Genomic DNA, 52,725 nt, shown 5'->3' on the forward strand with positions numbered 1-52,725 from the left:
CGATCTTCATAAAGTCGTTCTCACGTAACTCACGTGCAACTGGCCCAAAGATACGAGTACCACGTGGGCTCTTGTCTGCGTTGATAATTACGCCAGCATTTTCGTCGAACTTGATGTATGAACCATCTTCACGACGTGCACCTGATTTAGTTCTAACAATAACAGCTTTTACAACGTCGCCTTTTTTGACAACGCCACCTGGTGTTGCTTGTTTAACAGTACATACTACGATGTCACCAATGTTACCGGTCTTACGCTTTGAACCACCTAAGACTCTAATAACTAAAAGTTCTCTGGCACCAGAGTTATCAGCAACCTTTAAACGGGATTCGTTTTGAATCACTGTGTAATCCTCCCCTCACTAAATCCGCAAATTAAACAGATTTCTTAACAATCTTTACTAAACGGAAGCGCTTCTTACGAGATAATGGACGGGTTTCCATGATACGTACAGTATCGCCAACTTTAGCTTCGTTATTTTCGTCTTGTGCGTAGTACTTCTTTGAATATCTAATACGCTTGTTGTAAACAGGGTGGTTCTTGTAAGTGTCAACAACTACAACGATAGTCTTGTCCATCTTATCAGAAACTACACGACCTTGGTATACGTGACGACGATTTCTTTCGTTTGTTTCGCTCAAGTTAATAGCTCCCTTCCATTAATTGTTTTCTAACGCTTTTTCGCTCAGAATAGTCTTGATTCTGGCGATATTCTTGCGGACTTTGCTCAAGCGAGCGGTATTTTCTAATTGACCCGTTGCTTGTTGGAAACGCAAATTGAAGAGTTCTTCTTTGTATTGCTTTTCTTTTTCTAACATTTCATCAGTGGTTAATGCTCTGATATCTTTAGCCTTCATTAGATTCGCCACCTACTTCCGAACTTCTAGTTACAAACTTAGTCTTAATTGGTAACTTAGTTGAAGCAAGACGTAAAGCTTCACGAGCAGTTGCTTCATCAACACCACCAATTTCGAACATAATCTTTTCTCTCTTAACTACAGCTACCCAACCTGCTGGTGCACCTTTACCTGAACCCATACGTACACCAACACCTTTAGCAGTGTATGACTTTTGAGGGAAAATTCTGATCCAAACCTTACCGCCACGTTTCATGTAACGAGTCATAGCAACACGAGCTGCTTCGATTTGACGGTTAGTAATCCAATGTGATTCGAGGGCTTCAAGACCATATTCACCAAAGGCAATATATTTACCACCCTTAGCAGCACCACGCATCTTACCACGGAATTCACGACGGTGTTTTACTCGCTTTGGTACTAAAGGCATTATCTATTTCCTCCCTTCGCTGGCTTTGAAGCTGGCTTATTCTTACGAGTAGGTAAGATTTCGCCACGGTTGATCCAAACTTGAACACCAATTTCACCATAAGTAGTGAAGGCATTTACCCAAGCGTAATCAATATCAGCTCTCAAAGTTTGTAATGGAACACGACCTTCTGTGTGCCATTCTCTTCTTGCCATATCGGCACCGTTCAAACGACCTGAAGTTTGAACCTTAATACCCTTGGCACCAGCACGCATAGCTCTTTGAGTAGCTTGACGCATAGCACGTCTGAAAGCAATACGAGCTTCAAGTTGACGAGCAATACTATCTGCTACTAACTTAGCATCAAGATCTGGTTTCTTAATTTCAACAATATTAATGTGAACTTGCTTACCAGTTAAAGCATTTAATTGTTTTCTCAAAGCTTCAACTTCAGAACCACCTTTACCAATTACCATACCTGGCTTAGCAGTATGAATTGAAATGTTGATTCTGTTAGCTGCACGTTCAATTTCAACAGTAGATACTGAGGCATCCTTCAACTTTTCTGAAATAAATTTTCTGATTTGAAGGTCTTCATTTAAAGTTTCTTTGTATCCCTTGTCAGCATACCATTTTGATTCCCAATCACGGATAACACCGAGACGAAAACCGTTTGGGTTAATCTTTTGACCCATTAATATACCTCCCTTAATCGTTCTTTTCTGAAACTACTACAACTACGTGACTGGTTCTCTTGTTAATTGGAGAAGCCATACCCTTAGCACGTGGGCGGAATCTCTTCAAAGTTGCACCTTCATTTACATAAGCTTCTGATACGTAAAGGTTTGCACTTTCAAGATCGTAGTTATGTTCTGCGTTAGCAATAGCTGAACGCAAAACTTTTTCAACGATTGGGGAAGCAGCTCTAGGCGTAAATTCCAAGATTGCTAATGCTTCAGCAACGCTCTTGCCACGAATTAAGTCAACGACTAAACGAGCTTTTCTTGGAGCGATGCGAACAGTTCTTGCTTCAGCCTTAGCTGAACTAATTTGTTCTGCCATTTAGATGTTTCTCCTTCCTCTAAGCTTGTGTTGTGGCTTTATCATCAGTGGATTTGTGTCCGTGGAAAGTTCTTGTTGGAACAAATTCACCTAACTTATGACCAACCATGTCTTCAGTTACATATACTGGGACATGTTTTCTACCATCGTAAACAGCTATAGTCAAACCTACAAAGGAAGGGAAAATAGTTGAACGACGTGACCAAGTCTTAATAACTTGCTTCTTATCTGCATCTGCTTGTGCATCAACCTTCTTTAACAATGATGCATCAGCAAAAGGACCTTTTTTAATACTACGGCTCATTAATTAACCCTCCTTCTACTACTTGCTACCTTTACGGTGACGAATGATTAACTTCTCGCTGGCCTTCTTGGTATCTCTAGTCTTAATACCACGTGCCTTCTTACCCCATGGAGTCATAGGTTGAGGACGACCAACTGGAGCCTTACCTTCACCACCACCATGTGGGTGATCGTTAGGGTTCATTACAGAACCACGTGATTGTGGACGCTTGCCCAACCAACGCTTACGACCAGCTTTACCTAATTGAATCAATGAGTGTTGTTCATTACCAACAGTACCGATAGTTGCACGGCATGATGACAAAATCTTACGAACTTCACCACTTTGTAATCTTACTAAAGTGTAATCACCATCAGCACCTAAAACTTGAGCTGAAGCACCAGCACTTCTTACGAGTTGGCCACCCTTGCCTGGCTTTAATTCGATATTGTGAATTGAAGTACCAGTTGGGATATTCTTTAATTCCAAAGCGTTACCTGGCTTAATGTCAACTGAATCACCTGATTCAACTACATCGCCAACTTTTAAGCCCTTAGGAGCTAAGATGTAAGCTTTGATACCATCAGTGTAGTGAAGCAAAGCAATGTTAGCAGTTCTGTTTGGATCGTATTCGATAGCCTTTACAACTGCCTTTGCGTTGTCCTTGTTACGCTTAAAGTCGATGATACGGTATTTTTGTTTGTGACCACCACCACGGTGTCTTACAGTGATATGACCATATGAGTTACGACCTGCAGTATGTGATTGAGATTCAAGCAAAGTCTTTTCAGGCTTTGTCTTAGTGATCTCAGCAAAGTCGGAAGAAGTCATATGACGACGACCATTCGTGGTTGGCTTGTAAATCTTAATAGCCAATTGACTGACCTCCTATTACTTGTTGTCTTCTGTGTTATCGTCTTGGAAAATCTTGATGTCGTTTGAATCGTTAGTTAAAGTAACGATAGCCTTTCTACGACGAGCGGTCTTACCAGTGTAACGACCTACTCGCTTGTCCTTGCCGCGAACGTTCATAATGTTTACGTTCTTAACTTTAACATCGAAGATTTCTTCAACAGCATTGCGAACTTGTGTCTTGGTTGCAGTTAAAAGCACGTCGAATGTGTACTTCTTATCATCCATTAAGTTCGTGGACTTTTCAGTAATGACAGGTCTTAAAATGATATCGCGTGCGTCCATTAAGCCAAAACCTCCTCGATCTTCTTAACAGCATCTTGATCTAAGATCAACTTGCCATAGTTAACAGCATCTTCAACGTTTAAGCCATTAGCTGGAACAGCCTTAACCTTAGCTAAGTTTCTTGCGGAAAGTTGTACATTGTTATCATCTGAAACAATTAAAACCTTACCATCAACATTTAAGCTGTTTAACATTGATACTAAATCTTTAGTCTTAGGTGCTGACATAGTCAACTTATCTAAAACGATCAAATCCTTATCAATCATCTTTTGGGAAAGAACTGACTTAATAGCCAAACGACGTTGCTTTCTTGGCATCGTGTATGCGTATGAACGAGGTGTTGGGCCAAATACTGTACCACCACCACGCCATTGTGGAGATCTGATAGAACCTTGACGAGCACGACCAGTACCCTTTTGTCTCCAAGGCTTCTTACCACCGCCGCGAACAGCAGATCTATTCTTAACCTTTGAGGTACCTTGACGCTTGCCGGCTCTTTGTCTAATAATTGCTTCAAAAACGACACTTTCATTTGGTTCAATACCAAAAACCTTATCGTTTAAAGTAACTTCACCAGAGTCTTTACCGTTTTGATCCATAACTTTTAAATTAGCCATTCTAGTCCTCCTTCCTATTTATCAGCCTTTACAGCTTTAGAAGCAGTTTTAACAACGATTAATGAGTTCTTAGCACCTGGGACGTTACCCTTAATCATCAATACGTTCTTGTCTGCAACAACTTTTTCAATTACTAAGTTTTCAATGGTAACTTTCTTCACACCCATGTGACCTGGCAAACGCTTGCCCTTTGGTACACGGTTAATGATGGAACCCATTGAACCAGGAATTCTGTGGTATCTTGAACCGTGAGTTTCTGGTCCTCTTGATTGGCCCCAACGCTTGATGTTACCTTGGTATCCATGACCTCTTGAAGTACCAGTAACGTTTACAACGTCACCTTCCTTAAATGTATCCACAGTAACTTCTGAGCCAACTTCATAGTCCTTAAGCTCAACACCGCGGATTTCCCGAATGAAGCGCTTAGGCGAAGTCTTTGCTTTATCAGCATGACCTTTTTCTGGTTTGTTGCTCAAAACTTCACGCTTGTCTTGGTAACCTAATTGAACTGCTTCGTAACCGTCTGATTCAACAGTTTTAACTTGCATAACAACGTTAGGAGTTGCTTCAACAACAGTTACAGGAACAAGGACACCATCTTTAGTAAAGATTTGAGTCATACCAACTTTTCTTCCTAAGATTCCTTTGGTCATGTTTACACCTCTTTCTATTTAAATTACAGTTTAATTTCGATGTCTACACCGCTTGGAAGATCAAGCTTCATTAATGAATCAACAGTCTTTGGTGTTGGATTCAAAATATCGATTAAACGCTTGTGAGTGCGCATTTCGAATTGTTCACGTGAGTCCTTGTTCTTGTGTGGTGAACGAAGAACTGTGAATAAAGTTCTTTCTGTTGGAAGAGGAACTGGACCTGAAATTTCAGCACCAGTTCTCTTTGCAGTAGCTACGATCTTAGCAGCTGATTCATCGAGAATACCATGTTCGTAAGACTTAAGTCTAATACGAATTGTTTGACTTGCCATTAAATTACCTCCTTAACGTCTTCTTTAAAAGATGACTCGCTCGGCAAAAATTCCCCGCACGCCACTGTGGCAATGCAGCCTGGCGTGCCGCAACCTTTTGCGTCAACGCTTTACAACGATTTTCACACTTAAGGGCACACTGTCCCATAAGCACAAAGACTATTGTACTTTGTCCCTCCTTAAATATCAAGGGTTTACGACTTTTTTCTTAAATTTATTTACAAAAAAAGAGTTATCAAAATAAAAATGATAACTCTTTTTTATATGAAATTGTTTTCAATTAAGTTAACTGCATTAATCAGTTCTTAACGGAAGCTATTCAGCATCTCCGCCGCGCTTCTTAATGATGTCAGCTTGAATTGATTTAGGTGTTGGTGAGTAGTGATCAAATACCATAGTAAATGTACCACGACCTTGAGTTGATGAACGCAAAGTAGTTGCGTAACCAAACATTTCTGAAAGTGGAACAAATGAGTTAATGATCTTAGCACCGGCTCTGTCTTCCATACCTTCCATGGTACCACGACGAGCAGTGATTGAACCCATAACGTCACCTAAGTATTCTTCTGGAGTAGTTACTTGAACCTTCATAATTGGTTCCAAGATAACCGCGCCGGCCTTTGAAGCAGCGTTCTTCAAAGCAAGTGAAGCAGCAACCTTGAAGGCAGCTTCTGATGAGTCGACTTCGTGGTAACTACCATCGTAAAGCTTAGCCTTAACGTCGATCAATGGGTAACCTGCAAGAACACCATTCTTCATAGCCTCTTGTAAACCTTGGTCAACTGAAGGAATGAATTCACGAGGAACAACACCACCAACGATGGCATCTTCGAATTCGTAACCCTTACCTTCTTCGTTAGGAGTAAAGTCAATCCAAACGTCACCGTATTGACCCTTACCACCTGATTGACGAACAAACTTACCTTGTGCTTTAGCTTCCTTGGTGAAGGTTTCACGGTAAGCAACTTGTGGTTCACCAATCTTAGCATCAACGTTAAATTCACGTCTCATACGTTCAACCATGATGTCAAGGTGAAGTTCACCCATACCTGAAATCAAGGTTTGACCAGTTTCTGGGTTAGTTTCAGCACGGAAAGTTGGGTCTTCTTCAGTAAGCTTTTGCAAAGCAACGTCCATCTTATCACGGTCAGCCTTTGACTTAGGTTCAACTGATACTTGGATAACTGGATCTGGAACTTTCAAGCTTTCCAAAATAAGTGGGTGATCTGGGTCAGTTAATGAGTCACCAGTAGTGGTGTTCTTCAAACCGATGGCACCAGCGATATCACCTGAGAATACTTCTGGAATTTCAGTTCTTGAGTTAGCGTGCATTTGAAGCAAACGACCTACACGTTCACGACTGTTCTTTGAAGCGTTCAATACGTATGAACCTGATTCAAGAGAACCGGTGTAAACACGGATGAAAGTCAAACGACCTACGAATGGGTCAGTAGCGATCTTGAATGCAAGAGCTGCAAATGGCTTCTTATCGTCAGCCATAAGTTCAACTTCATCACCAGTCTTAGGATTGTGAGCAACGTAAGGCTTAACGTCAAGTGGTGATGGCAAGTAGTCAATAACACCGTCAAGCATCATTTGAACACCCTTGTTCTTGAATGCTGAACCAGCATATACTGGGAAGAATTCCAAGTTCAAAGTAGCTTTACGGATAGCTGCCTTTAATTCATCGTTAGAAATTTCTTCACCGCCAAGGAATTTTTCCATGATGCCGTCATCAACATCGGCTACGGCTTCAATTAAGTCGTTACGACGTGCTTCAGCTTCTTCCTTGTATTCGTCAGGAACTGGAACAGTATCCCACTTAGAACCAAGCTTGTCTTCGTCGTAGATGTCGGCAACCATGTTGATTAAGTCGATAACACCTTCAAAAGTGTCAGCTGAACCAATTGGCATTTGAACAGCATGGGCATTAGCGTTTAAACGTTCGTGCAATGACTTAACTGACTTATCGAAGTCAGCACCGATCTTATCCATCTTGTTAACGAAAACAATACGAGGAACACCGTAAGTTTCAGCTTGACGCCATACGTTTTCAGTTTGTGGTTCAACACCAGCTTGGGCATCAAGAACAGTTACGGCACCATCAAGAACACGAAGTGAACGTTCTACTTCGATAGTGAAGTCAACGTGTCCTGGGGTGTCGATGATGTTAATTCTGTGGTCTTTCCATTGTGCAGTAGTAGCTGCAGAAGTAATGGTGATACCACGTTCCTTTTCTTCATCCATCCAGTCCATTTGTGAATCACCTTCGTGAGTTTCACCAATTTTGTGGATCTTACCAGTGTAGTAAAGGATACGTTCAGTAGTAGTAGTCTTACCCGCATCGATGTGGGCCATAATACCAATGTTACGTGTCTTTGCTAATGGAAATTCACGCTTGTTAGCCATAAATTATTCTCTCCTTAAATTAAAACGAACAAATTAGAAGCGGTAGTGTGCAAATGCACGGTTAGCTTCAGCCATACGGTGAACATCTTCACGCTTCTTAACTGCTGAACCAGTGTTGTTTGAAGCATCGATAATTTCGTTAGCTAAACGTTCATCCATAGTGTGTTCGTTACGTAAACGAGCGTATGAAACAAGCCATCTTAAACCTAAAGTAGTTCTTCTTTCAGGACGTACTTCAACTGGGATTTGGTAGTTTGAACCACCGATACGACGAGCTCTAACTTCCAAAACTGGCATAACGTTGTTCATAGCTTCTTCAAATACATCAAGTGGTTCCTTACCAGTCTTGTCTTGAACAATGTTGAAAGCATCGTAAAGGATTGAAGATGCCTTAGCTCTCTTACCATCGACCATTAAGTGGTTGATCAACTTAGTAACAAGCTTTGAGTTGTAAACTGGATCTGCTAAAACGTCTCTCTTAGTTACGTGACCTTTTCTAGGCATTATTTAACTCCTCCTTTAATCTTTCTTAGCACCGTACTTAGAACGGCTTTGCTTTCTGCCATCAACACCAGCAGTATCAAGGGCACCACGAACGATGTGGTAACGTACACCAGGAAGGTCCTTTACACGACCACCACGGATTAATACAACTGAGTGTTCTTGCAAGTTGTGGCCTTCACCTGGAATGTAAGCAGTAACTTCGATCAAGTTTGAAAGACGAACACGAGCGTACTTACGTAAAGCTGAGTTAGGCTTCTTTGGAGTCATAGTACCAACACGAGTTGCAACACCACGCATTTGTGGAGCTGGGTTGAATACTGATTCCTTCTTCATACTGTTGTAGCTGTAATTCAAAGCAGGTGACTTTGACTTAGTGACCTTTGAATGACGGCCTTTTCTTACCAATTGATTAATGGTTGGCATTAATTTTTCCTCCTAAAATACTATTTTGTTCACACATCCGGGAGTTTCTTTTTTACTCACGAATAGACTGTTCAAAACATACAAAGACTATTGTACTCGGTTTTAAGCAGAAAGCAAACTTTTTCAAAATAAAAAAAGAAAAATCGGCTATTTTTGCGTAATAAATAGTGGAGGTGTTTTTTTGAAATACTTATTTATTTTTACTAACTTTATAATTGGAAGTTGCTTGGCTTCTCACGCAGCAGTAGTTTACGAGCACTGGAATGATAAAAATTTTATTTACTCACGTTCTCAGTGCAACAACTGTCACCTTGAATTATCAATTTTGGATGAAATTCCATTATTATCTTATCTTTTTCTTCAAGGAAAATGTCGTTATTGTTATCAACAAATTCCAGTTGAATTATTTTTATTTGAATTAATTGGCGGCTTTGCCTTTTGTTTACTCGATTTTAGTAAGACACAGGACATTATTACCGCTATTTTGCTTTTTTCGCTTTTAGTCGTTGCAATCTTTGATTATCAAAAGCAAGAATTTGATCTTCTCCTACTAATTCCAGCCATTAGCGTTGCGATTTTATTCAACCAATTTGCAGCTTTTACATTAATCGACTGGATCTCTTTTACATTATTGCTAGGAATTTTTAGCTATAGCATAATGCAAAGAAAAATGGGGCTAGGCGATTTATTAATTTACTTAATTATCGCTTGCTACTTCACCCCATCATTTGCCAATTTAGTTTTTCTATTTGCTTCAATCTTGGTAATTGCAATTTTTCTTATTGAAAAAACTCCTATTAACCATCGCTATCCATTTATTCCATATATTTTCCTAGGATTAGTACTAACCCAATTAATTTTTTAGACAAAAAATAAGCATTCCCGCTCTTAAAAGATTGGAAATGCTTATTTATTTTCAATAAAGCTTAGTCTTGCTTAGCTTTATCCTTTTCTTTCATTTGCTTTTCAATATCAGCAATTGAGTATACTGAATCTGGCTTCTTAACGTCAGCTTCAGGTTCCATGCTGCGGTATACAGGCATACCAGTACCAGCTGGAATAATTTTACCGATAATAACGTTTTCCTTAAGTCCAAGAAGTGGATCATTCTTACCTCTAATAGATGCATCAGTAAGAACACGTGTGGTTTCCTGGAATGAAGCAGCTGACAAGAAACTGTTAGTTTCCAAAGCAGCCTTAGTAATACCCAAGATAACGCTTTGAGCAGTTGCTGGAATACCACCAGAAATAATAACTTCCTTGTTGCGGTCTCTAAATTGAACAATATCCATAACTTCACCTGGCAAGATGTCAGTTTCACCTGGATCAAGGACACGAACCTTTTGCAGCATTTGACGAGTTAACACTTCAACGTGCTTGTCGGCAATGTCTACACCCTGCATTCTATAAGCCTTTTGAACTTCAGCTAAGATGTACTTTTCAGTAGTTAATGTATCAGTAACTTGAATCAATTCCTTAGGATCAACAGAACCAAGAGTTAACTTGTCACCACGATGAACGTAGTCACCTTCGCTAACAGCAACTGAAGCTGTATAAGGAACACTGTAGCTTCTAGTATCAATCTTACCCTTAACAGTAATTTCACGAGTATGTTCTGCTGGGTTTTCTTGAATTGAATCAATTACACCATCAACTTCAGAAATGGTTGCACGACCCTTAGGGTTACGTGCTTCAAACAATTCTTGCACACGAGGCAAACCTTGAGTGATATCTTCAGCACCGGCAACACCACCGTTGTGGAAAGTTCTCAAAGTAAGCTGAGTACCTGGTTCACCAATTGATTGAGCAGCAACAGTACCAACTGCTTCACCAACTTCAACTTCTTCACCAGTAGCAAGGTTCATACCGTAACACTTGCGACATACGCCGTGAGGAGTATCACAGGTAAGAATTGAACGAATCTTAACGTGAGTTACACCTGCATCACAAATCTTGTGTGCCATGTTTTCATCCATCATGACATCTCTGCCGACAATAGTTTCGCCAGTTTCAGGATCTTTAACAGTCTCAGCAGTGAAACGACCAACCAAACGGTCAAATAGTGGTTCGATCATTTCGTCACCTTCCATGATGGCACTAACTGTAATACCACGATCAGTACCACAATCGTCATCACGAATAATAACGTCCTGAGCAACATCAACCAAACGACGAGTCAAGTAACCTGACTGAGCAGTCTTTAATGCAGTATCAGTCATACCCTTACGAGCACCGTGAGTGGACATGAACAATTCCAATACTGACAAACCTTCCTTAAAGTTTGAAGTAACAGGAATTTCGAACAAACCACCGTTAGGAGTGGCCATCAAACCACGCATACCGGCTAACTGAGTAAAGTTAGAAATGTTACCACGGGCACCTGAGTCTGCCATGATTGAAATTGGATTACGAGGTGCGTGAATTTGTGCAATTTCGTTTTGGATCTTGTCCTTACATGCATTCCAAATACTAATTACTCGGTCGTGACGTTCTTGTTCAGTAATCAAACCACGTCTAAATTGCTTAGAAACAACATCAACTTGTTTACGTGCCTTGGCTACCTTTTCATCCTTATCTTGGATTTCTGGAACGTCAGTCATACCAATAGTAATACCTGAAGTAGTTGAGCTAGTGTAGCCTAACTTCTTCAAATCATCCAAGTATTCTGAAGTTCTTTGAACCTTGTAATACTTGTAAATAGTAGCAATAGAATCTGACAAGAAGCTTCCCTTAAATGGACTAGCGATTAAATCATCGCCTACTTCATCGATCTTCTTATCAATCTCTTCGCCTTCACCTAAGAAGTACTTAGCATCCAACGGATTGTTCAAGTTCTCTTCAGTTGGTTCATTGATATAGAAGTAATCATCTGGGAACAATTGATTGAAGACAATCTTACCATAAGTGGTAATAAAGATGCCGTGTTCATGTCCCTTAGGCCATGGCTTTTTAGGCATAGCATCTGCAGACATACCAATAATGGTATGGTAGTGAATATCGCCATTTTCGTAAGCTACAGCAGCTTCTGCTGGTGAGCTGAAGATCATACCTTCACCTTCACGACCACGTTCGGCCTGAGTTAACCAGTAGTTACCCAAAACGATATCCTGCGATGGAGTAACAATTGGCTTACCATCCTTAGGAGCCAAAATGTGGTGAGCAGCCAACATTAACAATCTTGATTCAGCAACAGCTTCATCAGAAAGTGGTACGTGAATAGCCATCTGGTCACCATCGAAGTCGGCATTGTAGGCTTCACAAGCTAATGGGTGAAGTCTAATTGACTTACCTGGTACCAAGATTGGCTCAAAGGCTTGAATACTCAAACGGTGAAGAGTAGGTGCACGGTTTAAAAGAACTGGACGTTCCTTAATCACATCTTCAAGTACATCCCAGATATCGTCATCTTCACGGTCAATCTTACGCTTAGCATTCTTGATGTTTGATGCAATTCCACGTTTAACTAATTCATGCATTACAAATGGCTTGAACAATTCCAAAGCCATTGGACGTGGCACACCACATTGATAGAACTTCAATTTTGGTGAAACATCGATAACTGAACGACCAGAGTAGTCAACACGCTTACCAAGCAAGTTTTGACGGAAACGTCCTTGCTTACCCTTAAGCATATGTGAAAGTGACTTCAATGGACGGTTACCTGGTCCAACAACTGGACGACCACGACGACCGTTATCAATTAAAGCATCAACAGCTTCTTGAAGCATACGCTTTTCGTTTTGAACAATAATATTAGGTGCGTTCAAATCAAGCAATCTCTTCAAACGGTTGTTACGGTTGATTACACGTCTGTACAAATCGTTCAAATCTGAAGTTGCAAAACGGCCACCTTCAAGTTGAACCATTGGACGAAGATCTGGTGGAATTACTGGAACGGCATCCATTACCATCCATTCAGGCTTGTTACCTGAATTCTTGAAGGCATCCAAGATATCTAACCGTCTAATTGCACGCGTACGTTTTTGACCAGTGGCAGTTTGAAGTTCTTTCTTCAAATCCTTAACTTCTTTATCAAGGTCAACTTTCTTAAGCAAATCGCGAACAGCTTCAGCACCCATCTTAGCTTCAAAACGGTTACCGTACTTAGCTTTTTGTTCACGGTATTCAGCTTCAGTTAATAATTGCTTAGGTTCAAGGTCAGTATCACCTGGATCAATTACAATGTATGCAGCAAAGTAAATAACTTCTTCAAGTAATCTTGGAGAAATGTCCAAAACTAATCCCATTCTTGATGGGATACCCTTAAAGTACCAAATGTGAGTTACAGGTGCAGCCAATTCAATATGACCCATACGTTCTCTTCTTACCTTTGAAGAAGTAACTTCAACACCACAACGGTCACAAACGATACCACGGTATCTAACGCCCTTGTACTTACCACAAGCACATGACCAATCTTTTGTTGGTCCAAAAATTCTCTCATCAAATAAGCCATCTTTTTCAGGCTTTAAAGTACGGTAGTTGATGGTCTCTGGCTTTTTAACTTCACCATATGACCAGCTTCTGATCTTGTTAGGTGATGCAAGACCAATTTGCATACTTTCAAACTTATTTACGTCGATCAAAAGTTTAACCTCCTACTATTTAGAAACTTTATCGTCAGACTCATCTGCAGGAGCTACCGGCTTATCTGCATTTTCTTTACTGTCTTTATCTTCTGATTTTCCAGTTTCTTCGGCTAACTTCTTCTTTTCTTGCTCTTCTGCCATCCGTGACAAAGTATCGATGTTCAAGTGTTCACTTGAGTCTTCATCCATATCACGAAGTTCAATTTCATTATGGTTCATATCAAGAACACGGATATCCAAACCTAATGATTGAAGTTCCTTAACAAGAACACGGAATGATTCTGGAACACCTGGCTTAGGAATCTTTTCACCCTTAACAATAGCTTCATATGCCTTTACACGACCAACAACGTCATCTGACTTATAAGTCAAAATCTCTTGCAATGTGTAAGCAGCACCATAAGCTTCAAGGGCCCAAACTTCCATTTCACCAAAACGCTGACCACCAAATTGTGCTTTACCACCAAGTGGTTGTTGAGTAACCAATGAGTAAGGCCCAATTGAACGTGCGTGGATCTTGTCGTCAACCATGTGGGTCAACTTCAAGTAGTGCATAACACCTACAGATACACGGTTGTGGAATGGTTCACCGGTACGACCATCATAAACAACGGTCTTACCATCTTTATCAACACCTGCTTGACGAACTGTGTCCCAAACGTCATTTTCGTCAGCACCATCAAATACTGGTGTTGCAACGTGAATGCCCAATTGACGAGCAGCTGCACCTAAGTGCAATTCAAGAAGCTGTCCGATGTTCATACGTGATGGAACACCCATTGGGTTTAAACAAATATCTACTGGAGTACCATCTGGTAAGTATGGCATGTCTTCTTCTGGAACAACTGCAGCAACAGTACCCTTGTTACCGTGACGACCAGACATCTTGTCCCCAACTTGAATCTTTCTCTTTTGAGCGATGTAAACACGAACCATTGTGTTAACACCTGGTGAAAGTTCATCGCCGGCTTCACGAGTATAAACCTTAACGTCTTGAACAATACCGCCACCACCGTGTGGTACACGAAGTGAAGTATCACGAACTTCACGAGCTTTTTCACCGAAAATAGCGTGAAGTAATCTTTCTTCAGCAGATAATTCAGTTACACCCTTAGGAGTTACCTTACCTACCAAAATGTCGCCATCGTGGACTTCTGCACCAACACGAACGATACCATCAGCATCAAGATCCTTCAAAGCATCCTCACCAATATTAGGAAGTTCTCTAGTAATTTCTTCTGGACCTAACTTAGTGTCACGAGCTTCTGATTCATAATCTTCAATACTGATTGAAGTATAAACATCATCCTTAACTAATCGTTCAGAAAGCATGATGGCATCTTCATAGTTGTACATATTCCAAGTCATGAAGGCAATCAATGGGTTTTGACCTAAAGCAAGTTCGCCATGATCCATAGTTGGACCGTTAGCAATTACATCACTCTTGTCAACCTGATCACCTAATTTAACATTAGGAGTTTGGTTGTATGACTTAGAGTTATTTGAACGACGGTACTTTTCAAGTGTGTATTTGTCCAAAGTACCATCTTCACGTCTAATACGGATTTCATTAGCATCAACGTATTCAACTACACCAGCAGCCTTAGCAATTAAAGCAGCACCTGAATCGTGGGCGGCACGGTATTCCATACCAGTACCAACAAGTGAACCATGCGGATTAATTAATGGTGCAGCCTGACGTTGCTGGTTGGCACCCATCAAAGCACGGTTAGAGTCATCGTTTTCAAGGAATGGAATACATGCTGAAGCGACAGAAACAACTTGCTTAGGAATAACGTCCATGTAGTCAATCTTATCTGGAGAAACTTCGACGTTATCTTCCTTTTGACGAGCCAAGATCAACTTCTCCTTAAATGAACCATCATCATTCAATGGAGTGTTGGCACCAGCGATAATGTAATTATCTTCTTCGTCAGCAGTCAAATAGTCGATCTTATCAGTAACCTTGTGGTCCTTCCAAGAAACACGACGGTATGGGGTTTCGATAAAACCATACTTATTAATAATCGCATATGAAGCAAGTGAGTTGATCAACCCAATGTTAGGACCTTCTGGAGTTTCGATAGGACACAAACGACCATAGTGAGTATAGTGAACGTCACGAACTTCATAACCAGCACGGTCACGGGTCAAACCACCAGGCCCTAAGGCTGACATACGACGTTTATGAGTCAATTCACCTAATGGGTTATGTTGATCCATAAACTGTGAAAGTTGTGATGAACCAAAGAATTCCTTAATACTTGCAACAATTGGACGAATGTTGATCAATTGTTGTGGAGTAACTGTTGAAGGATCTTGGATTGACATTCTTTCACGAACAACACGTTCCATACGTGCCAAACCAATTCTAAATTGGTTTTGAAGAAGTTCACCAACACGACGAATACGACGGTTACCCAAGTGGTCGATATCATCAGTAGTACCAATTTCATCTTGCAATGCAAAGAAGTAATTGATTGAAGCTAAAACATCAGCTGGAGTCAAATGCTTAACGTTATCAGCAATATGACCATTTGACATTAATTTAACTTCACGTTCAGGGTCTACCTTTGAGTAAACCTTAATTTCTTGAACTGTAATAGGATCTGGTAATACGCCTTCCTTTGAAGGTTGGTAAGTTACCATCTTAAAGTCATCACGATCAAGGTATGGAGCTAACTTATCCATTACTTCGTGGGTAACTACAGTACCCTTCTTAACAACAATTTCCCCAGTATCTGGATCAGCTAAAGTTTCAGCTAAAGTTTGACCGTATAAACGGTTCTTAAGTGAAAGCTTCTTATTGATCTTGTAACGACCTACAGGTGCTAAATCGTAACGACGTGGATCAAAGAAACGGGCATACAAAAGTGAACGTGAAGAATCAGTAGTCTTTGGTTCACCTGGACGAAGTCTTTCATAGATATCCTTTAAGGCTTCAGCTACACGTGAGTCAGCTGGGTTCTTATGAACATCCTTGTCCAAAGTGAATTGCAAAGTATCACTTTGACCAAACATATCAATAATGTCACTGTCAGAGCCAATACCCATTGCTCTAATCAATACAGTAAGAGGCAATTTACGAGTACGGTCTACACGAACAAATGAAACGTTCTTTGCGTCGGTTTCATATTCAAGCCAAGCACCACGGTTAGGAATAACAGTAGTACCAAAGATTTGACGACCATTCTTGTCATAGTCGCCAGTGTAATATACACCTGGTGATCTTACCAATTGTGAAACGATAACTCTTTCAGCACCGTTAACAATAAATGAACCTGATTCGGTCATTAATGGCAAATCGCCAAAGAAAACATCTTGAGTCTTAATTTCACCAGTTTCTTGGTTAGTAAGCTTCAAGGTAACGTGCATTGGTGCAGCATAAGTTGCATCATGATTACGAGCTTCATCAACGGTATACTTAGGCTTTTGCAATTTATAGCCAACATACTCTAATGAAAGCTTACCTGAGAAATCACTAATTGGCATAATGTCGTCAAAGACTTCTTTAATGCCTTTATCAAGAAACCACTTATATGATTCGGTTTGAACATCAGTTAAGTTAGGCAGCTTCAATACTTCTTTAATGCGGGAGAAGCTACGTCTAGTTCGATGTTTACCGTAGTTCACTACGTGTCCATTTAACAAGGAAAAACATCCTTTCTGTCTAAGAAAGCAAATATTACATTTCTGTTACAAATTCAAAAAACTGCAATTTTAGGCATAAAAAAGACAAAAACAACAATTGTCGTTTTTGTCCTTTATCATTTTGCTGGACAATAGATCAGCAAAATCCTGAATCTCAGTCTTTTTAAATCAGCAAAAATTATATTATATTTTCAGCATTTTGTCAAGGTATAGCACCAATATCACTTGACTTTTACAGTTTCTTTTTTCGGATTAACTACTTCAAATTTTAAATGTCCATGCTGACTACCAATTTTCAAAGTGTCGCCTGACTTAACTTCGCCTACAATCAACATCTCGGCAATCTTGTCTTCAATATCATTTTGAATTGCTCTTCTCAATGGTCGAGCACCATTTTCTGGATCATAACCATCTTGTGCAATCTGATCCAGTGCTGCCCGTGATAGCTTCAATTCGATACCCTTCTTTTGCAAACGAACTACCAGCTTGTGCGTTAACAAAGTTACAATATTGCGCAGCTGCTTCTTATCTAGTTCATCGAAAATAATAGTTTCATCGATTCTGTTTAAAAATTCTGGGCGGAAGAATTGTTTGATTGCTTGTTCAACTTTAGCTGATCTCGCCTTGGCTGGATCTGCATTATCTGCATTGAAGCCGACCGCCTTATTATCAAAGAGCGAACGAGAACCTAAATTAGAAGTCATGATTATAATTGTATTTCTAAAGTCGACTTTTCTACCTTTGGAGTCAGTCAAAAATCCTTCATCTAAAACCTGCAAAAGCAAGTTAAAGACATCTGGATGAGCTTTTTCTACTTCGTCAAGCAAAATAACCGAGTACGGATGACGACGAACCTTTTCAGATAATTGACCGCCTTCTTCATAACCGACATAGCCTGGTGCCGAGCCAATTAATTTGCTTGAAGCAATTTGGTCCATATATTCAGACATATCTAGCCTAATCAAATTGTCTTCCGAGCCAAACATTGCTGCTGCAACTGACTTAGCTAGTTCTGTCTTACCAACACCAGTTGGACCTAGGAACAAGAAGGAACCAATCGGACGACGTTCATCTTTAATCCCGCTTCTACTACGACGAATAGCACGGGCAACTGCTGAAACAGCCTTATCTTGCCCAATAACACGTTGGTGTAAAATCTTTTCCAGGTTAGCTAGCTGCCGTGATTCATTGCGTTTCATCTGGGTAACAGGGACGCCAGTCCAGTCGGAAACCACTTTAGCAATATCTTCTGGCTCAACCACAGCTTTAGCACTAACTTTGTCTTTCAACTTCTCTACCATTGCTTCACGTTGCATTTCTAAGTTGTTCTGCTCATCCTGCAATTGAGCAGCTTTAACAAAGTTTTGACTAGCGGCAGACATATTCTTTTGCGTAATCAGTTTCTTAATTTGCTCATTAACTTTTTCTAGCTCAGCATCATTGCTAATGTTATTACGAATCTTAACTGCGGCACTAGCTTCATCTACTAAGTCAATCGCCTTATCTGGCAAAAAGCGATCCGAAATATAGCGCGTTGACAAATCAACTGCATCCTTCAAGCTCTCATCAGAAATAGTCACATGATGGAACTTTTCATATTTCGACTTCAAGCCACGCATAATTGTCAAAGTATCATCTCTTGAAGGCTCACTTAAGCGCACTTGTTGAAAACGACGTGCCAAAGCTTGATCTTTTTCAATGTACTTTTGATATTCATTAAAAGTAGTTGCACCAATCATTTGAATATCGCCACGAGCAAGCGAAGGCTTCAAGATATTAGAAGCATCAATTGCACCTTCAGCACCACCAGCACCAATTAAAGTATGCATTTCATCAACAAAGAGAATGACATTGCCATCCTTGGTGACTTCGTTCAGGATTTTCTTCATTCTGTCTTCAAACTCACCACGATACTTAGTCCCAGCAACCAAACTACCTAAATTTAAGGCCATTACCCGTTTCTTAAGCATATCCTGTGGCACTTTTTTGTTGACAATCTCAGTTGCAATCGCTTCAGCAACAGCAGTCTTACCAACTCCTGGTTCACCAACTAAAACAGGATTATTCTTAGTCCGTCGAGACAAAATTTGAATCACACGCTTAATTTCTTGGTCACGGCCAATCACCGGATCAATCTCGCCATTACGCACACGTTGATTTAAATTAACTGCTACCTTATCTAAGTTAGGAGTAGTGCTCTTGCTCTTCTTTTGACCAGTCGTCGTGTTATCATCACCCAGCCAATTAGCTGAATCACCAAAGTCTTGGTCTTGACTCAAACTGTCTTCAACATCCTGCTGCAGACGAGGAATATCAACATTCAAGTTTTTCAAAATCATTGCTGATAAAACCTGCTCACTTGCAGTAATTCCCAGCAAAACATGATTAGTGTTAACTTCCTTAACTCCATCGTCATTAGCTCGTCTTCTAGCATAATCCAAAGCTAAACTCAAACGTGGTGACATTTCCATGTAGCTTGCCTTAGGGGCAGAGCCATAACCTGTATAACGTTCAATTTCTTCACGTACTGCAGTTGGTGTTAATCCCCATGAACGCAAGATTTTTCCTGCTTCACCGTCAGTTTCAATTACTAGAGCCAATAAAACATGTTCTGTGCCAATCAAGCGATGATGAAAATTTTGTGCTTGTTCACGTGCAATTTTCAATACTTGATTAACGCTCTTACTATATGAATTTTCCATACAAACACCACCCTTTAAAATACGTTATGGTATTTTACTTTTCTTTTGTCAGTAAGTAAAACAATTTGACTTATCTTCAACTTCATTATGTCCAATTCTAATAATTACGCAAAAATTGCTTTCGCTATTTCAGTTAAATACTTTTTATCAATTTCGTCAAAATTAGCTAGCTTGGTCGAATCAAAATCAAAGACGCCCCAAAGTTTTCCCTGATTAAAAATTGGTACAACGATTTCCGAATTTGAAGCACTATCACAAGCAATGTGACCAGCAAATTCATGTACATCCTTAACAATCTGCGTTGTTTTTGCTTGTGCAGCCGTACCACAAACACCTTTTCCCATTTGAATATGAACACATGCTGGCATCCCCTGAAATGGACCCAATATCAGTTCATCATTTTCATAGCGATAAACACCTGCAAAATTCACATCATTTAACGAATTAAACAAAAGAGCAGATAAATTAGCTGTATTAGCAATCCAATCATCTTCTCCCTCAATCAAAGCTCTAGCTTGCTCCACTAATAATTTGTATTTTTCTTCAGTAGTTGCCGTCATTTTTAATCTCCCTTTAAGTTTTAAAAGATATTATAACAAAAAGAAAAAAGCTACCCAAACGGATAGCTTGTATATCGGGAAAATCGGACTTGAACCGGCGACCTCTACGTCCCGAACGTAGCGCTCTACCAAACTGAGCTATTTCCCGTAAAAAAAGACTCACCACTTGGTGAGCCTTCTATCTTGGAGCGGAAGACGGGATTCGAACCCGCGACCCCCACCATGGCAAGGTGATGTTCTACCACTGAACTACTTCCGCAACAACAGATATTATTATAGCAGGTATCTGATACATTGCAATAGTTTTTTGTAAAAAATTCAAAAAGTTTTCTTACATCTAAAACTGCATATATGGAAAAATAAAAAGCTCATCCAAAGATGAGCTTTTGTCTTGGAGCGGAAGACGGGATTCGAACCCGCGACCCCCACCATGGCAAGGTGATGTTCTACCACTGAACTACTTCCGCGACAACAGGTATTATTATAGCAAATACATTTTTCTTTGCAAGACCTTTTTATCAAAAAAGATAAATTTATTTTAGGCACAAAAAAAGCTCACATTCGTGAGCTCTTCATCTCGGAGCGGAAGACGGGATTCGAACCCGCGACCCCCACCATGGCAAGGTGATGTTCTACCACTGAACTACTTCCGCGATACAAAAAGTATTATAGCAAAGATTATTCTCTTTGCAAATACTTTTTGAGAAAAAGTTGAATTACTTAGCTTCAAAATAGTAACTATCAAAGGTCAGCTCTAAGTCCAACTTAATATTACCGGTACCGCTCTTAGAATTCTTAGGCACATGAATTTCACCGATGGTATCGCCATCTTTGTCTACTAGATCATAATTTCTGTTCCTTTTACTTGGCTTAAAATTATTGACTCTTACATGTGCTTTAAAATCATAATCGTGAACTGGAAGCTTGCCCTTATGTGAAAGCATTGAACGATTCCAATTAGTACCACGTGCTTCATTAATAATATTAGGGTTAACAAAAGAAATATTGCTAAATTTAAATTTAGGTTTATTACCTACAAAAGCAGACTTTTTAGCTGACTTTAAAGTTAAATTCTTTAAGAAAATATTCTTAACTTGCTTTACTGAATATGGTGAAGCTGGATCGTGATCATAATCTTTGTGAGATAAAACTTTTAATCCATCTTTATCACAACGAACCTTAATAACCCAGAAACTATATCCGCTGTCTTTACCAGCCGGAATGTCAACGGAGCCTTGAATATTATCTCGAATTGCCGCATCCGTTCTAGGATTATTAATAGTCGAATAGAAAGTCAATCTTAGGTTTTGGTCACTTGGCTTTTTCCAATTCTTTACATACATTTCATTTGCAATTGTATAAGTACCGTAAGGCATATGATCAAAATCATGATATTGATCATTGTAAATAATAAATGTATGTTCATACCAAGTCCCAGGTTGTGACTCATCTAAAATTTCTGCACGAGCTCCGTTTTTTAACAATTCACGCTCATTAAAAAATTTATTTATCAATTGTTCAGATGAAGCATGATAATCTTCATCATCATCATCTGCTTTAACTGCTTGATTAGTAGTTAATCCTATAGCCACTAAACTAAAAAAGAATAACGCTAAAAACAGAGATCCAATCTTTTTTAATTTCATAAATCTATCCCTCCAAAAATAAAATCATTTGCAGTTTATAACCAAAGCACCTTTATGTCAACAGTCCTTGAATAAACAAAAAATCTCATACCCATGTTTCAAAACACAGATATGAGATTTATTTTTATATCAAAATTTGATATTACTTGTTTTCTTTATTCTTCTTTTCCATATCAGCCTTAACTTCAGCTTCTACGCTTTCAACACGTTCTGGACGCATTGTTGGGAACAAAAGAACATCACGAATAGCTGGAGCATCAGTCAAAAGCATTACCAAACGGTCAATACCGATACCCAAACCACCTGTAGGTGGCATACCGTATTCCATAGCACGAAGGTAATCTTCATCGATCATGTCAGCTTCGTCGTTACCTGCTTCACGTTCTTCCATTTGAGCTTCGAAACGTTCACGTTGGTCGTCAGGATCGTTCAATTCTGAGAAGGCGTTACCGTATTCTTCACCCATGATGTAAATTTCGAAACGATCAGTAAATCTTGGATCGTCAGCATTCTTCTTAGCAAGTGGTGAGATTTCTACTGGGTGACCGTAAACGAAGGTTGGGTCAACAATAGTTTCTTCACAGTACTTTTCAAAGAAGGCGTTAATAATGTGACCAACTTTCCAGAACTTTTCAACGTGGATGTCGTGGTCTTCCGCAATCTTAGTTGCTTCTTCAAGAGTCATTGGCTTCCAGAAGTCAACGCCAGTCTTTTCCTTGATCAAGTCAACCATGTGAACGCGACGGAATGGCTTGCCTAAGTCAATGTCAGTACCTTGGTAAGTGATCTTACCGTCATCTGAAACAACCTTAGCTGCAGCACGGATAATACCTTCAGCTTCATCCATAACATCATGGTAGTCCCAGTATGCTGCGTAACTTTCAAGTTCAGTAAATTCTGGGTTGTGGTGAGTGTCCAAACCTTCGTTTCTGAATACACGGCCGATTTCGTAAACACGTTCCATATCACCAACAATCAAACGCTTAAGTGGAAGTTCCAAAGCAATTCTCATGTAAAGGTTAATATCCAAAGCGTTGTGGTGAGTAATAAATGGACGAGCTTCAGCACCACCAGGAATGTTGTGAAGTACTGGAGTTTCAACCTCCAAGAAGTTTTGACCATTTAAGTAGTCACGAATAGCTTGAATGATTTGAGTACGGTGAACAAAGCGCATGTAGCTGTCACGGTTAGTGATCAAATCAAGGTAACGTTGACGATAAATTGCCTCAACGTCCTTTAAACCATGGTACTTATCTGGTAATGGACGAAGAGCCTTTGATAAGAAAGTTACGTGAAGGGCTCTAATAGTAAGCTCTCCAGTATCAGTCTTCATAACTTCACCCTCAATACCTAAGAAATCACCAATATCAGATTTCTTAAAGATCTTGTAGTTATCTTCGCCAACAATATCCTTACGTACATAAATTTGAATCTTACCAGTACGGTCATAAAGATCAGCAAAACCAACCTTACCCTTACCACGTTTTGCAAGCATACGACCTGCAATTTTGGTCTTAGGCATATCAGCGTTTAATTCTTCCTTATCTTCATTGCCATACTTTTCTTCCAAAGTACTTGCCAAATCTTGACGATCAAATTTTCTTCGGCCAAATGGTTCAATTCCGTTTTCACGTAATTCTTCCATCTTTTGGCGACGGACTATTAATTGGTCGTTCATTTCATTCTTTGCCAATTTATCTTTCCTCCATTATTTGTTCATTACCGCGCGTCGTGCAGCACGAGCTTCTTCTCTTTTTTCATATTCATCAACAAAATTATCGAGCAAGTCATATACTTCTTGACGCGTCCAGACCTCATTTATTTTAGCACGAGTACGGGCCGAACGGGGAATTCCCTTTAAATAGTATGCAGCTTGTTGTCGAAATTCTGGTACAGCACGCTTTTCACCGTGAATTTTAACGAGTGCATGTAACTGGTGTTTGGCCGTTTCAACCTTCTCGCGAACAGTTTGCGGTTGTAATTTTTCACCAGTTTCAAGATAGTGAACCATATCCTTCAGAATCCACGGATTACCTAAGGCAGCACGACCGACCATTATTGCAGTACAACCGATCTCATCCAATGCTTTTTTAGCTAATTCGGGTGTTCTAATATCACCATTAGCCACAAAAGGCACATCTAGCACCTGGGCAACATCATGTAATACTTCCCAGTCAGCTTCACCTTGATACATTTGTTTACGTGTTCTACCATGCATCGCAATCATGCTTGCGCCTGCTTCTTGAGCAGCTAATGCATTTTCTACAGCAAAAATATGCTTTTTATCCCAGCCTGTTCTCATTTTAACAGAAACCGGCTTTTTAACGTTCTGCACTACTGCGTGAACCATCTGATAAATCTTGTTTGAATCAAGTAGCCACTTCGAACCTGCATCAGTCTTTGTTACTTTAGGTACAGGACAACCCATATTAATATCAATAATATCCGCATCGGTATGTTGATCAATATATTGAGCAGCTTGAAGCAAAGTTTCCTCGCTTCCGCCAAAGATTTGAATGCTCATTGGGTGTTCACGCGGATCAACATCCATCATACTTAATGTCTTTTTATTTCCATAAATGATCCCATGATCAGAAATCATTTCGCAGACAACCAGCCCCGCTCCGAATTCCTTACAGACAACGCGGAATGCAGAGTTTGAAACTCCCGCCATCGGCGCAACAACAACTCGGTTTGGAATGGTGATATCGCGAATTTTCCAGCTGTTATTCACCAAATCATCCTTTCAAAATTACCCTATTATGATATCAAAAAAGCCCCGCTGGTTAAAACCTTAGGGCTTTATTTGCCTTAATAATCTTTATCTTTGTTCTTTTTAGCTAAAATATCTTTCAATTCATCTTCTGAATAATGATACTTGTTACCGCAGAAATTGCAAGTAAGTTCGGCACCATGATCTTCATTAATCATTGCTTCCAATTGATCGCTCTTCAAAGTTTCCAAAATACCAGCATACTTTTCTTTAGAACAATCACAGTTAAAGGCTACATCATCTTTTTCAAGAATCTTACAATCGGTTCCTAAGATTTTACGTGCTAAGTCTTCTGGCGTCATTCCATCCAAAAATGAAGTTGAGAGTGCTGGCAATGCATCAATTCGCTTAATCGTTTTATCGATCAAAGCATCACTAGCACCAGGAAGTGCTTGCAACATAAAGCCACCAGCTTCACCGATTGAATTATTTGGATTAACAAATACTGACAAACCAACAGCTGACGGAATTTGTTCTGACTTAGTCAAATAGTAAGCAAAATCTTCAGCAATTTCACCAGAAACAATTGGTACCTGACCTGTGTATGGTTCCTTCAAGCCAAGGTCCTTAGTTACTTCAAACCATCCTTGTCCAACAGCCTTTTTCACATCAATATGACCATTTTTCTTAGGTGGTAAAGCAATATGTGGATTCTTAACATAACCCTTTACCTTCAAATCGGAGGTAGCTGTCACGATGGTTGGACCAACAGGGCCATTGCCTAATAAACGGACTGTCAATTCTTCCTTATCTGTCAATTCTGCACCAGCAAGTAAAAGAGATCCTACTAAAGTACGACCAAGCACAGCAGCTGAAGCTGACCACAAGTCATGCCGCTTTTGTGCTTCACTCACTACACCCTTAGCGGTAATGGTTAACAAGCGTAAGTTTTTAGTCTTATCAATTGACTTTACTAAATAATCACTCATTTTTATCCTTCTTTTCTAAAAAAATAGAGCCTGTGACAGGCCCTACTTTTATTTAATTGTCTTTATGCTCATCATCTGCAGGAGTATCTTGAGTTGAAGTTTCATTTTCTGATTGATCCTTTTCGGGATTCTCAGGATTATTTTCTTCAACTTCATGATTCTTTTCAGATGGAGTCTCCAAGGTATCTTTTTCTTGATCAGCTAATGCTTGATCTGAATCCTTTTTTTCTGCCTTTTCAACTTCGCGCTTCTCTGCAGCAGCCTTAGCTTCTTCATAAGTTGAAGCCTTTGATTCACTCGGATATTCATCTTCGTCTTTTTCAGGCATCTTACCAGTCTTATACAAGGCCATAATTTGCTTTTCATTCAAGGTTTCATACTTGAGCAAAGCTTCGGCAATGATTCTATGCTTTTCTTTGTTGTCCTTAACGATCTCAAGGGCCTTAGCATGAGCTTCATCCAAAATCTTCTTTACAGCTTCATCAATTTTAGCTGAAGTTGCTTCACTATATGGCTTAAAGCCGTAAGGATTGCTTTCGCCTTCCTTTTCAAGCTCAACCATACCTAAGGATTCGGTCATACCATAGTTAACTACCATGCTATGCGCAATTTGAGTAGCTTGTTCAAAGTCGTTAGAAGCACCAGTTGACTTATCACCAATGGTTGCTTCTTCACCTGCACGACCACCCATCAAACCAACAATTTGTTCAAATAATTGCTTTTTAGTCAAAATGAATTGATCATCTTTAGGCAACATGATGTTATAACCACCAGCACGGCCACGAGGTACGATAGTAACTTTACGTACAGTACGTGAGTCGCTTAAGACCAAACCACAGATTGAGTGACCAGCTTCGTGGAAAGCAACACGTCTTCTTTCTTTTTCAGAAATCAAACGATCCTTCTTAGCTGGACCGGCAATCACACGGTCTTCGGCTTCATCAATATCTGATGCAGTAATCTCAGTACCATTACGACGAGCAGCAACTAATGCGGCTTCATTCAAGACGTTAGCCAAATCTGCACCTACAAAGCCAGGAGTTTGACGGGCAACTTCCTTCAAATCAACATCAGGTGCAAGTGGCTTGTTCTTAGCGTGAACCTTTAAAATAGCTTCACGACCACGAACGTCAGGACGACCTACCAATACCTTACGGTCAAAACGACCAGGACGAAGCAAAGCTGGGTCTAAGACGTCTGAACGGTTAGTAGCAGCAATGACAATAACACCTTCATCGCCTTCAAAACCATCCATTTCAACCAATAATTGGTTCAAAGTCTGTTCACGTTCATCATTACCACCGCCGGTGCCATTGCCACGACGACGACCAATGGCATCAATTTCATCGATAAAGATAATACTTGGTGCATTTTTCTTGGCATTGTTAAACAGGTCACGTACACGACTAGCACCAACACCGACAAACATTTCAACGAAGTCTGAACCTGAGATTGAATAAAATGGCACGTTAGCTTCACCAGCTACAGCACGAGCAAGCAAAGTCTTACCAGTACCAGGAGGACCCTCAAGTAAAACACCAGATGGGATTCTTGCACCCAACTTAGTGTACTTAGATGGATCTTTCAAAAATTCAACTACTTCGACTAATTCTTGCTTTTCTTCTTCTTCACCGGCTACGTCAGAGAAACGAACCTTATTCTTAGAAGGATCTTCTGGCTTGACGTGTGAACGACCGAAATTCATTATTCCGCCGCCACCACCACGTCCAGCGCCACCTTGGTTCATCATCATCCAAAGCATGACGATAAACAAAACGGTTGGCACAAGCATGACAATGGTCGAAATCCAATTGCCAGATTGTGATTCTCCTTGAGTTGTCATCCGAGCATTACTTTTTTGTGCCAAGTTTTGCACGTTAGAAACGGTAGAATCATTCTGTAACATGGTAGTAGAGAAGCGCGAAACTTTTCTACTTGAATTATTACTAAAGAAATCAAAACTATTATTTGATTGATTCTTTGTTGTTTGTGCAGTCTTGTAACTACCTGAAACAGTGTAAACACCATTAGCAGGTTGAACACTAAAGTTTTTAACTTTGCCTTGACGCAAATCTTTAACAAATTGTGAGTAACTGATATTCTCTGAGCTACCACTATTGTTAGAGCCGCCGAGTGCCCAGTTGATTCCCCATAGGAGCAGAAGGAACACAACTATATAGAAAAGGCCGTTTGAAAGCAGCCGATTCCGGTTATTCTTCATAAAAAACCTCCGCAAAGTCTTTAAGTTATACGTTTAAAATTCTATCACAAATTAGCTTGCAACCACTAACATTTTCACCTATTTTGAAGACTTCTTAATAAATGTATAGGAAATAATGTTTACCATCTGTGATAAAGGCCTGTTTTTGATAACATTTTTCTACAAAAACAGGTTCATTTTCAGCATAAATTGTAATGCAGCAAGAGCGCAAGGCAAAGGGAATTGCCTTTTCTGCAAATTTCTTTTTCGCCTTAACTCGTTGACCATTTTTCAACAATAATTTGCTAGCAGGTACTAGACTTCCCGCAGTAAAATGTGCATCCCTTTCTAGCCAAAAGCTTCCTATTTCTTTCAAATCAGCTTGCATATCAGTAGTTAGTAAATAATAAGCTCCGTTGAATTCAAATTGCTGATTCAGTTCGATACTAAATGGCTGCACAATTTTCTGTGGCTTATTTTCAACTAAATAACTATAACCTTGATAATCAATCACCTCAAAATTGCCCAAATTTTCATTTACCCGGCGATGATATTTTTGCCAGATTATCTTTTGCCAAAAAATATTTTTTTCTTCTGTAGATAAATCATTTAAGTTGTCCGTTTTAATTCGCCAAGCACCCAAAAATGGCTCAACCGTTCTCATACTATTCAACTGCTCATCCGCCAAATCCGTCAATTGACTCATTTTTTCACTAAAACGCAGTGCATTACTAATTAAATTAGGATTCTCCTCTTTTAATAATGGCACCACATGATGACGCAGTCGATTTCGAACAGTCTCATCCTCCGTATTAGTTGAATCTATTACATAGTCAATTTCACGCTCTTGATCATATTCGAGTAATTCTTGCTTACTATAGGCTAATAGTGGTCTAAGCAAAACAACGCCATGCATAGAGCCGATATCTTGCAAACTATTCATCTCTTCAGGATTTCCCGAGCGAATAAATTTGAGCAAAATATTTTCTAACAAATCATCACCATGATGCGCAGTTAATAAATAGTTCATTCGCTCGCTATGAGCAACATTAGTCAAAAAATGATATCGTGCCTCTCGCGCCGCTGCCTCAATTCCCGTTTGGGGCTGATCATGTTTATCCCACTTGCCATTAAACAGGCAAATCTTCTTTTGAGCACAATAATTTTGCAAAACTTCTACTTCATATGAGCTATCCGCACGCAATTGATGATCAAAATGTGCCGCAAAAACAGTAAAACTTAGTTGTTTTTGCAAATTAACTAGCATATCTAGTAAAGCCATGGAATCCGGTCCCGCACTTGCGGCTACTAATAGTCTTTTATCCTTTAAGTCAATCTGATGTTGTTCAAAAAAATCATTAATTTTCATTATTTTTCTAACAAAAAATGGCCCTTTCGGACCATCCCTTAATTCTCAGTTAATACTTGCTTTAGCTTTTCAATTTCTTCTTTAGCATCCCGCGTTGTTTGATTCAGGACTTGATCAAAATCAGCTGGCTTTGTCTTAGAAAATTGATTATCATGGTCAACTAATTCCGGATCATTCACTCGAGTGATCGATAAATTAAATCTCCCTTTATGGATGTGCACCACAACCACGCGCACTTCATCGCCAACATGATAACGACGACGTTCGCGTAGCCAATTATTGCCAAAGTCACTATGATGAACCAAACCAGAATGCCGATTAGGTAAAGTAACAAAGATGCCCAAGTCAGTAATGTTATTAATTACACCAGTCACCCGATTACCAGCTTGATACTTTTCCATTAGTTATCATCATTTCTTTCATGCACGTTATAAATCTTCTCATTTGATTTAGAATAATAGAATTTATAACGAATCAGCTTAGCAACATAATTTGGATCCTTCAAATCCTGCTTTTCAGTTTCTAAGTCATTTCTCTTATTTTTTACTTTAGTTAAAGTCTGTTTTTCAGCTTGTACTTGATTATTCAGTCGTCCAGTTTGAGAAATCTTGATTGCAATCTGTACACCTAAAGCAACGAAAATGATAGCAAAAACTGCCATAATTACGTTCAACCGCTTGCGGTGTGTTTCTTTCTCTAGTTTAGCCTGTTTACGTCTAAGACGCGCCCTCTGCTCTTCTGGACTCAACGAATTATATATACGTGGACCATGATTCATTGTTTAATCCCCTAATTACTAAATAACTATACTAAGTCAAGTATAACAACGATTTAATCAAAAGTCATTAATCAACTAGCTCGTACAGTTCACTTGCTTCTGCTTTTTTCGTGGTCTCGCGAATATTTAACACCTTAGCCTTGATGGTTTTGGCGCCGTAACCTACTTCAATAATATCATCAATTTTTACATCGTAGCTTGATTTTACAACTCGACCATTGACTTTGATTCTACCTTGATCAGCCATTTCTTTAGCTACGGTTCTTCTCTTAACTAATCGTGAAACTTTTAAAAATTTATCAATCCTCATATTTTTCTCCTACAGTTACCTTTGTACAATGTCGCTTGCTGCCTGTAAAAAGGTTGCCAGTTCATTGAATAAAACACGATTCTTCATTTTATCCGGCAACAATAGTAAGACAACCATTCTTTTTTCTTGATTCATACTAATGCGAGCCTTTAAGCTTACATGCTCCAATGCCTTAAAAATATTAGGTCCCTCAAGTTCGCGTGAAGCTGCGTTCGTAAATTCCACTTTAATCTTATCGTCAGTTTTAACCACATTGAGCACTTGAGCCATGTCAGCATCAACCTTTAGACCGGCAACAGCTAATAAATTCTCGACGGCCGTTGGATAGTCACCAAAACGATCGATTAATTCATCTTCAATTTTACCTAATTCTTCCTGACTTGAGACGGCTTTAATCTTTTTGTAAAATTCAATTTTTTCTTCTTGATCACCGATATACGAATCTGGAATATAAGCCTCAAGTCCAAGGTCGATTTCTGCGTTTGACTTTTTGACTGTTGTCTTCCCCTTACGGTCTTGAATTGCATCAGCCAGCATTTGTGAGTACAAATCATAACCAACGCTATCAATAAAGCCATGCTGTTGTGCACCCAGCATATTTCCAGCACCACGAATTGATAAGTCACGCATTGCTATTTTGAAACCAGAACCCAGTTCAGTGAAGTCACGGATCGCATCAAGCCGTTTTTCACCAACCTCAGTTAAAACTTTATTTGGCTTATACAAGAAGTAAGCATAAGCCAAACGAGCACTACGGCCAATTCTACCCCGCAATTGATACAACTGACTTAGACCATAGTGGTCAGCATTTTCAATGATCATTGTATTGACATTGGGCATATCAATTCCTGTTTCAATAATCGTAGTCGTAACCAAGATATCAAACTCGCGATTCAGGAAGCGATAAAGAATATCTTCCAACTGATTCTGACTCATTCGACCATGGGCAGCTGCAATTCGCGCCTGTGGCATCAATTCCTGCAGTTTTTCGACAGTTTCATCGATATCACTAATCCGATTATGTAAATAAAAGACCTGTCCATCACGTTGCATTTCACGCAAGCATGCATCCCTTACTACACTAGGAATTTGTTCCATCACATAAGTTTGAATAGGGTATCTGTTTTGAGGTGGCGTTTCCATTACTGAGAGATCACGCACACCTACCATTGACATATGAAGCGTTCGCGGTATTGGCGTAGCTGTTAATGTCAAAACATCAATATTTGCCTTCAACTGCTTTAACTTTTCCTTGTGCTTAACGCCAAACCGCTGCTCCTCGTCAACAATTAACAATCCTAGATTCTTGAATTTTACATCTTGAGACAAAATACGGTGAGTCCCAACAACCAAATCTATCTTGCCATTTTTTAGCCCTTCAATAATTTCCTTTGATTCAACTGGCGTTTGAAAACGAGATAGCATAGCAGTATTGACTGGGAAATCTTTGAAGCGATCTTGAATCGTCTCATAGTGTTGTTGCGCCAAAATAGTGGTGGGTACTAAAAAGGCTACTTGTTTATTATCCTGAATTGCCTTAAAAGCTGCTCGTAAGGCTACCTCAGTTTTTCCAAAACCAACATCCCCTACTAAAAGACGGTCCATTGGCTTCGAGCTTTCCATATCTTGCTTAATTTCTTTAACCGATCGCAATTGATCAGGTGTTTCTGGATAAGGAAAGGCATCTTCAAATTGTTTTTGTAGATCATCATCAGGTGAAAAAGCAAAGCCTTTTTCTGATTCACGTTTGGCATAAAGTTCAATCAAATCATCCGCAATATCTTCAACTTTAGATTGAACCTTACGCTTGGTTTTAGCCCACTCACTACCACCTAGCTTATTAATATGTGGTGTCTTACCTTCTGAACCAACGTATTTTTGTACTAAGCTTAATTGATCTGCTGGTACAAAAAGCTGATCACCATGCTGGTAGGTAATCGTAATATAGTCACGCTTGGTACCATTATTTTCTAAAGTCTTGATTCCTTCAAACCGACCAATCCCGTGGTTAACATGAACAACATAATCCCCTGGCTTCAGTTCAGTATAATTGCGCAAACGCTGGGCATTCTCCAGTGTCTTAATTCTTTTTTTACGTTGTGGGCGTTTATTAAATAGTTCACGCTCCGTTAGATATACCAATTTAACTGTTGGTAAACTAAAGCCACTAACAAAGCCATCAACTACAATTTGTGTCCGTTGTTCAACAATTTCGTCTGCACCAACAATTGGTAAATTTAAGCCAAAATCAACCATTGTTTGATCAATTTGCTGTGCTCTTTTTTCATTATCAGCCTGTAAAATGACGGTTTGCCCCGCCTTTTGATAAGATTCTAATTCTGACTTAATCAGCGGCATTTGACTAAAGAATTGTTCTGGCTCACGTGTTGACCAATTGAGCATCTGGCCTAAGCGCAGTCGTCCCATGCTTCGTTGAAACAATGAGAAATAAATACGATGGTGCTTATCTTTGCTCAGAATCTTTGTATAATCTGACCGCAAGCTTTGCCCTGGCAACATTGCACCAGTTTTTAGTTCATCATTAATAAAAGCAGCGTTTTGCTTATCAACTGTTTCAACCGCTTGATTAATTAAAGGCAAATCGTCAAATAAAATCTGCCCATTTTTAGGCAAATATTCGAGTAAACTACTAGAAATTTCAAGCAAATAGTCAATTAAGAAAGCATAGTTTTTAGGTAAACCGCCATCGTTTAATTCATCAAGAACTGCCGCAAAGTGGTCCTTGACAGCTTTAGCAGGAGCTGGTGCATTGGCCATATCTTGTTCAATTTTCTTAGCCGCTGCCGCAATTGCATCCTTAGTAAAAACTCGATCTTGAGCTGCTGCAACTTCTACTTTGTCTAACTCTTTTTGACTCCGTTGACTAGCTAAATCGAATTCCTTAATTGTATCTATTTCGTCACCAAAGAATTCGATTCGCACGGGATTTTCTCGATCTAGTGGATAAACATCTAAAATATCACCACGGATGGCGAATTCGCCTGGCCGTGCTACCAAAGAATCACGCTGATACCCTGAAGCAAGCAACCATTCATTGAGTTCTTTTAGTTCATATTCTTGACCTGGCTCAAAACTCCGCTTTGCCTGCGCAAAATCAGTTGGATTGGTCAGTTTGTATTGCAGCCCCTGCGGCGTTGTTACCACTATTCCTGCCTTACCACTTAACAAAAAATTAAGTGCCTGAATTCGGCTGCTCAGTTCATCAGGCGAACTAACTGCCGTTTGCGTTGCAATTGTAGCATCTACTGGAAAAATTTGCACAGTTTCATCTGCCATAATGGCACTGAGTTCACCATATAAGTTTTGTGCTTTACTTTCGTTTTCTTCAATTAAAATAAGTGGAGCTGCTAATTTAGTCGTTATCTGTTTTAGCAATAGACTAAAAGCACCGGCATTAGCGCCAGTGATTAGTGAATTTTTTACTTGTTTTGTTTTTGAAATAAAATTATTTAAATCTTGATCTTTATCTAAAATCTCTGTTAAACGCATTTTAATTATATTTATTCATTAAATATTGACTACCATGTCCGCTGATAAAGTCGTCAATAATATCTACACTTGTCGCAAATGCATCATCCATCAATTTTTGTTGTTCATCATTAAATGGTGTCAAAACCCATGAAACAACCGTTGTATTTTTCGGATGACGAATACCAATCTTCAAACGATTAAACTTTTCCGTCCCTAAATCTCGAATGATGCTTTTAATTCCATTATGTCCACCAGATTTGCCATTAGCTCTAATTCTAATTTTACCAATTGGCATATCCATATCATCTTGAATAATTAGCACATCTGCTGGATCAACCTTAAAGAAGTTAGCTACTTGACTAACTGAACGACCTGATTCATTCATAAAGGTTTGCGGCTCAAGCAAAATTACATCTTCACCATTTATTTTTTGCTTAGTCCAATGACCTTCAAATTTATCTTTATCCAGTGACAAACCCTTTTCATTCAAATAATGATCCATTGTCATGAAACCAGTATTATGCTTTGTTTTATCATATTTTTGTCCTGGATTACCTAACCCTGCAATTATCTTCATTATTTTTACTCCTCACTATGCACACAATCTTACATATAATAGCACAATTAGGAAATAATAATTTTATTAATGCTTGCTATCATGGTATAATTCATTTTGTTAAAAATATCACTAATAAAAAAGGAGATTTTTATTTATGCCAAGAGATGAAAGACCTCGTAAAGTTATTCTTGTTGGTGATGGTGCTGTAGGTTCAACCTTCGCATTCTCAATGGTACAACAAGGTATCGCCGAAGAATTGGGTATTATTGATATCGCTAAGGAACACGTTGAAGGTGACGCAATTGACTTAGCTGATGCTACCCCTTGGACTTCACCAAAGAATATCTATGCAGCTGACTACCCTGACTGTAAGGATGCAGACTTAGTAGTTATCACTGCTGGTGCTCCACAAAAGCCAGGCGAAACTCGTCTTGACCTTGTTAACAAGAACTTGAAGATTTTATCATCAATCGTTGAACCAGTTGTTGAATCAGGCTTTGAAGGTATCTTCTTAGTTGTTGCTAACCCAGTTGACATTTTAACTCACGCAACTTGGAAGATGTCAGGTTTCCCTAAGGATCGTGTTATCGGTTCAGGTACTTCACTTGATACTGGTCGTCTTCAAAAGGTTATCGGTGAAATGGAACATGTTGACCCACGTTCAGTTAATGCTTACATGCTTGGTGAACACGGTGATACTGAATTCCCAGCATGGAGCTACAACAATGTTGGTGGCGTAAAGGTTAGTGACTGGGTTAAGGCTCACGGTATGGATGAATCTAAGCTTGAAGACATCCACAAGGAAGTTGCTGACATGGCTTACGACATCATTAACAAGAAGGGTGCTACTTTCTACGGAATCGGTACTGCTTCAGCAATGATCGCTAAGGCTATCTTGAACGATGAACACCGTGTACTTCCACTTTCAGTTCCTATGGACGGTCAATATGGCTTACATGACATTCACATTGGTACTCCTGCAGTTGTTGGCCGTAAGGGTCTTGAACAAATCATTGAAATGCCATTAAGTGACAAGGAACAAGAATTGATGACTGCTTCTGCAGATCAATTGAAGAAGGTTATGGACAAGGCATTTAAGGAAACTGGCGTTAAGGTTCGTCAATAATCTAAAACTTGTTTCATCTAAAGGCATCTCTTTTTTTAGAGATGCTTTTTTATTTGTCTAACTATTGTTAAAATATAGTTGTTACTTCAGATGAACTTTAATTAATATTTAATTAACTCATCAACTATGCTATAATTACTTGAAACATTTCTCACTTTCGGAGGCGAACTCATGCTTATTAAATCTTTAGTTATTAAAAAAGATTATTTAACAACAGTTAATGAAAAAGCCACATTAGCAGAAGCTTTAAAAGTTTTAGAAGATTCAGGCTACAGATGTGTGCCAATCGTTGACGATACTGGTACTATTTTCCGTGGTAACATTTATAAGATGCATATCTACCGTCATAAGTCACAAGGTGGCGATATGAATCTACCAGTAACTTACTTACTTAAGAATGCCACTAAGACAATTAAGGTCAATTCACCATTCTTCAAGGTATTTTTCAACATTAAGGACTTGCCTTATATTGCTGTCCTTGATGAAGATAATCATTTTTATGGTATTCTTACTCACTCAAGAATGCTTGATATGTTGTCAGATGCGTGGGATGTTAAAAATGGTTCATACGTTTTGACCGTTTTATCTGACAATACACGTGGTAACTTGATCAAGATGTCCAAGATTGTGTCTAAGCACACTAATATGTCTAGTGTAATGACACTTGATGCAGCTGCTGGCGAACTCGAAGGTAATTTTGTTAGAAGAACACTCTTTACTCTCCCCGCTGGTGTCTCAGATATTACCATGAGAACGATTGTTGATAAGTTACAAAGAAAAGGTTTCGTAGTTTCTGAAATCGAAGATTTGCAAGCCGGCATGACTATTATGAGTGATGAAAATCCAGGTGTCTTTATTGAACACCCTGTTAAGGATTAAAAAATTGATCTACCAAAAAATGCTTCTAGATTTTTGTTCTAGAAGCATTTTTTTATTGTCTAACTTATTTTTCATAGTAAACACGAGGTAAACGATCGTTTAACAAACATGCTACTTCATAGTGAATAGTATCAACATAATCTGCGGCGGCCTTAATATTATTTGGCGCTGTTGGATCATTGGAAATGATGACTACCTTAGTTCCTAACGGCATTTTCTTTGGCATTTTGACCATAAATTGATCCATACAAATTCGGCCGACAATTGGACAGTATTCGTCTCCAACTTTAACTTTAAAGCCTTGAAACTTTCTAATAAAGCCATCAGCATAGCCAACAGGCACAGTTCCAATAATTGTATCTTGATCAGCTACAAAGGTAGAACCATATCCTACTCCGTCACCTTCATGAATAGTTTTTACATGAGTTAGTTCACTCTCAAATGATAATGCTGGTTCAAGCGAAATTGATGACTTCAAGTCAGGACTATCAGGATTAGAGGATGGGTTCAAACCATAAATGCCAATTCCAAAACGAACACAATCACTAGGCACATCCTTGTTAAAGATGCTGGCAGCGGTATTGTCTACGTGAATCCACTTAGGCTTAACTGTCAACAAACTTCTCATATGAGCAAATTTTTCTACCTGATGCTTAAAGTAAGTATCATCGGCACTGTCTGCGGAAGCAAAGTGTGCGAACATACCCTCTACGTAGAAATTATCGTTATTTTGTAAGAATTTATTAGCAGCAATAAAATCCTCATCTTCGTTAAAGCCGATCCGACCCATGCCTGAATCTACTCCAATATGAACTTTCAACTGTAACTGCTCTTTTTCAAGGTACTTTTCTGCTTCCTTTAGCCATTCAAGGTTAGGAATCGTTAATGAAACATTGTTTGCGGCCGCAATTGGAGCGTATTCTGGAGAAACTACTCCCAAAACTAAAATTGGCTTAACAATGTCAGCATGACGCAATTGCAAGGCCTCATCTAAAATAGCTACACAAAGGCCTGCTGCACCTTCCTCAATCGCAATTTTAGCCACCTCAACTGCACCATGACCATAAGCATTGGCCTTAACTACAGCTAACATCTTTTGCCCTGTTGCAAGATGTTTCATTTCGTTTTTTATATTTCTTCTAATTGCGCCCAAATTTACTTTTACAACGGCTGGACGGTGATAGCCTGGAACCATATTTTTATTTTTCCTCCAAAACTACAAATGTAATAATTTCATGATTATCATGTGTGATACTTGGGAAAATATTTCCATCAAACTTAGTTGAAGTCATAACGGGATGACCTAAATCATCCCATAAAGTTTCGACATCTTGAAAACCAATATACTTTCCCAGACCCGTTCTCATTGCTTTAGAAAAAGATTCCTTTAATGAAAAGCGTCCGCCTAGGTATTCAACTTTACGTTTGCCTGCCATTTTTTGATATTGATTAAATTCTTTGGGAGTTAATACTTTTTTGGCAAAAGCATCCCCCTTGTCCACGATCTTCTTAACTCGTTCAACTTCAATCGAGTCAATTCCTACTCCTTTAATCATTATTTTCACCTCACACAATGACATCATTATAATACAAAAAAGAAGCTGTAAAAATTACAACTTCCCTTTTTAAGATAAAATCTTAATCTTTCTTATTCTTGATTACAAATTCATGTCCGTTGCCACGACCACGCTTACCGCGGGTTTCATTTTGGCGGTATGAATTATTGTTACGACGACGGCGGTGGTTATCGCGTCCATGATTATTATTGCTACGGCCATGACCTTTACCACGACGGCGGCGACCATCACCCTTGTATGGTAACGGCTTTTCTGGGGTAATCTTGACTTTAACCTCATCTTTAGCCAAGTTCTTTAAAAAGGCTGCAACTAAGTCGAGAGCTGAATAGTTATCTAGCAGCTCACTTGCCCCTTGGGTATATTTACCCAAATCACCGTTCATCAAATCTTCAATTTCAATTTTTGCTTGCTTTAATTGACCATGTAATGCCTGATCATCTGTTGGCGGACGAAGCGGCGACATCTTCTTTTTAGTCAATTGCTCAATGGTTCTCATATAGCCAATCTCGTTTGGCGTAACAAAAGTAACAGAGATTCCATTTTGCCCCGCACGACCAGTTCTACCAATACGGTGAACATATGAATCCGGATCTTGGGGAATATCATAATTATAAACGTGGGTTACACCTGAAATATCAAGTCCGCGGGCAGCTACATCAGTAGCAACCAGAATATCTAGCTTACCTTCACGAAATCTTTTCAAAACTGACATTCTACGCGCTTGCGATAGATCACCGTGAATTCCCGCCGCATTGTAGCCACGCGCTTGCAAACCGCGCGTAAGTTCATCTACGCGACGTTTGGTGCGACCAAAGACTAAAGCCAAATCTGGACCCTGCACGTCAATTAGTCGACACATAATATCAAATTTTTCAGACTCTTTAGCACGAACAAAATATTGTTCAATCAAATCAGCAGTTAATTCCTTAGCTTTAATGCGGACAATTTCTGGGTGATCCATAAATTTTTCGCCTATCCGCAAAATTGGCTTAGGCATTGTAGCACTAAAGAGTAAAGTCTGTTGTCGGTTCTTAGCATATTTCAAAATACTTTCGATATCTTGAATAAAACCCATATCGAGCATTTCATCTGCTTCATCTAGAACGACAGCCTTAACTTGATCTAAATTAATAGTTTTGCGTTTCAAGTGGTCAAGCAAACGCCCTGGCGTACCAACTAAAATTGATGGTACATGGTGTTTCAATGAGCGAATTTGACGACCGATATCAGCTCCACCATAGACCACTTGAACATGAGCATGTTCGTCACGACCTAAACGGAATAATTCTTCTTGCGTCTGAATAGCAAGTTCACGCGTTGGTTCAATAATAACCGCTTGAATTGCTTTTTCTTTTTTGTCGATCATCTGTAAAATTGGCAAGCCAAACGCAGCTGTCTTACCGGTACCAGTCTGGGCTTGACCAATTACATCTTTGCCTTGCAAAGCAAGGGGAATAGTCTGTTCCTGGATTGGCGTTGCTTCTTCAAAGCCTGAACGTTTAATTGCCTTAAGAAGCGCGTCATTTAATCCTAATTCTGAAAACTTCAAAAAAATTGTTCTCCTATCTTAGTCGGGCCAAGACATTTTCCAGGTGCATTCCATGTGAACCCTTCAATACAACAATGTCATCCGACTTAATATCATTCTTCAGATCGTCAATCATTCGATCTGTCTGTTCTTGTGTATAATAATGCAAATGCTCTGGCTCATACTTATCTTGTAAAGCATCATACAAATTCTTCATTTCAGAGCCATATAAGTAAACTTCGTTAATAATTTGTGGATCTAACGTATCCTCAAGGCCAGCATGCAATTCCGGGGAGTTTTTACCTAATTCCAACATATCACCTAAAACAGCAATTCTGCGCCCATTATCTTTTACTTCAACTTGGCCAAAACTAGTCAATACAGCTCTAACAGCAGTTGGATTTGAGTTATAGATATCACTCATAATGCTTTCTCCAGCATCGCCTTTTTCCCACTCCATCCGATTAGCCGTTGGGGTAAAGTTAGATAATGATGAGGCAATTTCCTCATCACTTTCACCAAAATGACGACCAACACTAATTGCGGCCATTGCGTTAGAAACATTGTGTTTACCAATCATTGGGATTGAGAATTTTTGCTCTGAATCATTAACTGTAAAGGTAGCATGATGCATATAACTCTTAAAGCCAGTTGCATGAACTGTATCTTCATCTCTAAAACCAAAAGTTGCTTTAGCTTGATCCAATTTCTCAGCACGTTCTTGCAATAATGGTTCATCCCCATTGAAGATAAATTCGCCATCTTCACGCAAAAAGTCAGTAATTTCCATCTTAGCATCTGCAATCTTGTCGCGGCTGCCAAAGAATTCAATATGAGCTTCACCAATCATTGTAATTACGGCCACATCTGGATGGGTTAATTCACTTAAATGATGCAATTGACCTGGTCTGTCCATTCCCATTTCAAGCACCAAAATTTCAGTATTTGGCTTCATCTCAAGGATGGTCATTGGCACACCAATCTCATTGTTAAAGTTGGCCTGAGTTTTATGTACATTAAAGCGTTTAGACAAAACAGCAGCAATCATATCCTTGGTAGTAGTCTTACCATTTGAACCAGTAATTCCCACTACGGTTGGATTAACCTTACGCAAATAATAGCGAGCAAGCTCTTGCATAGCAGCAAGTGGATCATCAACTTCAATAACCGCAATATCTTCTGGCTTGTTCGGATGCCCCTTTTTCCATAAAGTAGCAGAAGCACCATTATTAATAGCACTAGCTATGAATTCGTGCCCATCACGTTCACCTTCAAGTGGTACAAATAATCCACCATCTGTGATCTTTCTGGAGTCAAAGGCAACAGAAGTAATAACAGTTTGATTGTCACCTTCACAAGTAGTATTTAAAGCCTTGGCAATTTCCGCCATTTGCATTTTCATTGAATATTTACTCCCATAAAAACATTTTTATACAGAAAACATTATACTGTCTTTCATGCATTCTGCCAAATAATCTCTAACGAAAAAAGCAGCCCCAATGGGACTGCTTCCACCAGATAAAAGGTTTACTTCTTCAAACCGTACTTCTTGTTGAACTTTTCGATTCGACCATCTGCTTGAGCAAACTTTTGCTTGCCAGTGTAGAATGGGTGTGAATCTGATGAAACTTCAACACGTACTAATGGGTAAGTTTCGCCTTCGTAGTCAATAGTTTCTGATGGCTTCAAAGTTGAGCCAGCTAAGAACTTAGCACCAGTTGCTGAGTCCATGAAAACTACTTCTTGAAATTCTGGATGAATACCTTGTTTCATAATTTATTACTCCTTTGCCATGATCATATCACAGATCATAGATTAATCGATTAACGATAACTAGAATAACATCTTCAAGCTAGTAATTCAAGTTCTTTTTAATTTTAGCTTATCTAATTGCCACTGCAAATGCTTCATAAGGCTTAAGCGTAATATCATGCAGATCATTACGCACAGCATAATTACTAAGCAAGTTTTCTTTAATGCGATCGGTCGACGTAAACTGTTGCTCTTCACCAGATAGGTTAGCAACCACCAACCACTTTTCAGTACCTAAAATACGATAATATGCAAGAACTTCATCACCAGTATCATGAACCAACTTAAAGTCACCATTAACCACAATCTCATTTTCATGACGTAAAGTAATCAATTCTTGGTAAGTATAAAAAATCGAATTAGGATCAGCCAAGGCCTTCTTCACATTAATTTCTTTGTAGTTAGGATTTACTGTCAACCATGGCTTTGACTTAGTAAAGCCGGCATTTTTCTCATCATTCCATTGCATTGGACGACGAGCATTATCCCTGCCTTTAACATTGATCGCATGAATTAGTTTATCTTTGTCATAACCTTCAGCCAGACGTTCATGATACATATTGACACTTTCAATATCTTCTACTTCATCAATATTTTTTACCGGACAATTAGTCATACCAATTTCTTCACCGTTAAAAATATATGGTGTGCCGTGCATCAAATGTAAAACTGTCGCAAACATCTTAGCACACTGCACCCGATATTTTTTATCATTGCCCCAACGTGAAATTACGCGCGGAATATCATGATTTTCCCAGAACAAACTATTCCAAGCATGATTAAAATCAAGCTCTGTCTGCCACTTTACTAAAACCTTTTTCAATTCGCCTAAGTCTAGCGGCTTTAAATCCCACTTTTCTTTTCCCTCCTGCTGGTCTAAAGCTTGATTCTCAAATTGGAAAACCATTGATAATTCATGACGTGCTGGATCTGAGTACTCTTCTGCAATCTTCGGTGTCGCATTCCAAGTTTCGCCCACCGTCATCACATCTCGATCACCAAATGTATTCTTGTTCATTTCTTGCAAATATGGATGAAGCATCGGACCATTTTCACGGATCATTTTGTCGGGATCTTTACCAATTAATTCAATCACATCCATTCGGAAGCCACCGATCCCCTTATCAAGCCAAAAGTTCATCATATCGTAGATTTTTTGCCGCAACTCTGGATTTTTCCAATTTAAATCAGGTTGTTGTTCCGCAAAGAAGTGTAAATAATATTGTCCTGTTTGCTCATCAAATTTCCAAGCTGAACCAGAAAAAGCAGACTTCAAACTATTGGGCTCATGTCCATCAACAGGATCACGCCAAATATAATAGTCTCGGTAAGGATTATCCTTACTTTTTCGTGCCTCCACAAACCATTGATGCTGGTCAGATGTATGATTAACCACCAGATCCATTACAATTCGGATATGATGCTCCTTAGCTTTCTGAATCAACTCATCCATATCAGCCATCGTGCCATATTGCGGATCAATCGCTTCATAATTTGAAATATCATAGCCATTATCCACACCGGGAGATTGATAGACCGGTGAAAGCCAAATTGCATCAACTCCTAGATTTTCCAAATAATCTAAACGAGCAATAATTCCTTGTAAGTCACCTATGCCATCACCGTTGCTGTCCTGAAATGACTTAGGATAAATTTGATAAACAACTGCTTTTTTCCACCATGGTGTCATTTTTTCTACCTCGTAAATTTCAAATTTATTGTTAAACATAATATAAATAATTTATGTAAGCACTTGCAAGAAATGGTAAACTGTTAACGGTATCAAATTTTAGTGAGGTAATTAGATGACTACTCTTTCCTTTAAGGCCGTTGCTGTAGACGTTGACGGTACTTTTGTTAACGATGAAAAACAATACGATCATCAAATGTTTAGCGAGATTTTAACTCGTCTGCATCAACACGGGGCACATTTTATTATTGCTAGCGGCCGCCCAGCTGGTCGTTTGGCTGATGACTTTAGCGAATTTATCGATTCTATTGACTTTGTTGCCGACAATGGTGCGGTCTTAGTTCGCGATGGAAAAATTATTCGTACAACAAGCTTTTCAAAAAAATGCATCCTAAATTTTATTGAATATTTGCACGCACGCTATCCTGGTGCAGCCCAAAACATTTTAATTAGTGGCGTTAAGCACTCCTACTTTTTAAAAAGTACACCACCAGAATACAAGCGGTCCCATCATTATTTTTATCCTAATAGCATCGAAATTGATGATTTTAATAAAATTCCTGCTGATGACCAATACACTAAGATTACAATGGACTATCCCAGCAAGATTCGACATGAATTAGAACATGGCTTCAACAGCCGTAGTACAGAAAAAATCCACGTCACAACTAGTGGTTGGAGCTACATGGATATTATTCCTGAAGGTGTAAATAAAGCCGCAGGGCTAAAGGAATTTTTAGCTTATTTAGACGTGCCAAGAAGTGAATTAATTGCCTTCGGTGATGGTGAAAATGACCTTGAAATGTTAAAATTTGCTGGTTTAAGTTATGCCATGGCTAATGGTCAAGATATCGTTAAAAAGACTGCTAAATTTATTGCACCTACTAATAACGACAACGGTGTTTTCAAGGTACTAAATAAGTATCTTGATGAAGCAGAATAGCGAACAAAAAACTGTTGAGACCAAAAATCCCAACAGTTTTTTTTACTTATTCTTTATTTTGCGCAATTTTTTCAGCATAAGGATCGATTTTCTTTAACCCTGTCTTAATTCCCCAATAATAGAAGGCGAGAGAAATAATGATAATTACTACAAAGTCAAATGGATACTTAATCCAGTTCTGACCACCAAAACCGCTACTGCCCACAAAGGACATGAGTGACATAAAAATCAAATAACCGATCATCCACCAACTACTATGTAATTGTTCTTTTAAATTTGAATGTTGGTAGTGAATTTCATAATAAAAATAAATCGGCAAACCCAAGGCAATAACAATTATCACCTGAATAGTCGTTGGCCACATTGACCAGTAAATTGCCAAACTAGTTAGTATAAAGGCAACTGGAGCTAGCCACTTCATATAACCAGGATTAAATGGACGATCAAGATCTGGTCTTTTCTTTCTTAGAGTCATTACCGTAACTGGACCAGTTAAATATGCAATCAAAGTTGAGGCCGTGATTACTGTTGCTAGTAAATTCCAGTTTCTAAATAAGCTTACTAAAATAATCGCCAAAACAAAGTCAGCAATCATCGCATAACGTGGTATTAAGTATTTTTGATTCAATCTACCTAACCATTTTGGCAAATGACGTGTGTGTGTCATTGCCGCTAGGGCTCTTGAGGCCGTAGCTACAAATGCTACCCCTGTCCCAAATGGTGAAACAAATGCATCTAGGTAGAGCAAAATCACTAGCCAATTAATGCCTAAAATAATAGCAATGTCCGCAAATGGTGAGGTAAAGTTAACTCCATGCCAGCCTACTTTAGCTAACATGCCTGGCTCAACTGCACCAATAAACGTCACTTGCAACATAATGTAGATTGCCGCAGTAATTAACATTGAAATCAATACTCCACGCACAATATTCTTACGCGGATTTTTCAATTCCCCACCCATATTGATGACCGTCTGAAAGGCATCATAAGACATAATAATTCCTGAAACAGAAGTTGCTTCAAAAATGGACCGACTACCATAAGGCATAAATTCATGTAAATTACTGCCAAAGTTTTGTCCATGAAAACCTGAAGCAATTAAAACTGTAATCGTCAAAGTAGGCAATAAGATCTTAAAAATAGAAATCAAATTGGTAAAATGGGTCATGATTTTAACTGACCAAAAATTGATCATTGTAAAAATCAGCATAAAAATAATAACCACACCTAAGCCAGCAAAAGTAATACTGCCGTTTTTAATAAAATTTTTAGTCCAGTTAGCCCAGCTCCAGGGCCAAGAACTCATATATTGCACGGCAGCTACGGCTTCCATCGGTACCAATGTGACTAGTGAAATCCAGTTAGCCCAAGCAGCCACAAAACCCAATAACGGTCCATGACTATATTGAGCGTATCGACTCATCCCACCACTTTCGGGAAACATCGAACCTAATTCTACATAAGTCAATGCAATTGAGATAATAATTACTGCACCTAAAATCCAAGATAAAATTGCGGCTGGACCTGCAATTTGTGCTGCAGAACCTGAACCAAAAAGCCAACCCGAACCAATTAAAGAATTCAAGGCCAGCATAATCGCTGAAAATAAGCCTATTTTATGTCTTTTTAATTTTTCCAAATAATCACGTTTCCTTCATTCTTAACTCCATTATTTTTAATTTTTTATTATAACAAAAGCCGCCCCAGCTGAGAACTAGGACGGCTAAATTCTGCTATACAAATTATTCAATTGGATGTTTTTTAGTTAATGCCTGAACTTCTTCTTTAACGTGGGCAATCGTTGCGGAATTTTCTGGATCAGATAAAATTTCAATAATCATTTCCGCAGTCTTCTTAGCATCTGCTTCATCAAAGCCACGACTAGTAATTGCTGGCGTACCAATCCGCAACCCACTAGTAACAAATGGTGAACGTTGATCGCCTGGAATTGATTCTTTGTTGGTAGTGATGTGAACAGAGTCGAGTAAATTTTGAGCATCTTTACCGGTAATACCAGTCTTAGTAATATCGATAATCATCAAATGGTTATCAGTACCACCAGATACGACACGAATATTGTCCGATTCAGCAAAAGTTTCTGCCATTGCCTTAGCATTTTTAATGACTTGCTTAATATAATCTGTAAATTGTGGTTGCAAGTCCTCATAAAATGCTTGCGCTTTACCTGCGATGACATGCTCAAGTGGCCCACCTTGAATGCCTGGGAACAAAGCGGAATTGATTTTCTTACCAATTTCTAAATTGTTGGACAAAATCATCCCACCACGAGGGCCACGCAAGGTCTTATGTGTAGTTGTAGTTACTACATCAGCTACTGGAACAGGACTTGGATGTTGACCGGTTGCTACTAAGCCAGCAATATGAGCCATATCAACCATTAAGTATGCCCCAACTTCATCTGCAATTTCACGGAACTTTTGCCAATCAATGATGCGGCTGTACGCAGAAGCACCGGCTACAATTAACTTAGGTTTAACCTTAAGAGCAATTTCACGAATGGCATCAAAATCTAGTTCTTCAGTCTCAACATTTAGGCCGTAACTGTAAGACTTATATTCCTTACCACTGAAGTTAACCTTGGATCCATGAGTCAAGTGACCGCCAGCATCCATTCCCATACCTAAAATGACATCACCTGGCTTCAAAAGTGCTTGATAAACTGCCATGTTAGCCTGTGATCCAGAGTGTGGCTGCACATTAGCAAACTTTGCGTTAAACAATTTTTTTGCATAATCAATAGCCAGTTGCTCAACTTGATCAATATATTGACAACCGCCGTAATAACGCCGACCAGGATATCCTTCAGCATACTTGTTAGTTAAAACAGAACCTTGTGCTTCACGAACTGCATCAGAAACAATATTTTCAGAGGCAATTAATTCGATGGTGTCTTGTTGGCGCTGTTCTTCATGATGAATGGCATCCCATAATGCGGTAGATTTTTCTGCATATTTCATTGATAAAAAGACTTCCTTTCTGATCAGCACTGATAGTTTTTCTTATAGTTAAAGTATACTATTTAGCAATCAGATACGCACGATTACTACGCGGAAATTCCTTTTTAAAAGCCGCTAAAACTGCATGACGGCCAACAGCTGGATCAGTCAATTCATATTCCTGCGTAAAGTTCAAATAGCCATCTTCAGTTAAAATTAGCTTTTTACCATCATTTTTCACACTAATTGAACGATCCTTTTTTGCCGTTAATAATTTAATTTCTACATATTTACTTTTATTACTACAGATTTTTTTGAGCAAAGTCTCTGCCTGCTTAATTGGAATTAAACGCATAATGACTTCCTTTCAGAACAGTTTCTAATTCATGACTAAAACTATCCTTCTGTAAATTAGAGGTAATCAAAAGAACTAGTACTTGCTCATCCTTTACTGCAAAAGCGACTCTCGCTGAACCCGCTTTTTTCAAATTTAGGCGAAACTCGTAAATTGATTTTCCCTCAATCCGAGTCATTGCAGCGATCTTCACTTTAGTCATACCAGTTGCCAATTCCTTAGTAATCGCTTGATCGATTAACTGCTTAATTATCTTTTGCTCATTCTTATGCTTTTTAAAAAAGGTTTTGCATCCCCGCTCATAATGAAATTTCAATAGCATCATTTTCTAAATCAATCCATTTCCATAATAGCAAAACATAGATACTCACTTTTTGAAATACTTGTTATTTTCATCTAAAATAAAACCGCTTGTAGTATAATCTACAAGCGGCTCAATATTATGAGACATCATGCTTAGCTTTTACCAGAGCTAAGCATGTTTTCGTATACAACTAATTACTTTTAAATAATTACCTTATAACAACGTCCGAGTTAAGCATAACACTATTCAGTATAGCTTTAAACGCCTTTATTATAGGCTAATAGCCACTTAATTATAGTAAACTGTAAAAAATAAACTATTTCATTTTTCTATCCTAATCAAAATGTAACACACTAGGATCAAATGATTTAGTATCTCTAACGCCAGTATACAACATCATTTGTGCAAGCTGCTCATTCATTTTCTTAATCTTATCTTCTGTTGCTTTTTGCCCATCTTTTAACAATTCAGAAAGAATCCCTCGACCAATCAGTACAGCATCTGCGCCTAATGCCAAAGCCTTGTATGCATCGTAGCCTGTCATCAATGATCCATCTACAAAAATGGTCATTCCACTGCCATTTAGTGCTTGCTTGATTGCTGGCAAAACTTTTAGTGGTGGCACGCCAAATGGAACGCGGCCGTGGTGATGTGAAACAACTATTGCCTTGGCACCAGCATCTCTAGCCTTAACGGCATCACGCACGGATAGCACGCCCTTAGCCACAAACGGCAGTTTAACTGCATGAACATACTTTTCAAGATCGCTAAATGAAATCGGTCCTAGTGGAATACCATCGACTACATCATATTTACCATTATCACCAGGCACATGATCAATATCCATTCCAACAGCTACGGCACCTAATTCTTCTGCTTGTTTTAGTTCGCCCATAATTTTATCATGGTCTGCGTAAGGCTTCACAATTCTAACTGTATCGCCGCTCTCTTTGACAATTTCGGCATATTCTTCGTTTGACTCCATACCAATCCAATTTAAAGTATTGGTATTCTTAGCCGCACGTGCCTTTTCTTGCATTGGCTTACGTGTCTTATCTGGTAAAACCTTGTTCAAATGAGAGACTGCAGCCAGAGTTAAAGGTGAGGCATATTTTTTACCAAAAATCTCAGTTGTTAAGTCTGGCTCAACTGAATCAAGCAAACGCATCTCCACCAAGATATTGTCTAAGTAGGCACGATTATGTACATTAGCATCGTCAGCACGCCCACTTGTTACAGGAATCATGCCTTTAGGACCCGGCCATGGGCTTTTTACTTTTTCTTCTTGATTCTCTATCAAAGAAGCACCAGTTACTGCATCGTTTTTTTCGTTCATAAAAATACCTCCCTAATTATTCTTTTGTCTAAAACTATAGCTCACTTTTGTCAAACAGGCAGCTAAATACGCACTTACTAAAATGACAGGAGCCAATTCTATTGGTAATAACAGAATCAATAAAATAGCTGTTAATAAAGGTTTACCCAAGATAACTGCAATACTTGCACTAACTGTAATGGCTACACACATAACTGGCATAATTGGTAAAAATTGCGCAATCGCTGCGCCAACTGCTACACTAGCAAAAATCGAAGGGAAAATTTTTCCACCACGCCAGCCTAAACTAAAACCTATATTAGTAGACAAGGTTTTGATGACTGCTATAACTAGCAAAAAAATGGTGATATTTGCAACGCCTGGTGTACAAATGGAACAATTTGAAATTCACCAGAATACAGGGCATAACTAGTAATTAAGGTAAGTAATGCAAGAACTATTCCCCATATAGTTGCTTTAATAATCGGTGAAATAGTAATTTTTTCAGCAAAATAATCACTCCATTTTTCGCTCCATAAGAAAAACATACCGAAGCTCCAACCTACAATTAATGGAATAATTACATACATACTATAGTGCCATTGCCAGAGAATATGGCGATGATGAATACCAAATAATCCTTCTTCAGGGAATAATTTAAAGACTATTGCTGCACCAACCACGCCGATCATAACCATAATTAAGCAAAAAACTTTTTGATGCAATTTTGATTTAAAAAGGCTACTAAATTTTGGCAGTTTTTTTAGTTGTTTTTTCGAAACGATAGTATCCCAAAAATGATTCCATTTCCAATCAGAAGAATAAGCAATTAGTCGTAATCTATCTCCCAGCCAATTAACCATGCCACTTCCTAGTACAGTAGTTGAAGCCTCTGGTCCAATACTGCCACCCGCGGCTAAAGAAATAAGACCTAAGGTTAAGGATTTCCACCAATTGTGATAATTGATCTTTCCCTGCTGCTTAACACTCATTAAAACTTCTTCGATAGTTAATGGATATGATCCTAAACGCTTAATTAATATACCAATAATGAACCCAAAAGGAATACAAATAAAAAACGGTAAAGCCTGACTAGGAACAGGTAATTTATCAAACAAAACATGCCAGACAAAATTAATAATAAAATTAATTAAGTTTAAATATGTAGCACAGCATATTCCAATATATAAAACTCCAAATGGTAGCATAATAAAATATATTAAGTTCCTTCATTAGGATTTTTTCCTTCTCTAATTCTCAAGAATTGAAATTTCTTTTTAAAAATTATAAACTTTTATACTCGTAAAGCAAAAATATAGTTAAAATACTGGTATAATATCGTTTCAGAATAATTAATGTAGAGGTGAGATTTCTGATCATGAAAAGTGCAAATTACACTAGAAAACATCACATGTATTTAATGAATCACAAAAATGGTGACGTTATCGAAGTAAGAATGGACAAGAAAAATAAGACATTCAAGAAAATACGGCTTTATCGTCAAGATGGTTTGGGCAATTACTATCTAGATCCACATGCGGAGTTTAAGGATCAGAAAAGTCCAGCAACCAAAGAGAATATCGTAGAAGCCGGAAAAAAGGTCAGCGATCATATCTCTAGTGCTGAGAACTGGCACCATAAAGTTAGACCTATTTTCAACGCTGAACACAAAATCGTCGATTTCGAACCACGATTGCATTTGGAACACCATACTAAGATTCAAAATGCTAAAAGATATTTGCGTCACTTGGAAAGACGACACGCAGACTTCATTTTCCGTAAAAATAGCAAAACGCCTTTGTTAATCCCATGGAATTACATCAAGGATATGATCTATGAAGATCGCAATAAAGAAATGGTGCTAGCACATAAGGTGCACAAGCTAAGAAAATAAATTAGATTAATAAGATGCTACCAATCATAATGGATGGTAGCATCTTATTTTTATCATAGGAGAAAAAACATGCAAACAGCTTCTTACTATAATTCACCTATTGGCAAAATATTGCTCGCTAGTAATGAACAAGGACTTATTGGTTTATGGCTAGATACTGATCGCTACTACGGTGACAATCTTGATAAAGAATATTCAGAAGGAGGAAATAAATATTTAGCTTCTACTAAAAAATGGTTAGATATCTATTTTCAAGGCAAAGAACCAGATTTTACTCCTCAATTACATTTGATCGGTACTGATTTTCAAAAAAGAGTCTGGCAAGCATTACTAAAAATTCCTTACAGGATGACAACTACTTATAAAGACATTGCCGTACAGGCTGCAAAAGATAAGGACCACTTACCTATTCGAGCAGCCGGTGGTGCTATTGGCAGAAATCATATTTGTATCATCATCCCTTGCCACCGCGTTGTTGGTGCTAATCACAATTTAACTGGTTATGGCGGTGGAATTGATAAGAAAATTCAGTTGCTTAAACTTGAAGGCGTTGATATTAATCAGTTTAAAGAACCTTAGATACAAGAAAAGCCCGCAAATCGCAAGCTTTTTTACTTGTTCGTCTTCTTTTGCAAACAAGATTTCTGTACAATTATTTTCGCAGAAAGTTTTATGAGCGGCGGTTGTTTTTCCTCCCGGAGGTGAGGCCTATGGTCAATATACTGCAGAAAGGGTTCAACCATGTCGGTTTACGAGAGTATTTCTTTGATGCTTTTGTTCGGTACGTTTGTGTTAGCTCTGCTAACTTACATCGACCATCATCACGACAAAAAATAAAAACGCCGCTCAATGTAATAACTTTGGAAGAGTTATTGAGTAGCGTTCACCGCAAAAAATAATCTTAACCGCCGCTCTTAAAGCGGACTACAAAGGAGGTCTTTGGATCTCCTTTTTCTTTACTTAAATTATAGCATATTTTCCAAAATGAAAACCCGCAAAATTAATTGCGAGCTTTTTCGACATCAATGACCACGGTGTTTTTCTCGACGTTTGACTTGTTTTTGTAAGAAACGTCTTTCTTGTTCTTCACGTTTCCTATCCTTCTTTACCTTTTTCTTGGCTATCTTTGACTGCTCAAATTGTTTTTTCAAAGCTTGTTGTGCTTTGGTACCAATAGCTTTCTTTTGCGTGGCCTTATGAGCCAATCTTTGTGCTCTCTTAGGATTAACATGATAAACTTTTTCTTTTTCCGCTGTAGTTTGATAAAAATGCAGTTTCGAATAATAAAAGTTTACTAGCGTAAGTATCTCTGGCATATGTGGCAATGAATCTCCGTGAAGTAAATGACAAGGCAGGTTTAGGTAGAAACTCCATTTACAATTGGAAGAATCAAAGACCAGGAATTGATGCACTTAATGCAGTTGCAGATGTACTACACACATCAGCCGATTATTTAAGTGGCAAGACAGATAATCCTAGTCCATCGCCTAAAGGTGATGAAACTGGTGGTATTTCTATCGATGGTGAAGTACCATATTTCTATCATGGCTACACTATTCCAGAAGACTACCTGAACATAGTTCGTCAACTTATGGAACGTGATATCAAAAAAGGACTTATTAAACGACATGACAACAGCAGATCAGAATAAACAAGAACTCATAGACTGGTTATTTGCCTACGCAAAAAAGCATCAAATTGGCTATCTAAAGCCAAATGATGCTTTAATTGTTTTTTCTCCAATGTCAATAGCTTAACTTAATGACATTGAAAGTCTAATTCTAGGTCATTTTTCTTTAAAGAAAGCAGTAAATGATTACGAGCTGGCTTAGACTTTTTAGCTTTTGGCTCACGAACAAGAGGGACGATTAGCTTTTTTTCTGACATATGAATAACCTCCAAAATATTGATAAATTAATCATAATTGAAATCTAAAACTAATCTAGATACTCGATTATTTTACGCTGTAAGCGTCAAATAAAATAGTGTACTTAAAAACCGTCCTAGTTACTGTTATACTGAGACGGTTATTTAAGTTCTT

The 52,725-nt window shown here is 38.7% G+C and carries 53 protein-coding genes and 4 tRNA genes (1 of these 57 running past the window's edge); 8 read left to right on the plus strand and 49 right to left on the minus strand.

All coding sequences use genetic code 11. The annotated features are described in order from the left end of the window. From rplN to rpsL, 15 genes are all read right to left on the minus strand, one after another. Nucleotides 1–343: the 5' portion of a 50S ribosomal protein L14 gene (gene rplN, locus CP367_RS07190; protein WP_003549034.1), read on the minus strand. 26 nt of this gene lie to the left of the window's left edge; 343 of the gene's 369 nt are visible here — the first part of the coding sequence; its start codon is at nucleotides 341–343; its stop codon lies beyond the left edge, outside the window. 31 nt (nucleotides 344–374) lie between these two features. Further along, the gene (gene rpsQ, locus CP367_RS07195; RefSeq protein WP_005721626.1) at nucleotides 375–641 is read right to left on the minus strand and encodes a 30S ribosomal protein S17; all 267 of its coding nucleotides are present in this window, start codon (nucleotides 639–641) and stop codon (nucleotides 375–377) included. An 18-nt stretch (nucleotides 642–659) separates the two neighbouring features. Further along, nucleotides 660–857: a 50S ribosomal protein L29 gene (gene rpmC, locus CP367_RS07200; RefSeq protein ID WP_003549032.1), complete on the minus strand. Its 198-nt coding sequence runs from the start codon at nucleotides 855–857 to the stop codon at nucleotides 660–662. Beyond that, nucleotides 847–1,287: a 50S ribosomal protein L16 gene (rplP, locus tag CP367_RS07205; RefSeq protein WP_003625792.1), complete on the minus strand. Its 441-nt coding sequence runs from the start codon at nucleotides 1,285–1,287 to the stop codon at nucleotides 847–849. The genes rpmC and rplP overlap by 11 nt, the downstream gene beginning before the upstream one ends. Then, nucleotides 1,287–1,961 (minus strand): 30S ribosomal protein S3, encoded by a 675-nt coding sequence (gene rpsC / locus CP367_RS07210; protein WP_005720341.1) that lies wholly within the window; start codon nucleotides 1,959–1,961, stop codon nucleotides 1,287–1,289. Before rpsC ends, rplP begins: the two co-directional genes overlap by 1 nt. 13 nt (nucleotides 1,962–1,974) lie before the next feature. Further along, the gene (gene rplV / locus CP367_RS07215) at nucleotides 1,975–2,328 is read right to left on the minus strand and encodes a 50S ribosomal protein L22 (RefSeq protein WP_003625788.1); all 354 of its coding nucleotides are present in this window, start codon (nucleotides 2,326–2,328) and stop codon (nucleotides 1,975–1,977) included. 19 nt (nucleotides 2,329–2,347) lie between these two features. Continuing rightward, nucleotides 2,348–2,632: a 30S ribosomal protein S19 gene (rpsS, locus tag CP367_RS07220; RefSeq protein WP_005720340.1), complete on the minus strand. Its 285-nt coding sequence runs from the start codon at nucleotides 2,630–2,632 to the stop codon at nucleotides 2,348–2,350. Between the two features lie 18 nt (nucleotides 2,633–2,650). Next, the gene (rplB, locus tag CP367_RS07225; protein ID WP_005721628.1) at nucleotides 2,651–3,487 is read right to left on the minus strand and encodes a 50S ribosomal protein L2; all 837 of its coding nucleotides are present in this window, start codon (nucleotides 3,485–3,487) and stop codon (nucleotides 2,651–2,653) included. A gap of 15 nt (nucleotides 3,488–3,502) precedes the next feature. Next, entirely contained in the window at nucleotides 3,503–3,808 is a 306-nt protein-coding gene (gene rplW, locus CP367_RS07230) for a 50S ribosomal protein L23 (RefSeq protein ID WP_005720338.1), read from the minus strand. Next, complete coding sequence (gene rplD, locus CP367_RS07235; RefSeq protein ID WP_089147635.1) at nucleotides 3,808–4,425, minus strand: 50S ribosomal protein L4; 618 nt, start codon at nucleotides 4,423–4,425, stop codon at nucleotides 3,808–3,810. Before rplD ends, rplW begins: the two co-directional genes overlap by 1 nt. Nucleotides 4,426–4,439: 14 nt before the next feature. Then, nucleotides 4,440–5,078: a 50S ribosomal protein L3 gene (gene rplC / locus CP367_RS07240; RefSeq protein ID WP_005720335.1), complete on the minus strand. Its 639-nt coding sequence runs from the start codon at nucleotides 5,076–5,078 to the stop codon at nucleotides 4,440–4,442. Between the two features lie 23 nt (nucleotides 5,079–5,101). Continuing rightward, nucleotides 5,102–5,410 carry a 30S ribosomal protein S10 gene (gene rpsJ / locus CP367_RS07245; RefSeq protein ID WP_003549023.1) on the minus strand — a complete coding sequence of 103 codons (309 nt, stop codon included), beginning with the start codon at nucleotides 5,408–5,410 and terminating at the stop codon, nucleotides 5,102–5,104. Nucleotides 5,411–5,725: 315 nt separating this feature from the next. After that, complete coding sequence (gene fusA, locus CP367_RS07250) at nucleotides 5,726–7,819, minus strand: elongation factor G (RefSeq protein ID WP_098043535.1); 2,094 nt, start codon at nucleotides 7,817–7,819, stop codon at nucleotides 5,726–5,728. A gap of 33 nt (nucleotides 7,820–7,852) precedes the next feature. Beyond that, complete coding sequence (rpsG, locus tag CP367_RS07255; protein WP_005720329.1) at nucleotides 7,853–8,323, minus strand: 30S ribosomal protein S7; 471 nt, start codon at nucleotides 8,321–8,323, stop codon at nucleotides 7,853–7,855. 15 nt (nucleotides 8,324–8,338) lie between these two features. Next, on the minus strand, nucleotides 8,339–8,746 hold the full coding sequence (gene rpsL, locus CP367_RS07260; RefSeq protein ID WP_013437127.1) for a 30S ribosomal protein S12: 408 nt from the start codon (nucleotides 8,744–8,746) through the stop codon (nucleotides 8,339–8,341). A 181-nt stretch (nucleotides 8,747–8,927) separates the two neighbouring features. Between rpsL and CP367_RS07265 the strand changes: the two genes are divergently transcribed. Then, on the plus strand, nucleotides 8,928–9,611 hold the full coding sequence (locus tag CP367_RS07265) for an A24 family peptidase (protein ID WP_061204424.1): 684 nt from the start codon (nucleotides 8,928–8,930) through the stop codon (nucleotides 9,609–9,611). Between the two features lie 61 nt (nucleotides 9,612–9,672). On the opposite strand, the gene rpoC is transcribed toward CP367_RS07265, so the two are convergent. The 19 genes from rpoC to pth all read right to left on the minus strand — a co-directional run bounded on the left by rpoC (nucleotide 9,673) and on the right by pth (nucleotide 34,322). After that, nucleotides 9,673–13,332 carry a DNA-directed RNA polymerase subunit beta' gene (rpoC, locus tag CP367_RS07270; protein ID WP_089145584.1) on the minus strand — a complete coding sequence of 1,220 codons (3,660 nt, stop codon included), beginning with the start codon at nucleotides 13,330–13,332 and terminating at the stop codon, nucleotides 9,673–9,675. Nucleotides 13,333–13,347: 15 nt separating this feature from the next. Then, complete coding sequence (locus CP367_RS07275) at nucleotides 13,348–16,986, minus strand: DNA-directed RNA polymerase subunit beta (protein WP_098043536.1); 3,639 nt, start codon at nucleotides 16,984–16,986, stop codon at nucleotides 13,348–13,350. A gap of 221 nt (nucleotides 16,987–17,207) precedes the next feature. Next, nucleotides 17,208–19,688: an ATP-dependent Clp protease ATP-binding subunit gene (locus CP367_RS07280; RefSeq protein WP_023488512.1), complete on the minus strand. Its 2,481-nt coding sequence runs from the start codon at nucleotides 19,686–19,688 to the stop codon at nucleotides 17,208–17,210. A gap of 104 nt (nucleotides 19,689–19,792) precedes the next feature. Continuing rightward, complete coding sequence (locus CP367_RS07285; protein WP_005720322.1) at nucleotides 19,793–20,248, minus strand: GAF domain-containing protein; 456 nt, start codon at nucleotides 20,246–20,248, stop codon at nucleotides 19,793–19,795. Nucleotides 20,249–20,322: 74 nt separating this feature from the next. Next, nucleotides 20,323–20,396, minus strand: a tRNA-Pro gene (locus tag CP367_RS07290). A gap of 36 nt (nucleotides 20,397–20,432) precedes the next feature. Then, nucleotides 20,433–20,507 (minus strand) — tRNA-Gly (locus tag CP367_RS07295). A gap of 133 nt (nucleotides 20,508–20,640) precedes the next feature. Continuing rightward, a tRNA-Gly gene (locus CP367_RS07300) sits at nucleotides 20,641–20,715 on the minus strand. 114 nt (nucleotides 20,716–20,829) lie between these two features. Beyond that, nucleotides 20,830–20,901 (minus strand) — tRNA-Gly (locus CP367_RS07305). Nucleotides 20,902–20,964: 63 nt separating this feature from the next. Continuing rightward, complete coding sequence (locus CP367_RS07310; RefSeq protein WP_068812782.1) at nucleotides 20,965–21,894, minus strand: hypothetical protein; 930 nt, start codon at nucleotides 21,892–21,894, stop codon at nucleotides 20,965–20,967. A gap of 142 nt (nucleotides 21,895–22,036) precedes the next feature. Beyond that, nucleotides 22,037–23,587, minus strand: a complete 1,551-nt coding sequence (lysS, locus tag CP367_RS07315) for a lysine--tRNA ligase (protein ID WP_065990092.1) — start codon at nucleotides 23,585–23,587, stop codon at nucleotides 22,037–22,039. 15 nt (nucleotides 23,588–23,602) lie between these two features. Then, complete coding sequence (gene dusB, locus CP367_RS07320) at nucleotides 23,603–24,628, minus strand: tRNA dihydrouridine synthase DusB (RefSeq protein ID WP_179210812.1); 1,026 nt, start codon at nucleotides 24,626–24,628, stop codon at nucleotides 23,603–23,605. 77 nt (nucleotides 24,629–24,705) lie between these two features. Beyond that, nucleotides 24,706–25,596, minus strand: a complete 891-nt coding sequence (gene hslO, locus CP367_RS07325) for an Hsp33 family molecular chaperone HslO (protein ID WP_054832657.1) — start codon at nucleotides 25,594–25,596, stop codon at nucleotides 24,706–24,708. Nucleotides 25,597–25,648: 52 nt separating this feature from the next. Continuing rightward, entirely contained in the window at nucleotides 25,649–27,817 is a 2,169-nt protein-coding gene (gene ftsH / locus CP367_RS07330; protein WP_005721112.1) for an ATP-dependent zinc metalloprotease FtsH, read from the minus strand. A 94-nt stretch (nucleotides 27,818–27,911) separates the two neighbouring features. Continuing rightward, nucleotides 27,912–29,165, minus strand: a complete 1,254-nt coding sequence (gene tilS / locus CP367_RS07335) for a tRNA lysidine(34) synthetase TilS (RefSeq protein ID WP_098043537.1) — start codon at nucleotides 29,163–29,165, stop codon at nucleotides 27,912–27,914. A 38-nt stretch (nucleotides 29,166–29,203) separates the two neighbouring features. After that, the gene (locus CP367_RS07340; RefSeq protein WP_005724146.1) at nucleotides 29,204–29,566 is read right to left on the minus strand and encodes a S1 RNA-binding domain-containing protein; all 363 of its coding nucleotides are present in this window, start codon (nucleotides 29,564–29,566) and stop codon (nucleotides 29,204–29,206) included. Beyond that, nucleotides 29,566–29,943, minus strand: a complete 378-nt coding sequence (locus CP367_RS07345) for a septum formation initiator family protein (RefSeq protein ID WP_005721106.1) — start codon at nucleotides 29,941–29,943, stop codon at nucleotides 29,566–29,568. Before CP367_RS07345 ends, CP367_RS07340 begins: the two co-directional genes overlap by 1 nt. A 67-nt stretch (nucleotides 29,944–30,010) precedes the next feature. Further along, entirely contained in the window at nucleotides 30,011–30,253 is a 243-nt protein-coding gene (locus CP367_RS07350) for an RNA-binding S4 domain-containing protein (protein WP_005721105.1), read from the minus strand. A 15-nt stretch (nucleotides 30,254–30,268) separates the two neighbouring features. Further along, nucleotides 30,269–33,763, minus strand: coding sequence for a transcription-repair coupling factor (gene mfd, locus CP367_RS07355; protein ID WP_098043538.1), 3,495 nt, complete (start codon nucleotides 33,761–33,763; stop codon nucleotides 30,269–30,271). Nucleotide 33,764: 1 nt separating this feature from the next. Continuing rightward, the gene (pth, locus tag CP367_RS07360; protein ID WP_023488504.1) at nucleotides 33,765–34,322 is read right to left on the minus strand and encodes an aminoacyl-tRNA hydrolase; all 558 of its coding nucleotides are present in this window, start codon (nucleotides 34,320–34,322) and stop codon (nucleotides 33,765–33,767) included. 136 nt (nucleotides 34,323–34,458) lie between these two features. On the opposite strand from pth, the gene CP367_RS07365 reads away from it, so the two are divergent. Together CP367_RS07365 and cbpA are read left to right on the plus strand one after the other, a co-directional pair. Continuing rightward, on the plus strand, nucleotides 34,459–35,430 hold the full coding sequence (locus CP367_RS07365) for an L-lactate dehydrogenase (RefSeq protein WP_089146127.1): 972 nt from the start codon (nucleotides 34,459–34,461) through the stop codon (nucleotides 35,428–35,430). A gap of 171 nt (nucleotides 35,431–35,601) precedes the next feature. Next, nucleotides 35,602–36,309: a cyclic di-AMP binding protein CbpA gene (gene cbpA / locus CP367_RS07370; RefSeq protein ID WP_005721098.1), complete on the plus strand. Its 708-nt coding sequence runs from the start codon at nucleotides 35,602–35,604 to the stop codon at nucleotides 36,307–36,309. Between the two features lie 64 nt (nucleotides 36,310–36,373). Here the strand turns inward: cbpA and alr are convergent, their stop codons facing one another. The 6 genes from alr to CP367_RS07400 all read right to left on the minus strand — a co-directional run bounded on the left by alr (nucleotide 36,374) and on the right by CP367_RS07400 (nucleotide 42,916). Continuing rightward, a complete protein-coding gene (gene alr, locus CP367_RS07375; RefSeq protein WP_005721640.1) occupies nucleotides 36,374–37,504 on the minus strand; it encodes an alanine racemase in 1,131 nt (376 codons plus the stop codon). A 4-nt stretch (nucleotides 37,505–37,508) separates the two neighbouring features. Continuing rightward, nucleotides 37,509–37,865 (minus strand): holo-ACP synthase, encoded by a 357-nt coding sequence (acpS, locus tag CP367_RS07380; protein ID WP_098043539.1) that lies wholly within the window; start codon nucleotides 37,863–37,865, stop codon nucleotides 37,509–37,511. Between the two features lie 82 nt (nucleotides 37,866–37,947). Further along, entirely contained in the window at nucleotides 37,948–39,435 is a 1,488-nt protein-coding gene (locus tag CP367_RS07385) for a DEAD/DEAH box helicase (RefSeq protein ID WP_061204419.1), read from the minus strand. 13 nt (nucleotides 39,436–39,448) lie between these two features. Then, nucleotides 39,449–40,816: a UDP-N-acetylmuramoyl-tripeptide--D-alanyl-D-alanine ligase gene (gene murF / locus CP367_RS07390; protein ID WP_005721091.1), complete on the minus strand. Its 1,368-nt coding sequence runs from the start codon at nucleotides 40,814–40,816 to the stop codon at nucleotides 39,449–39,451. A 125-nt stretch (nucleotides 40,817–40,941) separates the two neighbouring features. Continuing rightward, entirely contained in the window at nucleotides 40,942–41,187 is a 246-nt protein-coding gene (locus tag CP367_RS07395; RefSeq protein WP_005721090.1) for a type B 50S ribosomal protein L31, read from the minus strand. Nucleotides 41,188–41,296: 109 nt separating this feature from the next. After that, nucleotides 41,297–42,916 carry an alpha-glucosidase gene (locus tag CP367_RS07400; RefSeq protein ID WP_057726268.1) on the minus strand — a complete coding sequence of 540 codons (1,620 nt, stop codon included), beginning with the start codon at nucleotides 42,914–42,916 and terminating at the stop codon, nucleotides 41,297–41,299. 115 nt (nucleotides 42,917–43,031) lie between these two features. Here CP367_RS07400 and CP367_RS07405 point away from each other — a divergent pair, with 115 nt between their 5' ends. Continuing rightward, complete coding sequence (locus CP367_RS07405; protein ID WP_023488500.1) at nucleotides 43,032–43,859, plus strand: Cof-type HAD-IIB family hydrolase; 828 nt, start codon at nucleotides 43,032–43,034, stop codon at nucleotides 43,857–43,859. 46 nt (nucleotides 43,860–43,905) lie between these two features. On the opposite strand, the gene CP367_RS07410 is transcribed toward CP367_RS07405, so the two are convergent. The 7 genes from CP367_RS07410 to CP367_RS10995 form a co-directional block, all read right to left on the minus strand. Then, nucleotides 43,906–45,498 (minus strand): APC family permease, encoded by a 1,593-nt coding sequence (locus CP367_RS07410; RefSeq protein ID WP_057726270.1) that lies wholly within the window; start codon nucleotides 45,496–45,498, stop codon nucleotides 43,906–43,908. Nucleotides 45,499–45,601: 103 nt separating this feature from the next. Continuing rightward, nucleotides 45,602–46,837, minus strand: coding sequence for a serine hydroxymethyltransferase (gene glyA / locus CP367_RS07415; RefSeq protein WP_098043540.1), 1,236 nt, complete (start codon nucleotides 46,835–46,837; stop codon nucleotides 45,602–45,604). A 58-nt stretch (nucleotides 46,838–46,895) separates the two neighbouring features. Continuing rightward, entirely contained in the window at nucleotides 46,896–47,171 is a 276-nt protein-coding gene (locus tag CP367_RS07420) for a hypothetical protein (protein WP_023488497.1), read from the minus strand. After that, entirely contained in the window at nucleotides 47,152–47,496 is a 345-nt protein-coding gene (locus CP367_RS07425) for a hypothetical protein (RefSeq protein WP_005726293.1), read from the minus strand. Before CP367_RS07425 ends, CP367_RS07420 begins: the two co-directional genes overlap by 20 nt. Before the next feature lie 313 nt (nucleotides 47,497–47,809). Beyond that, a complete protein-coding gene (locus tag CP367_RS07430; RefSeq protein WP_061204414.1) occupies nucleotides 47,810–48,811 on the minus strand; it encodes an alpha-hydroxy-acid oxidizing protein in 1,002 nt (333 codons plus the stop codon). A gap of 12 nt (nucleotides 48,812–48,823) precedes the next feature. Continuing rightward, nucleotides 48,824–49,120, minus strand: coding sequence for a hypothetical protein (locus CP367_RS10990; RefSeq protein WP_233187505.1), 297 nt, complete (start codon nucleotides 49,118–49,120; stop codon nucleotides 48,824–48,826). Between the two features lie 20 nt (nucleotides 49,121–49,140). Further along, nucleotides 49,141–49,908, minus strand: coding sequence for a chloride channel protein (locus CP367_RS10995; protein WP_233187506.1), 768 nt, complete (start codon nucleotides 49,906–49,908; stop codon nucleotides 49,141–49,143). A gap of 260 nt (nucleotides 49,909–50,168) precedes the next feature. On the opposite strand from CP367_RS10995, the gene CP367_RS07440 reads away from it, so the two are divergent. The 3 genes from CP367_RS07440 (at nucleotide 50,169) to CP367_RS07450 (ending at nucleotide 51,521) form a co-directional block, all read left to right on the plus strand. Beyond that, nucleotides 50,169–50,684 carry a hypothetical protein gene (locus CP367_RS07440; protein WP_005718512.1) on the plus strand — a complete coding sequence of 172 codons (516 nt, stop codon included), beginning with the start codon at nucleotides 50,169–50,171 and terminating at the stop codon, nucleotides 50,682–50,684. A 69-nt stretch (nucleotides 50,685–50,753) separates the two neighbouring features. Continuing rightward, nucleotides 50,754–51,263 carry a methylated-DNA--[protein]-cysteine S-methyltransferase gene (locus CP367_RS07445; RefSeq protein WP_098043541.1) on the plus strand — a complete coding sequence of 170 codons (510 nt, stop codon included), beginning with the start codon at nucleotides 50,754–50,756 and terminating at the stop codon, nucleotides 51,261–51,263. Between the two features lie 189 nt (nucleotides 51,264–51,452). Next, nucleotides 51,453–51,521, plus strand: coding sequence for a putative holin-like toxin (locus CP367_RS07450; protein ID WP_223876185.1), 69 nt, complete (start codon nucleotides 51,453–51,455; stop codon nucleotides 51,519–51,521). A gap of 185 nt (nucleotides 51,522–51,706) precedes the next feature. Here the strand turns inward: CP367_RS07450 and CP367_RS07455 are convergent, their stop codons facing one another. Beyond that, nucleotides 51,707–52,000, minus strand: coding sequence for a YjdF family protein (locus tag CP367_RS07455; protein WP_098043542.1), 294 nt, complete (start codon nucleotides 51,998–52,000; stop codon nucleotides 51,707–51,709). 8 nt (nucleotides 52,001–52,008) lie between these two features. Between CP367_RS07455 and CP367_RS07460 the strand changes: the two genes are divergently transcribed. Continuing rightward, nucleotides 52,009–52,335, plus strand: coding sequence for a helix-turn-helix transcriptional regulator (locus CP367_RS07460; RefSeq protein ID WP_013085776.1), 327 nt, complete (start codon nucleotides 52,009–52,011; stop codon nucleotides 52,333–52,335). A gap of 107 nt (nucleotides 52,336–52,442) precedes the next feature. Here CP367_RS07460 and CP367_RS11120 read toward each other — a convergent pair whose 3' ends face one another. Beyond that, a complete protein-coding gene (locus CP367_RS11120) occupies nucleotides 52,443–52,571 on the minus strand; it encodes a hypothetical protein (protein ID WP_005726964.1) in 129 nt (42 codons plus the stop codon). Nucleotides 52,572–52,725: the final 154 nt, after the last annotated feature.

Origin of the sequence: Lactobacillus sp. UMNPBX16 (genome assembly GCF_002553775.1) — a bacterium.
GTDB lineage: Bacteria > Bacillota > Bacilli > Lactobacillales > Lactobacillaceae > Lactobacillus > Lactobacillus crispatus.

Bases quoted from the DNA above. Each gene is read 5' to 3' on its own strand.
- ftsH (WP_005721112.1), bottom strand. From the start codon at position 27,817: ATGAAGAATAACCGGAATCGGCTGCTTTCAAACGGCCTTTTCTATATA.
- murF (WP_005721091.1), bottom strand. From the start codon at position 40,816: ATGAAAATGCAAATGGCGGAAATTGCCAAGGCTTTAAATACTACTTGT.
- CP367_RS07365 (WP_089146127.1), top strand. From the start codon at position 34,459: ATGCCAAGAGATGAAAGACCTCGTAAAGTTATTCTTGTTGGTGATGGT.
- rpmC (WP_003549032.1), bottom strand. From the start codon at position 857: ATGAAGGCTAAAGATATCAGAGCATTAACCACTGATGAAATGTTAGAA.
- rplD (WP_089147635.1), bottom strand. From the start codon at position 4,425: ATGGCTAATTTAAAAGTTATGGATCAAAACGGTAAAGACTCTGGTGAA.
- glyA (WP_098043540.1), bottom strand. From the start codon at position 46,837: ATGAAATATGCAGAAAAATCTACCGCATTATGGGATGCCATTCATCAT.
- pth (WP_023488504.1), bottom strand. From the start codon at position 34,322: ATGAAGATAATTGCAGGGTTAGGTAATCCAGGACAAAAATATGATAAA.
- CP367_RS07340 (WP_005724146.1), bottom strand. From the start codon at position 29,566: ATGGAAAAGTATCAAGCTGGTAATCGGGTGACTGGTGTAATTAATAAC.
- CP367_RS07395 (WP_005721090.1), bottom strand. From the start codon at position 41,187: ATGAAACAAGGTATTCATCCAGAATTTCAAGAAGTAGTTTTCATGGAC.
- CP367_RS07445 (WP_098043541.1), top strand. From the start codon at position 50,754: ATGCAAACAGCTTCTTACTATAATTCACCTATTGGCAAAATATTGCTC.
- CP367_RS07350 (WP_005721105.1), bottom strand. From the start codon at position 30,253: ATGAGGATTGATAAATTTTTAAAAGTTTCACGATTAGTTAAGAGAAGA.
- CP367_RS07285 (WP_005720322.1), bottom strand. From the start codon at position 20,248: ATGACGGCAACTACTGAAGAAAAATACAAATTATTAGTGGAGCAAGCT.
- alr (WP_005721640.1), bottom strand. From the start codon at position 37,504: ATGGTTCCAGGCTATCACCGTCCAGCCGTTGTAAAAGTAAATTTGGGC.
- CP367_RS07425 (WP_005726293.1), bottom strand. From the start codon at position 47,496: ATGATGCTATTGAAATTTCATTATGAGCGGGGATGCAAAACCTTTTTT.
- rpsG (WP_005720329.1), bottom strand. From the start codon at position 8,323: ATGCCTAGAAAAGGTCACGTAACTAAGAGAGACGTTTTAGCAGATCCA.
- CP367_RS11120 (WP_005726964.1), bottom strand. From the start codon at position 52,571: ATGTCAGAAAAAAAGCTAATCGTCCCTCTTGTTCGTGAGCCAAAAGCT.
- CP367_RS07400 (WP_057726268.1), bottom strand. From the start codon at position 42,916: ATGACACCATGGTGGAAAAAAGCAGTTGTTTATCAAATTTATCCTAAG.
- rplC (WP_005720335.1), bottom strand. From the start codon at position 5,078: ATGACCAAAGGAATCTTAGGAAGAAAAGTTGGTATGACTCAAATCTTT.
- acpS (WP_098043539.1), bottom strand. From the start codon at position 37,865: ATGATTAAAGGAGTAGGAATTGACTCGATTGAAGTTGAACGAGTTAAG.
- fusA (WP_098043535.1), bottom strand. From the start codon at position 7,819: ATGGCTAACAAGCGTGAATTTCCATTAGCAAAGACACGTAACATTGGT.
- rplP (WP_003625792.1), bottom strand. From the start codon at position 1,287: ATGCCTTTAGTACCAAAGCGAGTAAAACACCGTCGTGAATTCCGTGGT.
- CP367_RS07440 (WP_005718512.1), top strand. From the start codon at position 50,169: ATGAAAAGTGCAAATTACACTAGAAAACATCACATGTATTTAATGAAT.
- CP367_RS07310 (WP_068812782.1), bottom strand. From the start codon at position 21,894: ATGAAATTAAAAAAGATTGGATCTCTGTTTTTAGCGTTATTCTTTTTT.
- mfd (WP_098043538.1), bottom strand. From the start codon at position 33,763: ATGCGTTTAACAGAGATTTTAGATAAAGATCAAGATTTAAATAATTTT.
- rpsL (WP_013437127.1), bottom strand. From the start codon at position 8,746: ATGCCAACCATTAATCAATTGGTAAGAAAAGGCCGTCATTCAAAGGTC.
- rplW (WP_005720338.1), bottom strand. From the start codon at position 3,808: ATGGACGCACGCGATATCATTTTAAGACCTGTCATTACTGAAAAGTCC.
- CP367_RS07455 (WP_098043542.1), bottom strand. From the start codon at position 52,000: ATGCCAGAGATACTTACGCTAGTAAACTTTTATTATTCGAAACTGCAT.
- CP367_RS07420 (WP_023488497.1), bottom strand. From the start codon at position 47,171: ATGCGTTTAATTCCAATTAAGCAGGCAGAGACTTTGCTCAAAAAAATC.
- tilS (WP_098043537.1), bottom strand. From the start codon at position 29,165: ATGAAAATTAATGATTTTTTTGAACAACATCAGATTGACTTAAAGGAT.
- CP367_RS07280 (WP_023488512.1), bottom strand. From the start codon at position 19,688: ATGGAAAATTCATATAGTAAGAGCGTTAATCAAGTATTGAAAATTGCA.
- CP367_RS07345 (WP_005721106.1), bottom strand. From the start codon at position 29,943: ATGAATCATGGTCCACGTATATATAATTCGTTGAGTCCAGAAGAGCAG.
- rpsJ (WP_003549023.1), bottom strand. From the start codon at position 5,410: ATGGCAAGTCAAACAATTCGTATTAGACTTAAGTCTTACGAACATGGT.
- CP367_RS07430 (WP_061204414.1), bottom strand. From the start codon at position 48,811: ATGAACGAAAAAAACGATGCAGTAACTGGTGCTTCTTTGATAGAGAAT.
- CP367_RS07460 (WP_013085776.1), top strand. From the start codon at position 52,009: ATGAATCTCCGTGAAGTAAATGACAAGGCAGGTTTAGGTAGAAACTCC.
- cbpA (WP_005721098.1), top strand. From the start codon at position 35,602: ATGCTTATTAAATCTTTAGTTATTAAAAAAGATTATTTAACAACAGTT.
- hslO (WP_054832657.1), bottom strand. From the start codon at position 25,596: ATGAGTGATTATTTAGTAAAGTCAATTGATAAGACTAAAAACTTACGC.
- rplV (WP_003625788.1), bottom strand. From the start codon at position 2,328: ATGGCAGAACAAATTAGTTCAGCTAAGGCTGAAGCAAGAACTGTTCGC.
- CP367_RS07405 (WP_023488500.1), top strand. From the start codon at position 43,032: ATGACTACTCTTTCCTTTAAGGCCGTTGCTGTAGACGTTGACGGTACT.
- rpsC (WP_005720341.1), bottom strand. From the start codon at position 1,961: ATGGGTCAAAAGATTAACCCAAACGGTTTTCGTCTCGGTGTTATCCGT.
- rpsS (WP_005720340.1), bottom strand. From the start codon at position 2,632: ATGAGCCGTAGTATTAAAAAAGGTCCTTTTGCTGATGCATCATTGTTA.